General features: G+C 52.3%; 57 protein-coding genes, 1 other RNA gene and 1 pseudogene (1 of these 59 running past the window's edge). 19 read left to right on the top strand and 40 right to left on the bottom strand.

Annotated elements, in window-relative coordinates; all coding sequences use genetic code 11:
* Positions 1-6, bottom strand: the 5' portion of a protein-coding gene (locus AB5Z09_RS15030; protein WP_368195618.1) for a UPF0149 family protein. It extends 564 nt beyond the left edge of the window; 6 of the gene's 570 nt are visible here — the first part of the coding sequence; the start codon lies at positions 4-6; its stop codon lies off the left edge, out of view.
* Between the two features lie 173 nt (positions 7-179).
* Here AB5Z09_RS15030 and zapA point away from each other — a divergent pair, with 173 nt between their 5' ends.
* Both zapA and ssrS read left to right on the top strand, forming a co-directional pair.
* Positions 180-512, top strand: a complete 333-nt coding sequence (gene zapA, locus AB5Z09_RS15025) for a cell division protein ZapA (RefSeq protein ID WP_005333910.1) — start codon at positions 180-182, stop codon at positions 510-512.
* 16 nt (positions 513-528) lie between these two features.
* A non-coding RNA gene (gene ssrS / locus AB5Z09_RS15020) (6S RNA) lies at positions 529-710 on the top strand.
* Positions 711-874: 164 nt separating this feature from the next.
* On the opposite strand, the gene AB5Z09_RS15015 is transcribed toward ssrS, so the two are convergent.
* Both AB5Z09_RS15015 and fdhD read right to left on the bottom strand, forming a co-directional pair.
* Positions 875-3,166 (bottom strand): FdhF/YdeP family oxidoreductase, encoded by a 2,292-nt coding sequence (locus AB5Z09_RS15015; protein ID WP_368195617.1) that lies wholly within the window; start codon positions 3,164-3,166, stop codon positions 875-877.
* Positions 3,153-3,950, bottom strand: a complete 798-nt coding sequence (fdhD, locus tag AB5Z09_RS15010) for a formate dehydrogenase accessory sulfurtransferase FdhD (protein ID WP_368195616.1) — start codon at positions 3,948-3,950, stop codon at positions 3,153-3,155. The genes AB5Z09_RS15015 and fdhD overlap by 14 nt, the downstream gene beginning before the upstream one ends.
* Before the next feature lie 161 nt (positions 3,951-4,111).
* On the opposite strand from fdhD, the gene AB5Z09_RS15005 reads away from it, so the two are divergent.
* The gene (locus tag AB5Z09_RS15005; RefSeq protein WP_368195615.1) at positions 4,112-5,020 is read left to right on the top strand and encodes a LysR family transcriptional regulator; all 909 of its coding nucleotides are present in this window, start codon (positions 4,112-4,114) and stop codon (positions 5,018-5,020) included.
* Between the two features lie 84 nt (positions 5,021-5,104).
* Here the strand turns inward: AB5Z09_RS15005 and emrD are convergent, their stop codons facing one another.
* The 3 genes from emrD to AB5Z09_RS14990 all read right to left on the bottom strand — a co-directional run bounded on the left by emrD (position 5,105) and on the right by AB5Z09_RS14990 (position 7,850).
* Positions 5,105-6,301: a multidrug efflux MFS transporter EmrD gene (gene emrD / locus AB5Z09_RS15000; RefSeq protein ID WP_005333920.1), complete on the bottom strand. Its 1,197-nt coding sequence runs from the start codon at positions 6,299-6,301 to the stop codon at positions 5,105-5,107.
* 262 nt (positions 6,302-6,563) lie between these two features.
* Entirely contained in the window at positions 6,564-7,226 is a 663-nt protein-coding gene (locus AB5Z09_RS14995; protein WP_058056648.1) for a glutathione S-transferase family protein, read from the bottom strand.
* A gap of 168 nt (positions 7,227-7,394) precedes the next feature.
* Entirely contained in the window at positions 7,395-7,850 is a 456-nt protein-coding gene (locus AB5Z09_RS14990) for a hypothetical protein (protein WP_202004724.1), read from the bottom strand.
* Positions 7,851-8,049: 199 nt separating this feature from the next.
* Between AB5Z09_RS14990 and suhB the strand changes: the two genes are divergently transcribed.
* Positions 8,050-8,853 carry an inositol-1-monophosphatase gene (gene suhB, locus AB5Z09_RS14985; RefSeq protein WP_005352992.1) on the top strand — a complete coding sequence of 268 codons (804 nt, stop codon included), beginning with the start codon at positions 8,050-8,052 and terminating at the stop codon, positions 8,851-8,853.
* A 417-nt stretch (positions 8,854-9,270) separates the two neighbouring features.
* On the opposite strand, the gene AB5Z09_RS14980 is transcribed toward suhB, so the two are convergent.
* On the bottom strand, positions 9,271-10,902 hold the full coding sequence (locus AB5Z09_RS14980; RefSeq protein ID WP_156852049.1) for a methyl-accepting chemotaxis protein: 1,632 nt from the start codon (positions 10,900-10,902) through the stop codon (positions 9,271-9,273).
* A 387-nt stretch (positions 10,903-11,289) separates the two neighbouring features.
* On the opposite strand from AB5Z09_RS14980, the gene AB5Z09_RS14975 reads away from it, so the two are divergent.
* The 6 genes from AB5Z09_RS14975 (at position 11,290) to pseC (ending at position 17,138) form a co-directional block, all read left to right on the top strand.
* Entirely contained in the window at positions 11,290-12,222 is a 933-nt protein-coding gene (locus AB5Z09_RS14975; RefSeq protein WP_368195614.1) for a ZIP family metal transporter, read from the top strand.
* 169 nt (positions 12,223-12,391) lie between these two features.
* Positions 12,392-13,084 (top strand): 5'-methylthioadenosine/S-adenosylhomocysteine nucleosidase, encoded by a 693-nt coding sequence (gene mtnN, locus AB5Z09_RS14970; RefSeq protein ID WP_368195613.1) that lies wholly within the window; start codon positions 12,392-12,394, stop codon positions 13,082-13,084.
* On the top strand, positions 13,081-14,043 hold the full coding sequence (locus AB5Z09_RS14965; protein ID WP_005361502.1) for a cobalamin biosynthesis protein: 963 nt from the start codon (positions 13,081-13,083) through the stop codon (positions 14,041-14,043). Before mtnN ends, AB5Z09_RS14965 begins: the two co-directional genes overlap by 4 nt.
* Positions 14,036-14,857: a cobalamin-binding protein gene (locus AB5Z09_RS14960; RefSeq protein WP_368195611.1), complete on the top strand. Its 822-nt coding sequence runs from the start codon at positions 14,036-14,038 to the stop codon at positions 14,855-14,857. The genes AB5Z09_RS14965 and AB5Z09_RS14960 overlap by 8 nt, the downstream gene beginning before the upstream one ends.
* A 152-nt stretch (positions 14,858-15,009) precedes the next feature.
* Positions 15,010-16,014, top strand: a complete 1,005-nt coding sequence (gene pseB, locus AB5Z09_RS14955) for a UDP-N-acetylglucosamine 4,6-dehydratase (inverting) (RefSeq protein ID WP_368195610.1) — start codon at positions 15,010-15,012, stop codon at positions 16,012-16,014.
* Complete coding sequence (gene pseC, locus AB5Z09_RS14950; RefSeq protein ID WP_368195609.1) at positions 16,011-17,138, top strand: UDP-4-amino-4,6-dideoxy-N-acetyl-beta-L-altrosamine transaminase; 1,128 nt, start codon at positions 16,011-16,013, stop codon at positions 17,136-17,138. The genes pseB and pseC overlap by 4 nt, the downstream gene beginning before the upstream one ends.
* Positions 17,139-17,171: 33 nt before the next feature.
* Here the strand turns inward: pseC and AB5Z09_RS14945 are convergent, their stop codons facing one another.
* From AB5Z09_RS14945 to AB5Z09_RS14850, 20 genes are all read right to left on the bottom strand, one after another.
* Positions 17,172-17,888 (bottom strand): NTP transferase domain-containing protein, encoded by a 717-nt coding sequence (locus tag AB5Z09_RS14945; RefSeq protein ID WP_368195608.1) that lies wholly within the window; start codon positions 17,886-17,888, stop codon positions 17,172-17,174.
* 1 nt (position 17,889) lies between these two features.
* Complete coding sequence (locus AB5Z09_RS14940; protein ID WP_368195607.1) at positions 17,890-18,483, bottom strand: gamma-glutamyl-gamma-aminobutyrate hydrolase family protein; 594 nt, start codon at positions 18,481-18,483, stop codon at positions 17,890-17,892.
* A 7-nt stretch (positions 18,484-18,490) separates the two neighbouring features.
* Positions 18,491-20,815 (bottom strand): PEP-utilizing enzyme, encoded by a 2,325-nt coding sequence (locus AB5Z09_RS14935; protein WP_368195606.1) that lies wholly within the window; start codon positions 20,813-20,815, stop codon positions 18,491-18,493.
* Between the two features lie 91 nt (positions 20,816-20,906).
* Positions 20,907-21,695 (bottom strand): class I SAM-dependent methyltransferase, encoded by a 789-nt coding sequence (locus AB5Z09_RS14930; RefSeq protein ID WP_368195605.1) that lies wholly within the window; start codon positions 21,693-21,695, stop codon positions 20,907-20,909.
* The gene (locus tag AB5Z09_RS14925) at positions 21,692-22,216 is read right to left on the bottom strand and encodes an adenylyl-sulfate kinase (RefSeq protein WP_368195604.1); all 525 of its coding nucleotides are present in this window, start codon (positions 22,214-22,216) and stop codon (positions 21,692-21,694) included. The genes AB5Z09_RS14930 and AB5Z09_RS14925 overlap by 4 nt, the downstream gene beginning before the upstream one ends.
* Positions 22,217-22,222: 6 nt before the next feature.
* Positions 22,223-23,209, bottom strand: a complete 987-nt coding sequence (locus AB5Z09_RS14920) for a hypothetical protein (protein ID WP_368195603.1) — start codon at positions 23,207-23,209, stop codon at positions 22,223-22,225.
* Position 23,210: 1 nt separating this feature from the next.
* Entirely contained in the window at positions 23,211-23,684 is a 474-nt protein-coding gene (locus AB5Z09_RS14915; protein ID WP_368195601.1) for a hypothetical protein, read from the bottom strand.
* Positions 23,663-24,637 carry a hypothetical protein gene (locus AB5Z09_RS14910; protein ID WP_368195599.1) on the bottom strand — a complete coding sequence of 325 codons (975 nt, stop codon included), beginning with the start codon at positions 24,635-24,637 and terminating at the stop codon, positions 23,663-23,665. The genes AB5Z09_RS14915 and AB5Z09_RS14910 overlap by 22 nt, the downstream gene beginning before the upstream one ends.
* A complete protein-coding gene (locus AB5Z09_RS14905) occupies positions 24,627-26,054 on the bottom strand; it encodes a glycosyltransferase (RefSeq protein WP_368195598.1) in 1,428 nt (475 codons plus the stop codon). The genes AB5Z09_RS14910 and AB5Z09_RS14905 overlap by 11 nt, the downstream gene beginning before the upstream one ends.
* 1 nt (position 26,055) lies before the next feature.
* Positions 26,056-27,534, bottom strand: a complete 1,479-nt coding sequence (locus tag AB5Z09_RS14900; protein ID WP_368195597.1) for a glycosyltransferase — start codon at positions 27,532-27,534, stop codon at positions 26,056-26,058.
* A gap of 71 nt (positions 27,535-27,605) precedes the next feature.
* A complete protein-coding gene (locus tag AB5Z09_RS14895) occupies positions 27,606-28,838 on the bottom strand; it encodes a glycosyltransferase (protein WP_368195596.1) in 1,233 nt (410 codons plus the stop codon).
* Positions 28,835-31,240, bottom strand: a complete 2,406-nt coding sequence (locus AB5Z09_RS14890) for a hypothetical protein (RefSeq protein WP_368195595.1) — start codon at positions 31,238-31,240, stop codon at positions 28,835-28,837. The genes AB5Z09_RS14895 and AB5Z09_RS14890 overlap by 4 nt, the downstream gene beginning before the upstream one ends.
* 25 nt (positions 31,241-31,265) lie before the next feature.
* A complete protein-coding gene (gene glf, locus AB5Z09_RS14885; protein WP_368195594.1) occupies positions 31,266-32,429 on the bottom strand; it encodes a UDP-galactopyranose mutase in 1,164 nt (387 codons plus the stop codon).
* Complete coding sequence (locus tag AB5Z09_RS14880) at positions 32,426-33,397, bottom strand: glycosyltransferase family 2 protein (RefSeq protein ID WP_368195592.1); 972 nt, start codon at positions 33,395-33,397, stop codon at positions 32,426-32,428. Before AB5Z09_RS14880 ends, glf begins: the two co-directional genes overlap by 4 nt.
* 168 nt (positions 33,398-33,565) lie before the next feature.
* Positions 33,566-34,771 (bottom strand): acyl-CoA reductase, encoded by a 1,206-nt coding sequence (locus AB5Z09_RS14875; protein WP_368195590.1) that lies wholly within the window; start codon positions 34,769-34,771, stop codon positions 33,566-33,568.
* Entirely contained in the window at positions 34,750-35,805 is a 1,056-nt protein-coding gene (locus AB5Z09_RS14870) for an acyl-protein synthetase (RefSeq protein WP_368195589.1), read from the bottom strand. The genes AB5Z09_RS14875 and AB5Z09_RS14870 overlap by 22 nt, the downstream gene beginning before the upstream one ends.
* Positions 35,802-37,160 carry an AMP-binding protein gene (locus AB5Z09_RS14865; RefSeq protein WP_368195587.1) on the bottom strand — a complete coding sequence of 453 codons (1,359 nt, stop codon included), beginning with the start codon at positions 37,158-37,160 and terminating at the stop codon, positions 35,802-35,804. The genes AB5Z09_RS14870 and AB5Z09_RS14865 overlap by 4 nt, the downstream gene beginning before the upstream one ends.
* Positions 37,157-37,906 (bottom strand): SDR family NAD(P)-dependent oxidoreductase, encoded by a 750-nt coding sequence (locus AB5Z09_RS14860; protein WP_368195586.1) that lies wholly within the window; start codon positions 37,904-37,906, stop codon positions 37,157-37,159. The genes AB5Z09_RS14865 and AB5Z09_RS14860 overlap by 4 nt, the downstream gene beginning before the upstream one ends.
* A complete protein-coding gene (locus tag AB5Z09_RS14855) occupies positions 37,906-38,139 on the bottom strand; it encodes an acyl carrier protein (RefSeq protein WP_042012685.1) in 234 nt (77 codons plus the stop codon). The genes AB5Z09_RS14860 and AB5Z09_RS14855 overlap by 1 nt, the downstream gene beginning before the upstream one ends.
* Complete coding sequence (locus AB5Z09_RS14850; protein ID WP_368195585.1) at positions 38,136-38,672, bottom strand: GNAT family N-acetyltransferase; 537 nt, start codon at positions 38,670-38,672, stop codon at positions 38,136-38,138. The genes AB5Z09_RS14855 and AB5Z09_RS14850 overlap by 4 nt, the downstream gene beginning before the upstream one ends.
* A gap of 173 nt (positions 38,673-38,845) precedes the next feature.
* Here AB5Z09_RS14850 and pseF point away from each other — a divergent pair, with 173 nt between their 5' ends.
* Genes pseF through AB5Z09_RS14820 form a run of 6 tightly spaced genes read left to right on the top strand, consistent with a single transcriptional unit; the run spans position 38,846 to position 44,131 of the window.
* Complete coding sequence (gene pseF, locus AB5Z09_RS14845; protein WP_368195584.1) at positions 38,846-39,541, top strand: pseudaminic acid cytidylyltransferase; 696 nt, start codon at positions 38,846-38,848, stop codon at positions 39,539-39,541.
* Positions 39,531-40,787, top strand: coding sequence for a UDP-2,4-diacetamido-2,4,6-trideoxy-beta-L-altropyranose hydrolase (pseG, locus tag AB5Z09_RS14840; RefSeq protein WP_368195583.1), 1,257 nt, complete (start codon positions 39,531-39,533; stop codon positions 40,785-40,787). The genes pseF and pseG overlap by 11 nt, the downstream gene beginning before the upstream one ends.
* A gap of 6 nt (positions 40,788-40,793) precedes the next feature.
* On the top strand, positions 40,794-41,840 hold the full coding sequence (pseI, locus tag AB5Z09_RS14835) for a pseudaminic acid synthase (protein WP_279456456.1): 1,047 nt from the start codon (positions 40,794-40,796) through the stop codon (positions 41,838-41,840).
* Positions 41,833-43,128: a motility associated factor glycosyltransferase family protein gene (locus tag AB5Z09_RS14830; RefSeq protein WP_368195582.1), complete on the top strand. Its 1,296-nt coding sequence runs from the start codon at positions 41,833-41,835 to the stop codon at positions 43,126-43,128. Before pseI ends, AB5Z09_RS14830 begins: the two co-directional genes overlap by 8 nt.
* Complete coding sequence (locus AB5Z09_RS14825) at positions 43,125-43,385, top strand: hypothetical protein (RefSeq protein ID WP_236382315.1); 261 nt, start codon at positions 43,125-43,127, stop codon at positions 43,383-43,385. Before AB5Z09_RS14830 ends, AB5Z09_RS14825 begins: the two co-directional genes overlap by 4 nt.
* The gene (locus tag AB5Z09_RS14820; RefSeq protein WP_368195581.1) at positions 43,385-44,131 is read left to right on the top strand and encodes a class I SAM-dependent methyltransferase; all 747 of its coding nucleotides are present in this window, start codon (positions 43,385-43,387) and stop codon (positions 44,129-44,131) included. The genes AB5Z09_RS14825 and AB5Z09_RS14820 overlap by 1 nt, the downstream gene beginning before the upstream one ends.
* On the opposite strand, the gene AB5Z09_RS14815 is transcribed toward AB5Z09_RS14820, so the two are convergent.
* The 11 genes from AB5Z09_RS14815 to flaB form a co-directional block, all read right to left on the bottom strand.
* Positions 44,113-45,474 (bottom strand): DUF4910 domain-containing protein, encoded by a 1,362-nt coding sequence (locus AB5Z09_RS14815; RefSeq protein WP_368195580.1) that lies wholly within the window; start codon positions 45,472-45,474, stop codon positions 44,113-44,115. The genes AB5Z09_RS14820 and AB5Z09_RS14815 overlap by 19 nt on opposite strands.
* Positions 45,471-45,875 (bottom strand): VOC family protein, encoded by a 405-nt coding sequence (locus tag AB5Z09_RS14810; RefSeq protein WP_368195579.1) that lies wholly within the window; start codon positions 45,873-45,875, stop codon positions 45,471-45,473. Before AB5Z09_RS14810 ends, AB5Z09_RS14815 begins: the two co-directional genes overlap by 4 nt.
* Positions 45,872-46,627, bottom strand: a complete 756-nt coding sequence (locus AB5Z09_RS14805) for an AAC(3) family N-acetyltransferase (RefSeq protein ID WP_368195578.1) — start codon at positions 46,625-46,627, stop codon at positions 45,872-45,874. The genes AB5Z09_RS14810 and AB5Z09_RS14805 overlap by 4 nt, the downstream gene beginning before the upstream one ends.
* Positions 46,624-46,857 (bottom strand): acyl carrier protein, encoded by a 234-nt coding sequence (locus tag AB5Z09_RS14800; RefSeq protein ID WP_111899742.1) that lies wholly within the window; start codon positions 46,855-46,857, stop codon positions 46,624-46,626. Before AB5Z09_RS14800 ends, AB5Z09_RS14805 begins: the two co-directional genes overlap by 4 nt.
* Positions 46,850-48,475 (bottom strand): HAD-IIIC family phosphatase, encoded by a 1,626-nt coding sequence (locus AB5Z09_RS14795; protein ID WP_368195577.1) that lies wholly within the window; start codon positions 48,473-48,475, stop codon positions 46,850-46,852. Before AB5Z09_RS14795 ends, AB5Z09_RS14800 begins: the two co-directional genes overlap by 8 nt.
* 83 nt (positions 48,476-48,558) lie before the next feature.
* Entirely contained in the window at positions 48,559-50,640 is a 2,082-nt protein-coding gene (locus AB5Z09_RS14790; RefSeq protein ID WP_368195576.1) for a 6-hydroxymethylpterin diphosphokinase MptE-like protein, read from the bottom strand.
* 6 nt (positions 50,641-50,646) lie between these two features.
* A complete protein-coding gene (locus AB5Z09_RS14785; RefSeq protein WP_139407387.1) occupies positions 50,647-50,946 on the bottom strand; it encodes a hypothetical protein in 300 nt (99 codons plus the stop codon).
* Positions 50,943-51,365: a flagellar export chaperone FliS gene (fliS, locus tag AB5Z09_RS14780; RefSeq protein ID WP_019446039.1), complete on the bottom strand. Its 423-nt coding sequence runs from the start codon at positions 51,363-51,365 to the stop codon at positions 50,943-50,945. The genes AB5Z09_RS14785 and fliS overlap by 4 nt, the downstream gene beginning before the upstream one ends.
* Before the next feature lie 25 nt (positions 51,366-51,390).
* Positions 51,391-52,800, bottom strand: coding sequence for a flagellar filament capping protein FliD (fliD, locus tag AB5Z09_RS14775; protein ID WP_368195575.1), 1,410 nt, complete (start codon positions 52,798-52,800; stop codon positions 51,391-51,393).
* 27 nt (positions 52,801-52,827) lie between these two features.
* A complete protein-coding gene (locus tag AB5Z09_RS14770; RefSeq protein ID WP_019446041.1) occupies positions 52,828-53,268 on the bottom strand; it encodes a flagellar protein FlaG in 441 nt (146 codons plus the stop codon).
* A 33-nt stretch (positions 53,269-53,301) separates the two neighbouring features.
* Positions 53,302-54,213, bottom strand: a complete 912-nt coding sequence (flaB, locus tag AB5Z09_RS14765; protein WP_236292723.1) for a flagellin — start codon at positions 54,211-54,213, stop codon at positions 53,302-53,304.
* 146 nt (positions 54,214-54,359) lie between these two features.
* Here flaB and AB5Z09_RS14760 point away from each other — a divergent pair, with 146 nt between their 5' ends.
* Positions 54,360-54,566, top strand: a complete 207-nt coding sequence (locus AB5Z09_RS14760; protein WP_368195574.1) for a hypothetical protein — start codon at positions 54,360-54,362, stop codon at positions 54,564-54,566.
* 230 nt (positions 54,567-54,796) lie between these two features.
* On the opposite strand, the gene flaA is transcribed toward AB5Z09_RS14760, so the two are convergent.
* Positions 54,797-55,711: a flagellin A gene (gene flaA / locus AB5Z09_RS14755; RefSeq protein ID WP_019446043.1), complete on the bottom strand. Its 915-nt coding sequence runs from the start codon at positions 55,709-55,711 to the stop codon at positions 54,797-54,799.
* Positions 55,712-56,083: 372 nt separating this feature from the next.
* Between flaA and AB5Z09_RS14750 the strand changes: the two genes are divergently transcribed.
* Positions 56,084-56,716, top strand: coding sequence for a trimeric intracellular cation channel family protein (locus AB5Z09_RS14750; protein WP_005333975.1), 633 nt, complete (start codon positions 56,084-56,086; stop codon positions 56,714-56,716).
* A gap of 100 nt (positions 56,717-56,816) precedes the next feature.
* Complete coding sequence (locus tag AB5Z09_RS14745) at positions 56,817-57,209, top strand: hypothetical protein (protein WP_005333978.1); 393 nt, start codon at positions 56,817-56,819, stop codon at positions 57,207-57,209.
* A 57-nt stretch (positions 57,210-57,266) separates the two neighbouring features.
* On the opposite strand, the pseudogene AB5Z09_RS14740 reads toward AB5Z09_RS14745, so the two are convergent.
* Positions 57,267-57,671: pseudogene (locus AB5Z09_RS14740) on the bottom strand (IS4 family transposase); the annotation flags it as partial.

The raw sequence follows: 57,671 nt of genomic DNA, 5'->3' as shown, positions 1-57,671 counted from the left end.
GCTCATCGAGGATCCGCTCAAAGTTCAGTCAAATTTGCAGAATTAATGGTCAGGATCCTAGCATTCTCCCTCTTGCAGAGCCAGCAAGGCCTTGAAACTTATGCATCTGCGCTATATAGTCCCGCCCAGTTGTCCACGTGGATAAAGGCGGAAATCAGCTCCGCCGTATTGAGGAAGGCATGAGCACAGAGGCCGTAGAAATCGTCATTTTGGGACGTCCCTACAAGGTATCCTGTCCCTTGGGACAGCAGGATGCCCTGCGCCAGGCCGCCGAGCAGCTGACCGACAAGTTGATCGACCTGCGTCAACGCTCCAAAGTCTCCAGCAACGAGCAATTGGCTATCATGGCGGCGCTCAATTTCTGTCATGAGCTCTGCCTTGAAAAAGAGAAGAACCACCAATACTCTGAGACCATGGACAAGCGGATCAAGATGCTGCAGCGCACCATCGAAGCGGCCCTGATCGAGCACGGACAATATGGTGATTCCAGCGAAGAGGGGCAACAGCCCTAATCGCAAACCGTTTTAAAATTCCCTGGGATGTTTGTCAGCCGGTTCAAGTCCCCGAGCCGATATTCATACCAAACAGGGGATCTGCCTTCTGGCTATTGCGCATGCTCGGCACGACCGAGAAGCCTGCGGTCAGATCCGATCCCCGCCTTGAACCGACGGTTCAAGGGCCCAAACCGGCAACGGCATCTCGGGGTACCAACAGCAAAAGCCCGTCACCAGCGTGACGGGCTTTTTCTTGGCCTGATGCTCAACGCTCCCTACCCCTTTCAGAGCTGAAAAATGCCCCGGATGAAAAGCTCACCCGGGGCATCACCGCATTCACTGTGTAGGCTGTGTTAACGCAGCCAGTCGCATTAGCGCTTTTATTTGACCAGCAACAGATTCTCCTGCTGGCGGGAGGCAGTCACCAGCACCGGGATGGACTTGGAGGTCGGGGTAAACGACCCGGCGCCGATACTGTCGATAGGCACCAGCGGATTGGTTTCCGGATAGTAGGCCGCGATGTTGCCACGCGGGATCTCGTAGATCACCACCACAAAACCTGTCACGCAACGTTCACGCCCGTCGTTGCAGATGGCCGCCATGTCGACCCGATCCCCTTCGGCAAAGCCAAGCTGGAGAGCATCCGCCTCGTTCATGAACACCACGTTGCGCTGGCCCTTGATGCCGCGATAGCGGTCATCCATACCGTAGATAGTAGTGTTGTACTGATCGTGAGAGCGCAGGCTCTGCAGCAACAACACCGGCTGATCCACCATCTGCTCGGCATGGCTGGTACACTCCGGCAACACTGATTGCGGCAGGGTGCTGGTACGGAACTCGGCGCTACCGCTGGCGGTATTCCAAGTCAATAGCGCCGCGGAGTTATCGAGATGAAAGCCGCACGGCTGCTGGATGCGGGCGTTAAAATCGGTGAAACCGGCGATGGTCTGCTCGATAAGATCGCGGATGCGGCCATAGTCATCGCGCAGAGCCAGCCAGTCGACCCGCTCGCTGCCCACGGTAGCGTGAGCCATCCGCGCAACTATGTCGGTCTCGGAGAGGCAGAGCGGCGACACCGGCTCGGCTGCGCCGGTCGAGGCGTGCACCATGCTGAAGGTGTCCTCCACCGTGATCTTCTGGTTGCCCGTGCGCTGGATATCGAGCTCGGTGCGGCCGAGGCAGGGCAGGATCAGCGCAGCCTTGCCCACCTGCAGATGGCTGCGGTTGAGCTTGGTGCTGATCTGCACGTTGAGCTCGGCCTTTTTCATCGCCCCATAGGTGAAGTCGGTATCGGGCGCCGCTGCAGCCAGGTTGCCGCCCAAGCAGATGAGTACTTTGCTCTTGCCCTCATCCAACGCCTTGAGCGCTTCGTACACGTTGTGGCCACGGGCCCGCGGCAGGCTCACCTGCAGGTGACGCTCGAGCCGCTCGATAAAGGCGGCGGTCGGCTTTTCGTTGATACCCATGGTGCGGTTGCCCTGCACGTTGCTGTGACCCCGTACCGGACAGAGTCCCGCCCCCGGCTTGCCAATCTGGCCGCGCATCAGGTGCAGGTTGACGATTTCACGGATGGTATCGACCGAGTGCAGGTGCTGGGTCACACCCATGGCCCAGCAACTGATGATGCGCTGGCTTGCGGCAAATACCCGGGCCGCCTGCACGATGTCGGCGCGAGTCAGGCCGGATTGCTGCTCAATCGCTGCCCAGTCGGTGGCTCGCACCTGCGCCTCATACTCGTCAAAGTGGCGGGTGTGGCGGGCGATAAAGTCGCGATCCACCGCCTCTGGCGCCTCTTCCAGGATGTACTTGGCCATGCCGCGGATGGCGGCCATGTCGCCACCCAGTTTCGGCGTCAGATATTGGTGGCTGATGGTGGTGGCAGCCGGGGTCAGCAGCTCAAGCGGGCTCTGCGGGCTGGCGAAGCGCTCCAGCGCCACCTCTTTCAAGTTGTTGAAGCTGACGATCTTGCAGCCGCCGCGCGCTGCCTGGCGCAGGGCATTCATCATACGCGGGTGGTTGGTACCCGGATTCTGACCATAGACGAACACCGCATCGGCTTTGTCGAAGTCATCCAGCACCACAGTCCCCTTGCCGATGCCGACCGACTGGATCAGCGCTACCCCGCTCGCCTCGTGGCACATGTTGGAGCAGTCGGGGAAATTGTTGGTGCCAAACAGGCGGCCAAACAGCTGATAAAGATAAGAAGCTTCGTTGCTGGCACGCCCCGAGGTGTAGAACTCCACCTCATCCGGGCTATTTAGCCCCTTGAGGGTGTCGGCAATCAGGGTGAAAGCATCGTCCCAGCTTACCGGCTCATAGTGATCGGTCGCCGGGTTGTAGCGCATCGGCTCGGTCAGCCGCCCCTGATACTCGAGCCAGTAGTCCCTCTGGGTAGCCAGCTGGCGCACCGAGTGGGCGGCGAAAAACTCGGCCCCCACCGTCTTGCCGGTAGACTCCCATGCCACCGCCTTGGCGCCATTCTCACAGAACTGGAAGGTGCCGTGGTCGTTGTCACCCCAGGCACAGCCCGGGCAATCGAAGCCGTCGGTCTGGTTGACCCGCAGCAGGTTCTTGATGTTCTGACGGGTCTTCTGGCTGCGCAGCACCTGTTTCATGGTGGATTGCAGGGACGAAAAACCGCCGGCTTTGGCGGGCTTTTCAATATGACTCATGGCACTCTCCGATGGGATCCGCCGGGCGATAGCTCGAATAGCTGACCGGGGCATCAAACTTGGGAATATGAACGACGTTGAGGTTGTATTTGAAGGCCAACCTGACCGCCAGCTGGCTGGGCGATGCCAGACAGATGAGATGACGGGCACCGAAGCGGGCGGCTTTTTGCACCAGCTCGCTGCCGCAGCGGCTGGTTACCACCAGGGCGTCGCACGCACTTTGCTGACGCAGCAGCAGGCCGATCAGCTTGTCGAGGGCATTATGGCGCCCGATATCTTCCCGGCAGTGCAGGATCCGCCCCTTGGCATCCAGCGCTAGCGCCGCATGCAGGGCACCGTGTTGCTGCCCCTTGAGCTGCCACTGGGCGATCTGCGGACGCAGCCCTGCCAGCAAGGCCCCATCCAATGGCGGCGTCAACGGCAACACCGACAGGGCGGGCAACGCCTGCTCCACCGCCGCCACGCCGCAGATGCCGCAGCCGGTCACCCCGATCAGCCGACGCTTGTGTTCGGCCAGAGCGGCCATAGAGCGGTTGGCGATGGTCACATCCAGCACAATACCCTGTTCGGCTGGCGCGATCTCGATGTCGTGGACTTCGTGGTTATGCCGGATGATCCCCTCGCCAAACAGAAAGCCGACGGCAAAATCGTCGAGATCGTCCGGGGTCGCCATCATGACCGCGTGGTTGATGCCATTGATGTTGATGGCGACGGCTACCTCTTCCACCAGATGATCCAGTGACGGCAAGTTGGCGGGGGTTGCGACGGGAGAATGGGCAGGCATGCAGGTTGGCCTAAAAATGCAAACTGCATTCAAGTTTAGAGAGGCGACTGACGCAAAACCAATGAAATAAATCTATATCCTGATAGAGTTGTTCTATCGAAGATGTTTTTTCAATTGATTAATTCTTCAATAGCCGGTTCCACTGCCTCCACTACAACCAGATGAACATCAAGCAACTTCACTACTTTCACGAGCTGGCCAAACACCGGCATTTTGCCAAAGCTGCCAAAGCCTGCCACATCACCCAACCGACCCTCTCGGCCAGCATTACTGCCCTGGAAAAGAGTGTCGGCACCGATCTGGTGGTACGCACCAGCCAGTTTGTCGCCCTGACCGAGGCCGGCGAGCTGGTACGCCAGTATGCCGAACGGATGTTGCTGGAACAGGAGGCGCTCAAGCAGGAGCTGGCCCTGTTCCAAGGCGAACTCTCCGGCACCCTGCGCATCGGCATCGTGCCCCAGTCCAATCTCGACATCATGCCGTTTATCGCCCGCTGCAAGCAGCGCTATCCCGACATCGTCATTCGCCTGTCGGTGCTCAGCAACGAAGCCCTGCTATCACAGCTGGAGCTGCATCAGTGCGATATCGGACTGGGATTTGATGACCCCGCCGGGGGAGCTGGCCGGCGCGCCTTTCACGTCTACCCGCAAGGCGCCAACCAGATGGCGGTGCTGATGAACCGTGACGAAGCGGATCAGTTTCCGCGCAGCGGCGACATTGCGCTTGCTGAACTGCAGCAACAGCCGTTGGTGCTGCCCAGCCGCACCATGCAATTTCGCCAATATCTGGATCGCGCCGCCGAGCAGGGGGAAACCTCGCTCAACGTGGTACTGGAGACCGACTCGCTGTTCCATCTGGTCAGCGCCGTACGCCACCGGCTGGGCTGGGCCATCGTCAGCGCCGGTCTCGCCCGCTCTGCCAGCAAGCTCTCGGATCTCGTTTGCCTGCCTCTCGCTCCGCTGGAGAATATCGGCCATACCGCCTTTCTGACCCGCCAGCAGAGCATCACCCCCGCCATGCGCGCCTTTCTTGAACTGGTGGCAGAAGGTGAACCGGCAAACGCGCCTTGACGCAGGCCGAGCGGTAAACCTCATCCGGTTCTGGCAAAGAAAAAGCCCGCCAGAAGGCAGGCTTTCAAAGAGCAAGCGCGGGCATCAAATCGCCATCTGCTCGTGCGGCGAGCCGTGGTGGCGCAACCAGACAAAGCTCAGCGCCACGATCAGCACCATCAGGGTCATGATCGCCCCCAGAGTCACCTGACCGGTCATCGGGAAACCGGCGGCCAGCAGGGTCACCACGCCCGCCCCCAGATTCTGCATCCCGCCGAGAATGGCACCCGCGGTGCCGGCCTGACCCGGGAAAGGCTCGATGGCGCAGGAGGTGGCGGTCGGGTAGAGAATACCGCTACCGATGAAGTAGACGGCCGCACCACCGACCAGCGAGGCGGCACTCACCACCCCGAACAGCCCCGGCACCAGAATGATGAGTGAGCCGAGCGCCAGAAAGGCGATCCCCAGACGCATCAGCTTGCCCTGAGTCAAACGGAAGCTCAGCTTGGCAGAGAGCCAGGCCCCGAACAGATAGCCGGGCAGCGGCAGCACGAACAGCACGCTCACGGTACGGGCGCTCAGTTTCAGCACATCGCCCAGCAGCACACCGGCCGCAGCCTCGAACACTGCCAAACCGGCAAAGGTCGCCATCAGGCAGAGCAGGTTGCCCTGAAACTTGGGGTTGCCCAGCACATGGCGATAGGCAGCACCGACGCGCAGTGGCTGACGGGCAGCAGCAGGCAGGGTCTCGCCAAACCAGGCCATGATCGCCAGGGTGGCTACGGCACCAAAACCGAACAGGAACCAGTAACCGGCGCGCCAGTTGAACAGCTCGGTCAGCCAGCCACCCAGCACCGGGGCCAGCAGAGGGGAGAAGATCACCCCCATGCTCACCAGACTGTTGGCGCGGTTGAGCTCGGCGCCGTTGTAGCGATCGCGCATCACGGTACGGCTCATGGCGCCACCGGCACCGGTACCCAGCCCCTGAATAAAGCTACCCACTAGCAGGGCGGCAAAATGGGGGATGACCTGAATGATCAGGGTGCCCACCAGAAACACCATCATGCCGACGATCAGCACCGGGCGACGGCCGATACGATCCGACAACGGCCCGTAGACAAACTGGGAGAGGCCATAGGGGATCAGGTAACAGGCCATCACCGCCTGCAACTGGCCCGAGGCCACATTGAAGTCCCCCGCCATCATGGGAATGGAGGGAACATAAAGGGTCTGGGTCATCTGGCCCACAGCGACCATCAAAATGGTCAGTAAAAACAACGGATAAAAACTGTGCCGATCCATATCAGTCCCAAAAAATCGAAAAAATGCTGCCGCCCCTCTGGCACAAAATGGCCCAGAGGAATCTGATCACAGAGGCTGTGATGCAATCAAAAACAGTGTTGGAAACAGTAGGCGGGGAGCCCGCCAAGCCACCGCACAGGACGCTTGGTGGTATGGGGGCATCATAGTGATTCAGCTCACAAAAAACGAACGAATCTTTATAATCGGCTTGCCTTAGTTTTTCTAATATTACGGGGCTTTACGCCCCGTCAGCAGTTAAAAATCAACGTGTTACCATCTGCTGCGCCTGCTTGATCAGCTCATCGGGCTGCTCCTTGCGTGGCGGTATGGTGATCCCCTTCTGGCAGGCAGGTTTCTGTGCCATGCGATCCATCCAGGCTTGCAGATGGGGCAATCCCTCGATGGAGATGCCACTCCAGTCATAAATACGCACCCAGGGCCAGGTGGCAATGTCGGCGATGCTGTACTCGTCCGCCAGATATTCATGATGGGCCAGATGGCTGTCGAGCACCTCGAACAGGCGGCGCCCCTCCTTCTGGTAGCGTTCGATAGCGGCGGGGATCTTCTCGGGGAAGTAGCGGTAGAAGACATTGGCTTGCCCCATCATGGGTCCTACCCCGCCCATCTGGAACATCAGCCACTGGATGGCCTGAGAGCGGCGTTTGGGATCAGCGGGCAGCAACTTGCCTGCTTTCTCCGCCAGATAGATGAGGATGGCCCCCGACTCGAATACGGCGAAATCGTCGTTATCCCGATCGACGATAGCCGGAATACGGCCATTTGGGTTGATGGCGAGAAACTCGGGCTTCTTCTGATCCAGTGCAGACAAATCGAGAGGAATGACCCGATAGGGCAAACCCAGCTCTTCGAGGGCGATCGCCACTTTGAAACCATTGGGGGTCGCGGCGGTGTAAAAGTCGATCATGATTCACTCCTTGTTGGTCATAGCCAGATTGCACGGTTGGAACAGGGTGCAACACCATAGCCGCCTCATCTTGCAACAAGTGACCGGCTCCAGACCATTAAAAAGCGGCGCACCATAGGCCAAACAAGGCCACGGTGCGCCGCTGGTGCGCTCTGGCAATGGTAGATATTAGTTGATCACGGCGACCGGCTTGCGCTGGCGCAGCATGATCAGACGGGAAAGCAGCGGGAAGTAGGACTCCAGCTTGCGCAACAGCACCCGGCTGCAGGCAGGCTCGGCCAGCTCCGACTCATCCAGCACGATGCCGTTTGAGACAAAATAGAAACGGGGGTCACGCACATCCGGCCCGCAGACCGTCAGCTCCTTGTCTCCCTTACGGATCAGCAGCGGCAAGACCGGCAAACCGATCGTCTCATCCTCTCCCCGGGCAAATCCGGCATCCTGCCAGGGCGCATCGCCGTCGATCAGCAGGATCGCCGCCTCCGTCTTGGCCGGTTGCCACTGGGCCAGGGGGGTCACGGTGATGTGGGTAAAGTGATCACCATACTCGGGTGATGACCGCAAGATGGCCAACAGTCCCTCGCTGGCCGCTGACACGTTCTGACTCACTAATGACAAATTCATGGTTCACATCCCTATGCTCATGACAGCCTGTATCCGGCTGCTGGGATAAGACTAGCGCAGATCTGGTCTATATTGGAGCCGTCAAATCTGGCAGTGGTAATCAATTGGTCGTAGGGGGATAACAGTTGCCATCGCACAAAATACTGGTATTATACCGCGTCCTTTTATCCCCCGTTCTTTAACATCCAGTGGTGAACCTATGCATCCGATGCTGAATATCGCCGTGCGCGCTGCGCGCAACGCCGGTCAAGTTGTAGTAAAAGCCTTCTCCCAGCCTGAGAACATTGAGGCTATCCAAAAAGGCAGCAATGACTTCGTGACCAACGTTGACCGTGAAGCCGAAGCGGCCATCATTCACACCATCAAAAAATCTTACCCGGAGCACAGCATTGTTGCTGAAGAGTCTGGTGAGATTGCCGGTACCAATCCGGACTACCAATGGATCATTGACCCACTGGATGGCACTACCAACCTTGTCAAAGGCATTCCGCACTTTGCCGTCTCCATCGCCCTGCGCGTGAAAGGCAAAACCGAACAAGCCGTTGTTTACGATCCCATCCGTGACGAGCTGTTTACTGCTACCCGTGGTAGCGGTGCCCAGCTGAACGGCTACCGCATCCGTGTCGGCAAAGCCAAAGAGCTGGCTGGCACCGTGCTGGCGACCGGTTTCCCCTACAAACAAAAGCACCACATCGAGTCCTACCTGAAGATGTTCCAGAGCATGTTCATCGAATGTGCCGACATCCGTCGCTCCGGCTCTGCCGCGCTGGATCTGGCCTATGTGGCTGCCGGTCGTGTCGACGGTTTCTGGGAAATCGGCCTGAAACCCTGGGACACCGCTGCCGGTGAGCTGCTGGCAAAAGAAGCCGGCGCCATCGTCACCGACTTCGTAGGTGGTCACAACTACGAAAACTCCGGCAACATCGTGGTTGCCAACCCGCGCGTCCTGAAAGAGATGCTGGGCAAGATCCGTGAAGAGCTGCCGGAGTCTCTGGCCAAATAAGCCAGCTCCCCATCCCCAGCATTCACCAAGATAAAAAAACCGGCGCAAGCCGGTTTTTTTATTGCTGCGATATACCCTGTCAGGGCATTCCAACCAACTGCTTATGCTCTTCTTCCCCGTAGCGCACACCCCAACCGCTCGCCCCGTTCCCCATCCCCAAAACCGTTCGTCGCCCTTCTCTCGTTAGCAAATACGCATTAACCAACCTTCTTGAATATCACCGCGCACAGGCCGGGATAATCATCTGCCCCCTGTTTGTTGCCCTGACCTTCATCCCCTTGCGAAGAACCCCGACCATCTGGCCTCGTCCCCATCGCCAGATAAAAAAACACCCGGCACATGGCCGGGTGTCGTGAGGGCATGCAAAACGCCCCGACTTTTTATGAATGAAGAGGCCGGCGTACGCCAGCCCCTTTATCAGGCGAGGCGGAAGCGACCGATGGTCTGCTTCAGACCCACCGCCAGCTGGCTCAGCTCCAGACAGGCGCGGGCAGTATGATCGGCGCCCAGAGCCACCTCGTTGGCGGACTCGTTGATCCGCTCGACGTTGCGGCCCAGCTCGTCGGAGACCGCATCCTGCTCGCCGCAGGCGCTGGCAATCTGGATCGCCATATCGGCAATCTGGGCGACCGCCTCTTCAATCTGCTGGATGCCGTTGCTGGTCTGCTCGCTCTGATCCACACACTGGCGGATCATCTCGCAGCTCTGGCCAGTCACCTCTTTGGCCTGATTGGCGCGTGCCTGCAGGGTTTCGATGATGGCCACGATCTCGCCGGTCGAGGCCTGGGTACGACCCGCCAGGGTGCGCACCTCGTCGGCCACCACCGCAAAGCCACGGCCTTGCTCGCCGGCACGGGCAGCTTCGATGGCCGCATTGAGGGCCAGCAGATTGGTCTGCTCGGCGATGCCGCGGATCACATCCACCACCACGTTGATCTGGGCAGATTCGCGCTCCAGCTCGGTCACCAGCGTACCGGCCTGCTCGATCTCTTCGGCAACCCGGGTGATGGCCACCAGCGAACGCTGCACATCCTGATTGCCGTTGCGGGCCAGCGCATTGGCTGAGCTGGCGGAGCTGGAGGCGGTTTCGGTATTGCCAGCCACATCGGCCACGGTGGCCTTCATCTGGGTCATGGCGGTCGCCACCAGAGAGATCTCCTGCTGCTGGCTCTGAATACCCTTGGCGGACTGCTCGGAGACGGCGCTCACCTCATCGATGGCAGTGCCAAGCTGGGTGACCGCAGCCACCACCTCTTCGATCAGACCGCGCAGGTTGTCCTGCATCTTGAGAGAGGCTTTGGCCAGCATGCCCAGCTCGTCGCGGCCGATATGCTGACGCTCCAGCTGATGGGTCAGATCGCCGGCAGCAATGGCATTGGCCTGCGCCACCACGGCTTGCAGCGGCAGGCAGATCTGGCGGGTCAGGAACCAAGTCATCACCACCATGAACACCAGCAGGGCACCGATGCTCACCATGGCGAAGGTGGTCACCATGCTGACGCTGCCAAGCAGGCTGCCACGGTTCTCTTTGACGAAACCGAGGTTCACCTGGATCAACGAGTTGACCGCCTGCTCCAGCGCCCCGAAGAGCGGGTTGGAGGCAAACAGCTGGGTTTTGGCCTGATCATGCTGGCCCTGCACCAGCAGCATATCAAACTCGTTTACCGAACGTTGATAAGTGAGCCACTGTTGTTTGGCTTGGTTAAACACCTGGCGCTCGTTGTCGGCACCCACAGTCGCCTCGTAGGCACGAAATGCCTCGTCAACCTTGCGAATATTCTCCTGAATGCGGCCACGACGGGCCTGCAAGTCGGCGGCATCATCCACCATCAGCAGGGCAAATTGGGCCCGACGTACATAAGAGACGTCGTAGAGCAGGGTTTCGACCGAGAGCACGCTCGGCAAAGTGGAGTCGGTAAAATTCAGCACCCGATCGCGCACGCCGCGCAATTCACTGGAGAGAAAAACACCGAAGACAACGTTGACTGCGGCAATAACCGCAAAAACCACGGCAATCTTTTTGCCGATGGAGAGATTCTTGTAAAACATGATTGGCTGTTGATCCTCAACTGCTGACAAGCAGGTAAACAGTAGCGATCACATCCGTATGAGCTGATCCCGGCCATTCCTGACGGGAGATGGAAGGTTGCGAAAGCGGGGGAAGGACGATTTCGCGAGGCGCGCACTCTATCACAATATCGCCTAATCCTTCACCGGATTTCACCAAATGAATGCAAGCTGGTTTCCTTCACAACCCGACATTCATCACAAAATATTTATAGCGACCAAATCATTTCAAATAGTTAACCGATAAATGCAATCGAGGCAGTGGCATGGACAAGGGGCCATCAACTCGTTGTAATGACCAACATGACCCGATGGCGGAGCGCCATCCCCCTTCGTTGTAACCATTTGCTGTAACAAGAGGCCCTGTTTATGGATAACAGCTCGTATCTGCCTGCTTCAACCTGGTCTGCCCAGCTGCGTGAACAACTGCAGGCGCGGCCACTCACCGCCCTCGGTCTCTTTATCGCGCTGGCTGCCGTCTTGTTGCTGCTGTTGCAGAGTCTCATCATGCTCGCTACCGGCGAGGTGACCAGCGGCGTGCGCTATGGCCTTGTCGGTGGTGCCGCCGGGTTTGCCGCCACCGCCATCGGCGCCCTGCCCGCCCTGTTTCTGCGCTCGGTGCCGCAAAAGGTAGAGGACACCATGCTGGGCTTTGCCGCCGGCATGATGCTGGCGGCCAGTGCCTTCTCCCTGCTGCTGCCGGGGCTGGAGGCCGCCGAGGGGATCACCGGCAACGGCTTTAGCGCCGCCGCCGTGGTGGTGGTCGGCATGACCCTCGGGGTGCTGTTGATGCTGGGACTGGACCAGTTCACCCCGCACGAGCATGACACAACCGGCCCCTGCGGCCCCGGCCATGAGAGCTGCTCCCGGGTCTGGCTGTTCGTCTTTGCCATCGCCCTGCACAACCTGCCGGAGGGGATGGCCATCGGGGTCAGCTTCTCGCAGGGGGATATGTCGGTGGGGCTGCCGCTCACCACCGCCATCGCACTGCAGGATATTCCCGAAGGACTGGCGGTGGCGCTGGCCATGTGCGCCGCCGGTTTTCGCCCCTCGGTGGCGGTGCTGGTCGCCATCGCCAGCGGCCTGCTCGAACCGATTGGCGCCCTGCTCGGGGTGGGGCTCTCCAGCGGCCTTGCCATCGCCTACCCCATCGGACTTGGGCTCGCCGCTGGCGCCATGCTGTTTGTGGTCTCGCACGAGGTAATTCCGGAGACTCACCGCAACGGTCATCAGACCTATGCCACCCTTGGCCTGATGGCAGGCTTTGCCCTGATGATGACCCTCGATACCGCGCTCGGCTAAAGACACTAGCCCCTCTCTCATCAATGCTTTTTGTCACCTGCGGCGCTCCCATATGGAGCGCCGCGTTTCATCTCTCCTTTCGCTTGTGCCTCTCGGCGCCGACGCCATCTTTTGTTATGATCTACAGCAACTTAAATTCAGCCACACGGCTATCAAGACGAGGTCAGCAATGAAAGTAGGTATTATCGGCGCCATGGAGCAAGAAGTGGCCCTGCTGCGCAGCCAGATGAGCAACCCCACCACCCTGCAACTGGGCGGCTGCGAGTTCTATCAAGGGGAGCTGGCAGGCAAAGAGGTTATCCTGACCCGCTCCGGTATCGGTAAGGTCGCCGCCAGCGTGGCCACCAGCCTGCTGCTGGAAAAGTTTTCCCCCGACTGCGTCATCAATACCGGCTCTGCGGGCGGCTTTGCCCAGGACCTGCATATCGGTGATGTGGTGATCGCCAGCGAGATGCGTTTCCACGATGTGGACGTGACCGCCTTTGGTTACGAGATGGGCCAGATGGCGCAGCAACCCGCCGCCTTCGCCTGCGACAAGAAACTCATCGCGGTCGCTCAGGATTGCATCGCCGAGCAGGGCAAGCACCAGACCAAGGTCGGCCTTATCTGCACCGGCGATCAGTTCATGTGCAAACCGGACGCCATCGCCAAGGCTCGCGCCGACTTCCCGCAGATGCTGGCGGTCGAGATGGAAGGTGCAGCGATCGGTCAGGTGTGCCACATGTTCAAGGTGCCCTATCTGGTGGTACGCGCCATGTCCGATATCGCTGGCAAGGAACAGGTTGAATCCTTCGATGCCTTCATCGAAGTGGCCGGCAAGCACTCCGCCGAAGTGATCATCAAGATGCTCGGCAAGCTGTGATCGAGACCGGCTCGCTTGATTTGATGGCCGACGCCCTCCTTTCGACGACGGCGGCCATTCTGGTAGGGGCTGCCCTGCTGGAGGCGGTGATCCCGTGGCCATCCCATCTGCGTCTTTCGGCCGTCACACCCTTGTTGACCCGGCTGGGGCACAAGGTGCACAGGACTGATGGCACGCCACACCAGCAGCTGCAAGCAGGTATGCTGGCGATACTGGTGGTCTGGGCACCCTGCGCAGCAGGGCTCTGGTCGTTGCGCAATCTGGCATTGAGCGAGCCGATCTTCGACCTGATGTTCTTGCTGCTGATGCTCGAATCCCGTCCACTGCGCGAACTCGCCCATGCCACTCACTCGCTCGCCACGCAGGAGACCCTGCCGCTGGCAAGATTGCAGGCGGCTCACTGGCTTAAGCGGGAGACCGGTAAACTCTCGACCATGGGGCTCGCCAAAGCGGTGACGGAGAGCTGTGCCCTGCGTCTGGTCGGCCAATGGGCTGGCCCCTTGATGGGGTACGCTCTCGCGGGGGTACAAGGTGCACTGCTCTGGCGGCTGACTCAGCTGATGAGCCAGGGCTGGAGCATGAAGGATCCCGCGTTTGGCTATTTTGGCCGAGCCGCCAGCGCCCTTTATCAGGGGCTCAATGCCCCCACCATCCTGCTGTTGGGGCTGCCGCTCCTGCTCCCGCGGCTCAAGCAGGCAGCACAGCTGCTGCGAAGTGGGGCGCTCTGGCCCTATCCCGCCATGGGGATGCTGCTCACTCTGCTGGTAGACAAGTGCCGGATCCGCCTTGGTGGTCCTCGCTACTATCAGGGGGCTCTCCAGCGCTGGCCAGTCATCGGCACGGGTGCTGAGCCAGATAGCGAGACTCCGCGCAAGGTGCTCAATATTCTGCAAGGAATTGGCTGGGGCTGGTTGATGCTGGCGCAGCTTGTCACTGTGGCGGGGTTACTTCATGGTTAGATGGTTGCGATTGCCGCTCTGGCTGCCCTGCGTACTGATTGCCTGGTTGCCCGGTGCCCTGCAGGCCGCAACGCCGACCCGGGTGGTGAGCATAGTACCCCATCTTACCGAGCTGCTTTATGACATCGGCGCCGGTGACAAGCTGGTGGCCATCGACGATGCCTCAGACTATCCCGCCGAGGTGAAAAACAAACCCAAGGTGGCCAATTATCGCAGCATCAATGTCGAAGCCCTGCTGGCACAAAAACCGGACCTGATCCTGGGCTGGCGCTCGGCCCAGTCACGGATGCTGGCCCCGTTGGAACAGCTGGGTATCCCGGTGTTCTACTCTGAACCCACCGATTTTGCCTCGCTGGCGACCGAGATGCGGGCGCTGGGCAAATTGCTTGGAGTGGAGAAGAGTGCCAACGAAGCCGCCGATCGCTATCTGGCGCGCCTGCATTCCCTGCAACAGCGCTATGGCCAACCAACCGGCGTCAAGGTGTTCTACCAACTCTGGTACCCGCCGCTCACCAGCGTCAGTGGCAATGCCTGGCCGGCTCAGGCCATCGAACTCTGCGGCGGGATCAACATCATGGCGAATGCCAAGACCCCTTACCCTCAAGTGGACATGGAACAGGTGATCAGAGCCAACCCATCGCTGATCCTGGCAGGGAGTCAAGATCCTGACGCTCTGCGTCACTGGCTGAAGTGGCCTAATCTCGACGCGGTGCAGCATCAGCGACTCGATTTGATCAACTCGGATGAGCTGCACCGCTTCACCCCGAGAGCCCTTAATGCGGTGGAAGATGTATGCAGGGCAATCAGAAAGTAACAAAAGCCAAAGAGACAAAGAGAAAAAGACCCGATTGATACCCCTGGCTTTAAAACCGTTTTTATGAGTTGATCACACTCTTTACAGAAAAAGCTGGTACTTTATTTGCTAGCATATGATTCATCTACTGTTTTTGAGACGAGATGCCCACAATGTTCAACGATAAAACGCTACTCATCACAGGTGGCACTGGCTCGTTTGGCCAGCGATTGGTCAAGACAGTACTGGAACGTTATAAACCCAAACGCCTTATCATCTATTCTCGCGACGAGCTGAAACAGTTCGAGATGCAGCAAGAGTTCAACGACACGTGCATGCGTTATTTCATCGGGGATGTCAGAGACGCCAACCGCCTTACCATGGCAATGCGCGGTGTGGATTACGTGGTTCATGCAGCCGCACTCAAGCAGGTTCCAGCCGCTGAATACAACCCCATGGAGTGCATTAAAACCAATATCCATGGTGCAGAGAACGTCATCCAGGCCGCTTTGCTCAATCAAGTCAAAAAAGTTATTGCCCTCTCCACTGACAAAGCCGCCAATCCAATCAATCTCTACGGTGCCACCAAACTGGCATCAGACAAGCTCTTCGTGGCAGCAAACAACATCGCGGGGCAGGATCCCACCCGTTTTGCCGTAGTCCGCTACGGCAACGTGGTCGGTTCTCGCGGTTCTGTCGTCCCCTTCTTCCAAAAGCTGATTGACCAGAATGCAGATGCGTTGCCCATCACCCATGAGGAGATGACGCGTTTCTGGATCACTTTGCAGCAAGGGGTGGATTTCGTGCTGGACAATTTTGGGCGGATGAAGGGAGGGGAAATATTCGTTCCCAAATTGCCATCTGTTCGCATCACAGATTTGGCCAGTGCTATGGCCCCAAACCTGCCACACAAGATCATCGGCATTCGCCCGGGAGAGAAGCTTCACGAAGTGATGTGTCCTGCCGATGACTCTTATCACACCTTCGAGTTTGATGACTTCTTCGTGATTGGCCCAACCATCAACTTCAATAATCGCAACAACGATTTCTCCAAAACAGCGGCGGGCGAAAAAGGAAAAATGGTAGAACAGGGCTTCGAATATAACTCTCGCAGCAACCCTCACTTTTTCAGCATAAAACAGCTCCAGAAGATGAACCAGAGCAAGGTAGCAGAATGATCCCCTACGGCCGTCAATCTATCAGCCAGGCAGATATCGATGCTGTCGTGGACGTTCTCAAGTCCGACTTCCTGACCCAAGGGCCGGTCGTTCCACGCTTCGAGCAAGCGGTTGCGGACTACTGTGGAGCTAAATTTGGGGTGGCGGTCAATTCAGGTACTGCAGCACTCCATATCGCCTGTCTGGCGCTGGGAGTTGGCCCCGGCGACTGGATCTGGACATCCCCCATCAGCTTTGTGGCATCAGCCAATTGCGCTCTCTATTGTGGTGCACAAGTCGACTTCGTCGACATTGAGCCCGATACAGGGAACATGTGCGCAGTGGAGCTGGAGAAGAAACTGATTGCCGCCAAGGCGGAAGGAAAACTACCCAAGGTAGTCATACCGGTACACTTTGCCGGCCTCCCCTGCGATATGCAGGAGATCCACCGCCTAGGGCAGGAGTATGGCTTTCGGATCATCGAAGATGCCTGTCACGCCCTGGGTGCTCGCTATCACGATGAACCCACCGGCAACGGCCGCTACAGCGACATCACCGTCTTCAGCTTCCACCCGGTGAAGATCATCACCACCGGTGAAGGAGGGATGGCCATGACCAACGCCCCAGGGCTTGCCAAAGCAATGCGCATGCTCCGCAGCCATGGCATCACCCGTGAACCGGAAGACTTTATCAATGAGCCGGACGGCCCTTGGTATTACGAGCAGCAGCTGCTCGGTTTCAACTACCGGATGACCGATATCCAGGCGGCACTGGGGTTGAGTCAGCTGAACCAACTTGAACTGTTTCTCGCCAAACGCCGCCATATTGCCGCACGCTATCAGGCTGAATTACCTCACCCAAGTCTCGAAGTACTAGCCAACCGTGATGATCGTCTTTCAGCCTGGCACCTATTTGTTATCAAAGTGCCTGCCGTGTGCCGTAAAGCACAATTCGAACAGCTCAAAGCCCACGGGCTAGGTGTAAACGTTCACTATATCCCCATAGGCCATCAGCCATATCATACCGGTACTTGTGAAAAAGCAACCAGCTTCTACGAGCAACTGATAACACTACCGCTTTATCCTGCTTTATTGGAACAAGAAAGCAATCTGATGAAGATAATTCATCAAGCACATTCTCTCTGAACATTAAAAAAGCTACCAACCGGTAGCTTTTTATTATTCATAACAAGCCAAGTCTTCTTGTGAATCAATCTCCCCCCACCGTCCTTCATAGGGAAAAACACGAACTTTTATATTATTTTGTTGAATCATGGCATTTAAGGTGCCGGTCATATGCATATTATCTTGCATCACAGCCGGTAACTCTGCACGATACATCTCTACTTGTTTCCAACCTACGGGTGAAAACTTCAAGAGACCCATATATTGCCCCTGTATTAGAGCAGCGTCGGTAGTCTTATTACCAATTTCAGTAAGAAAATGCTCATCATCAAGCTTGAAACTTTCCGCATCAGATAACGGGTCAGAAAAACGTTGACGCCATAAATCCAACCAGCTTGGATCATAAGTTAGAGATATATCATCCTTATTACTAAGCAAAGCAATTACAGCTTCGGATGTATAAAATATATCAGAGTATGAAACAATACATTCCTCGTTCATCAGCCACTCGCGTGCGCAGCACAGTGATGAAACCATGTTCGTTTCAGCCCATCTTGGATTATGGAACTCAACCAAATCGTAGGATAAAAGAGCCTCTCTCATATACCCAGTCACAACTGCAATATCAGTAATACCAGCCTCTTTTAGCGCTGAAAGTTGATATTCAAGAAGAGGTCTGCCATGTAACAGCGTAAGACATTTTGGTTTGGCTGCTGTCATCTCTTTCATTCGACTACCTCGACCGGCAGCCAAAATAATTGCTTTTGTCATGTCATCCTCCCATCACTATCTTATGAAACCGATCAAGCCATACCAAGCTGAAAGGAAAATCACGCTCCGGATGCCACATCCAACCTTCGCATGGCCAATCTCGGTGTGCAATCGCCTCAATAGTGCCTTCTGTTGACCTTGCTATAACAGTAAACTTCTCAGGAACAGATAATGCACCATAGCGGTGAAAACTGTTAACATTAGCGGAGATATCACCATATATATCATGCCTTTTCCCAACGTGGTCAGTTACCTCATTCAATGTCCCGCCAGACCAGGTGACAAGCATCTGCATACCACGGCAAATACCCAAGGTAGGAACCTTATGTGAATGGGCCCAGTTCAATATTCTACTCTCCGTATTATCCCTGCACTGAAAATCGCCTATATCATTCCCACCTGAGAGAATAATTGCATCTGGCTTTATATGATGAAGATATTGAAGAAGTGTTGCCTCATCCAACACATTCGACACTGGGAAAGGTAACCCGCCCGCAGCCACCACCCATCGACAAACATCCTGATCCAAGGCATCACGGGTCTCATTGCGTTCCTTGAAACTATCCACACGCTGAGTAACTATTACTTTGAACATGCTCAGATCAACTTAATATATCGACTTTTTTAGCCGCACAATTGATTGTTATCCTGCTAACAGACGACCACTTTTTAAACAAAACTTCACCGGCGCCAATTATCGCAGGAATACCCAACTCCCCGGCACGAATGGCCATATGAGAGTTCGCACCACCCCATGCAGTAACCAAACCGGCGATCGGATATGAAAATATCCAGTCATAACCAGGGTCTGCACTTTGAATAAATATAATCGCCCCAGAGAAATTATCTTTATTGGAATCGGTTACCACATGCCCTGTTGTAACCCCTTGAGTAATAAAATTAGGATTTGCTTCGGACAGTTCGAATGCCCAAACATCATCAGGTGATGTAATAACTGGGGGAAGAATTATTTTCAAACTGTCCTTATATCTACTCATTCCTACATCAATAGAGCGACGAATAGCATCGACAGGGTCCATCGCTCCTACTTGTAATTCTTTGAAGACAGAAATATCACAGTATGACATTGCTGATTTACTAAATCCTAAAGACTCACCGTAGGAACCGACTAATGCGATGATATCGGATAAATTTCTCGTGAACTCAAATTTAGACCATTCTCTTAGCTCAATACCTGATTCCAAAAAATCAAACAAGCCCACCACATCCGGTTTTAACCCATGATCTCTAAGCAACGCTGAGATCGACTTCATCTGATTAAGAGTCAGCGAAAAAGGGGAACTCATTGATGCTGCATTCGATGTTGAAGAATTCCAATCAAAATACAAATCTGGAGCCTCATCATAGCGAGGGGATTCTATATCGTATGTCCCCGGGCGTAAATGCCCATATTTATTTAAAAATAGCTCTTTACTTAAAATATCTCTATCATGGGATAACTGACCACTTACAGTGCTTAAACTATTCATGAAACAATCATAATCATGTTGAGTAAACACGCCCACACTAACCAAAGACTTTAGAAACTGTACTGCAATAAAACCGGCTCGAGCCAAACCAGCAAAAGGTAGCGTACCATAACGCTTAGTATCTTCGATTAACCAATATATAGTATCTAGTTTTCCAATACTGGATTGCAGCAGCCTTTCCCTTCTCTCTTTGAGAATATCGAGTTTGCTTGCATCCTCTTTCCAGAGTCCCAACTCTGGATCGATGATCTTGTTGGTCAATTCCTTAAGATGCTCAGTAATTGTCGTGATCTCACGCTCAGAGAAACCTTCATTTTTCAAAGACTGCAGTCGCTCATGGAGATCAAGAGTATAACAGGAATAGACGATCTCGAATTCAACCTTATCATGTAGATAAGGTTTATCCAGCAAGCGATCTATATAAGCATCGACCAGCTTTCCGGCAACATTATCTGGCAGGTTGGCTGGAATAAACGAGTTAAATGACAAGCGAACATCAATGTATGGCATGCCATAAAAATGTAGCATTAAAGGAAAGCTTCTAAGATTCCGATAGCCGTAGTTATTTCGTTGGTATGCCCATGTGCTATCTGTTATAAGCTCACGATACAGTGATAAAGCCAGTGGCTTTGGCCTTAATCCGATTATTTCGGCAGGATTCCAATCAGGCATCACACCGTAGACAGTCCTCTTCCCCATCAAGAATGGGTGTTCACTCATGCCCAATTCAACTTTATCTGTAATCTGTCTTAATTTCTTATAATGCTCATCATCCGAGTCAGGTCGATATTTCAATATGAGAGGTCTGGCTTGTAACAACCACAGAGTCAAACAGCCATCCGATTTGGTAAAAGCAAACTCACAATCAACAGGAATGCCACCGAAATATACTAAAAGCTCATCAATCAACTTGATAACTTGTGATATATAAGGATTTTCAATTTTATCAGAAGATACATGGCTGGATGATATCCATATTTTCCCACCACATCCTGATGTGATAAAAGCTGTGTTTTCACCTTCATGCCAATTAATAACTCGATAAGGAGAACAACTGCTTGGATCGTGACTAAACGCGACGCCAGATAACACAACCTGCTCTAGCATTGGCTGTACCAATACCTGATCATTATCATCCGGATGCTCACCATAAGATGTGAATACCTGTTCAATAGCCGATTCTAAAAAACCAAACTCGACATTTGCAACAGAGAGGAACGCCCCTGCATTCGACTGTGAATGGCTATCTTCTGCCATACAACTAGATCTTACAATTAACCGACCAGATATATTATCGTGCACTGAATTTATGATAGCGTGGCGATCCTCAATCCACATTCCATAAGAAAAATATATAGAAAATGGAATGTTTGCACTTAGCCTGACTCCACTTAAGGTAGCCAATGTTTCCGCTTTAGTACCAAATTGAAGCATCATTAGTCACCATATTTAATATATGGCCACAGTAGCTAAACAGCGGCCACTCTTCTTTAATTAAGTTATATGAATGCTAATTAACGATAAAAAATTAGACCACTTTTCTAGCAGACCAAGCTCTTGTCAAATAATCAGCTTCAATAAAATCCAGGCCTTTAATTTTAGACTCAACAAATTTGATAAAGTCATCAAATAACTTACGTCCAAGCTGAGCCTGAAGATCATTAACTGAATGCCATGCCCCCAAATAACGCTCTGGTGTCATGTATACAGAGTGACGTCCTTCAATATATATTACATCATCAAAGTATGGGCTATCATTTAGTTTTTCCGTTAAAACGTCAGTGACACCTGAACGTCCTGATGACACTCTATTTATATCTTTTTTTAGGAAAATTAAATAGTTTTCTATTTCTACTAAAAGTGGGTTGGTTTCTATCAGACGAGGATTCCATAATGCAACGAATCGACCATTGTCTTTTAAAACCCGATGAAACTCTTGAGTCGCCTTATCAAAATCAGCCCAATGAAACGACGATGCCATAGAGATCAGATCACAACTTTCAGATAATAGTCCCGTATCTTCACCGGAACCGGGCTTCCATATCACATCGGCAAATTTAGCGTTGTTAGGTGTATCACAAATACCAAATTTTCTCATGTCGTCATTAGGCTCAACTGCAATAACACTCTTAACGCCAGCTTCCCTGACCATTCTAGTCCAAATCCCTGTACCAGCACCGACATCAACAAAATCGATATCATGTACCGGCTTATCAACAAGGGACAGCAGAGCCTTTAATACAGAAACACTATAATCCGGACGATTTTTTGAATATCTTTCAGCTAGGCCGGTAAAATCACCACTATTGACTTTCATTCTATAACCCCCTTTATATTATTGTATATACACTCAGCATTTTCTTCTGCATTAATTGCTTCAGAGTATTCTATTTTCAAATCAGGATGCGTTGGAAATTCACTTTTAATATCAAGTCCACAAATATTATCTATGTGGCCAGCAGCATAATTTTTGTAGAGTCCTTTTTGATTTCTAGATGAAAGAACATTCAAAGGAACATCTAAATATACCTCATAGTATCCTTGTATATTATCCCTATTCCATTTATGTATTTCGTGAAATAATGATATTGTAGATATTACAACTGTTACACCTTGTTTAGATAACATATCACAAAGAGCAGAGTATTTATACGCGATTCTCAATCTGTTAGTAAGTGAGTGAGGATCGCCAGTAACATCGGAAAAAAAAGCACTTCTCAGTTCATCTCCATCCAAGTGAACGACATTTTTTTCTCCCGCATTCCTCAACTTTGATACAAGACACCTTGCAACCGTTGTTTTTCCGGCACCAGAAAGGCCTGTAATCCATATCACCATTTTACATTACCATTCATCTATAACATTTGGATGCCGTATAGAAAGTTGCTTTATATAAGGATTATAGTAAGAGGATATTTTTTGCTCTACATCTTTAGGAATATGATTTATATATTCACTCCTAGCAGCATGTACTATATCGATAGCACCTGCTAACCATCCTTCCAACTCTCTATTAATTTTAGAACATAGCTCACCCATATGTTCTTGAAAAGAGATTATATCACCTAAAGAAAATAAAAAATCATGGTCAATAAATCCATATATCTTTCCAAAAGCCATACTATCTACATTAATGATTTTAATGTAACGCCTAAAAATATGCTTTGGCAATCCACTTACCGCAGGCCCAGCCTCCAATTCAGAAAAGTAAATCTGAACTAGCTTGTCCTTTATTTTTATATTCATTGGAATAAAAGATAAAACTATGGATAAAGAGGATTCTGCCTTAATTGAAATATCATTAATATCATGTTGCTGAACATTCAACCACAATGATATTTTATTCATTGTTTCTTGTGCTCTGTCTATTTTTAGCGAAGAAAAACCAATACACATCACATTCCTAAACTCATGCTCTAAGCTCATCCCAATAGCTATAGAGTTTTGTCTAATAATAAAGTCACGATGCAGTAATATTTCATCAACTACAGGCCTTTCTTTTCTATATCCAAAATGATATTGTAATAAGCAAAAATTATAATATGATATAGCCAAATCAAGTGGATTTCTCACCGAATAAAGAAAATACTTACGAGTGATTATTCTCTTTATTGTTTCCCAATAACAAAAGTTATTCACTACATGAAGGTGATAATATGAAAGATTTCCATTATTAAATATATCTACTCTATGATGTCTTGTTATAATTTCATTTCTTGTATATCCAAGAGGATTTATCTGAGGATGGTCATCCAAACATTTTGAAATAAAATTAGTACCACATCGAGCAAGAGACATCACAAATAAATCATATTTATCTACACTTGCCATATCATAATCCTTCGCATGAGGATATATAAAATTCGATAGGGGAAGTTTCTATCAACCATTGATAAGAATAATATATAGGCATAATATTTATTATATTTTTTTCTGCGACACCAATATTTTTTAATTGGGTCTTGATGTCATCATGCCAATCGCTAAGTACAAGAATCAATGCATTTTTATTATTATTTAACACGCATGGTGAAAATATGGTCAATCCATTGAACTGTGATCCCCACTTTCTTTCATCATTATCAAGAATTCCAGATAGCAAACCATTTAATAACCCAGAGTTTATAAGAGCCCTTCCGCCCGCTCCAGCCCCAAATAAATATACAGAAGCACTATTGGAGGTATGCAGCCTATTAAATAGTTGATTTATTTTAGCAATAAACAAAAATGAGCTTTTATCACGCTCACCATCTAACTCTAACGTTTTATATACATCATCAAAATTTAAATCGATCTTAATGCCCATTTATCTCTCCATAGAATATCTATCTCAGGATAATACTCGCAAACCCGATTGTAATAATCTTGACATTCATCATCAATTATTGCCATAACTTGTGATGGTAATGAACTAATCTTCTTACTTTGAAATAGTTCTAACTTTTCTTCAAGCCTGTTTACCCAAGGTAAAAAAACACTATCGATCATTAACTCCACATCAAGAGCAGTTAACCCATGATACTGAAGTCTATTAGCATAGAGCTCCCCCTTACTAATGCATATGGTTAGCATACCAAGCTCATCGGTGCTGGTAACGCCAATGGGATGAAGGTGCTTAGGCACTACTTGACCATGTCTGATAAAATATATAGCCCAGTTAATATTCTTATGATTGATAAGTAAGGGGGATCTTTTCAAGAAAAAATCAACGTGATCTCTTTTAAATGAAATATCATTTTCAAAATTTGCACATGCTTCCAAACCTAACCATTGATAAATATCATTCATTGTTTTATTTATATGAACAGATGATAGATTTGAAAAATCAACTACTTTTACTTTCTCATAATTACAATAATGACTTGAGTAACTTAATGAACAATGCAATGAATTCATGTTGCCTTGCATTATATACTTTCCAATATCAACGATCTCATTATTAGAGATAATATCTTGCTGTAGTGATGCATTATAATTTGCAATCATTTGCTCATAAGGATGCCTCACAGGGTGAATAAGATACTTATGTTTTATAGGTACATCGCCGCTATATAAAAAGTCTGTATTACCATCATGCCAAATAAAAACATTTCGTTTGCAATTGATAATGTCAGTGAACGTTTTATCTGAATATTCATGAGCCCTGAATTTAGTGCCATAATATCCAGGACAATATATTTCAGGGTGTTTGGACATGTATTTACAGAGCGAGTCAGTCCCCACTCGATAACCAGTTATTATCGTAACATCAAAATACATCCCTTCCCCCGCCAAAAATACCGATTATTTTATCGCATGTTTCCCTATGTATATCTTCGAAGTTTTCTATAGCAGGTACGATTTCATTTAACTCTCCATTGCATGCATTTTTCATTGCTAAATAAAGAGCATCAATATTATTCTCCACCAATACCCCCCCCCCTAGATTGGTAATTAGCTCCATAGCACCAGCTGTTTTTGTCGCAATCACAGGTGTGCCAAGTAAAAGGGATTCGAGGATAACTAGCGAAAAACCTTCGGAACGCGATGATGATATAAGAAAATCAGCCGCATCAATATACTGGTAAGGATATGCAAGATGCCCCAAGAGGCTGACATTTGGAACATTAAGTTCCTCTATCATTTTCAAAATATGGGGCCTATCATTTCCCTCTCCAATAATAAGCAGCTGATAATTATCATAACCCTCATCATTCAGCCTATTACATATACTTACCAGCAGGTCAAAACCTTTCACATAGTCAAGACGACCTACAGCCACAAATGTTATTTTATCAAATGCTAACTGACGTTTGTGCCTTGTAATATCGCTTACATTCACTATATTATAAATGACATGCTTTTGAACGTGTGTGAGCTCCGAGAACAAGCATTCCCAAATAACTTGAGCGTTGTGTGTTACAAAGACAATATCTGTGAACAACGAATATAACATTGATGCATATTTTTTCTTTTTTCCATCGTTAAGATAATACGCAAGATCAGAATGTATCCATCCTATCTTTTTGTCCGCATTACCAGCAACGACTAGACATGAACTTAATCCATCTAGAAATGATACTTCAATAGAACTATCAGTTATTCTCAGTATTTTTCTAATAGCTTTCCATTCAATTAATGTAAATGCTAAATCAACTAATTCTTTGTCACTGGGATTGAATAATACTCTTATCGGAAATCCATCAGGTATTGAATCGAAATAATCCCCCGTATTGAAGGTCACGGTAAGAGATGCTGAAATATTTTTCTTTGAAAGCATTTTGGTTAGATCAACCAAAGCTTTTTCAGCGCCGCCATTACCTAATGTGTCGATGAAAAATGATACGTTTCCTTTGGTGCCACTCACATGAGCATCACTATTTATTAAGACTCTGCCTAATAACGATTGGAATATATCAGTCAATATCTCTCGACCATGAGCAATCAGAGACTCATCGACTCCAATATTAATTAACTGTGAGTGTATCTCTTTGACATAAGAACTGAGTATAAAAATACCATCAATTTTTTTTAATAAAATATCTTCAGGGGGGATGACCGTAACACCATCGATTATAGAACCATGTAGAGAATTGTTATTATCTGAAAATGCAACAATGTCACACAACCCATTTATATAAATCAATGATCTTCTGTATAAACTGCCTGTACCAAATATCACTATCTTTTTTTTCATATCATTCCCCTCTAAGTATCATACCATTCCATTGCTTACTTTCGTCTTTTCCAGATAAACTGTTCTGGCCACTAATGGATTTAAACTTTAATATTGGATGATACATTGGTATGGTTAGTAGATGATAAAGTGCCGAGGTTAAGCCATCTTCATCATTTTCACACAAGTAACCATAACGACCATTTGCTAGCATCCCTGCGTTTCCTTCGCAATTGGTCGCGATAACAGGGGTTCCGAGGATTATCGCCTCACCAATAGCAAGTGGATGACCTTCACTAACCGAAGATGAAAAAAGGCACTGCGCATGATAAATATAAGAGTAGGGGTTTTCTTTCTGCCCAAGTAGATAAATATTCTCTTCCATACCAAGCGAAGATATCAATCTCTGCAGATTTTCTTTTAATGGTCCATCCCCGATGATAACTAACTTTAAAGGATTTTTAATACCACAGATAGCTTTCGAATAAGCACGGACAAGCTTGTCGAACCCTTTAACTTCCACAAGCCTGCCTACTGCAACAAAGTATGGAAATGGGAGCAATTCACCAGACTCTTTTTGAGCATTATTTCTTACTGCATCAACATCAAAGATATTACCAATAATAGCCATGCGATGACCAAAGTCACCTATTTTACTCATAAATCCTTTCTTGACAGATTCGGAAACAAATATAATATTATCCATCATGGCATACGCATTATATTCTTCATGCAGTGAAGCATAGGACTGTTTACTGATATGGTGCGTATCTAAATTGGCATGAACACATGCTACCCGATAATGACTATTGACACCAGAAACCAGGTATGTGGACAAACCTTCAATATAGGCCGTGGCGGTATCGTACTTACATCCTCCGAATAGTTTATTACAAATATCAAACGCAGAGTAATGTATAAACAAACAACGATACAGCAATCTATTTTCAAGAGATGTGAAGATTTCGACTGTCGACACCAGATTATTTACGTCATTGAAGAACTCACCTCCCCCTTCAATGACAACTACCAGCACTTTGATCCTGTGCTCAATTCGCCTACACAGATTTAGCAATGCGCGTTCAGCACCACCACGTCCCAAAGAGTTCATGACTATCAATTTATTTTTCGCATCGGATAGCGATGATATTTTAGCCCTAGCAGACTCAAATTCCGGATGGGCAATCAAATAACGAGCGACGCTGGCACTTATCGACGCATCATCATACACAGCTCTGATCAAGTCACAGCTAATACCAAGATTTATTAGCTGTAAACTGATCTCATCAAAATACATGCTAGCAACAATTATAAAATCAAAATCCATCATTCCTATAGTCGCTGGGTCAATGACTTTAATTCCATGTTGAATGCTACCATGTAACTTAATATCATTATCCGATAAGGCAATAATGTCATAGTTTGAATGGATAAATGGAAGAAATGTTTGAAATAACCTGCCAGTTCCAAACACAATAACTCTGCCCATAACAAATTCCATCCTGTAATCGTTCAATTCAGGTCCAGACCTTTTTACGAAGATCATGCTGATATTATTCGAATATATAATAACTATTTTTTGCTATAGCGATCTTGCCATGTAGTTATAATATTTTGGTAAGCAGTCAAATGTTCGGCAAACATAACATTCTTACTGTGATTATCAGTTACCCATTCTCTTGCCGTCATACCTTTAGCAATAAGATCAGGGACTGACGATAACGCATGAGCCAATGCGTTTGCCAAAGCATGGAAATCACCTGTTGGTACCAACCATCCTCTTTCATTATTTCCCAATAACTCAGGTATTCCTCCAGTTGCATACGCAACCGCGGGCAGACCACAGGCCATCGCTTCCAATAACTGCAAAGGCTGGTTATCAGCTAGGCTTGGCATCAGTAATAGATCTGCCTGGTGGTAATAACTAACCAACATATTCTGGTCACGGATATGGCCGGTGAAGGTTACAACAGGTAATCCTTGAAAACTGGTTTTCGTACTGTCATCGGCATCTCCAATAACGATCAGTTCATAAGCTCGGTATGTTAATAACTGTGTCAGAGCTTTGATTGCATCGGTGATACCTTTGTAGGGACTGGATAGGGAGGCAGCCGCAAGTACAATGATTGGAACATCTTTAACTGGTCTGGTCACAGGCTTAAATATGTTTATGTTTACCCCGTTTCGAAGCAGCAAGGGGGGACTTTGCACATGACCGCTATCCAATGCCCACTGCTGCAACCAACGAGACGGCGTTGCCAACGTCAGTTGTGAGACATCAAGAGCCTGCTGATTCAGGCGCCTCTTCAAACGGCTGTAATCAAACCGGCTATCCAATGGCCATTGGCCATGTTGTGGGCAATTACCACAGCCACTACGATAATTGGTACAACTCAAAGGATTAATACAGCCACCCGTGAAGGCAGAGCAATCGTGCTGAGTCCATAAGACCGGCATCTGCTTAGCCAGTCTCTGCACACTCCAACTGGACATAGCTGACGAGATATCGTGGACATGAACCAAATCAAAATTGGCCGGTAAATTCTGCCAATAAAGATTGGGCCATTCAAAAGGAATGACATCAGGTGCAAACCAGCTTTTGATATTTCTGCTGTAACGGTAAAAACTACGCTGCCAACGCTCACCATAGAGGCGACGACGGTGTGCGTCATAACCTGTGTGTGTCCACGAAACCCAATGGACGGTCTCATGACCCTGCTCCCTGAATCCTTCAGCCAAGTCTTGTGCGATACGGCTGGCCCCGCCCCCTGCAGCATCAGCCTTGGACAAAAAAGCAATTTTCAAGGTCTGCTCCCCTTTATGGCGTAAATAGCGGGACAAGGTAAATTCTGTTCTTGGTAATAACGAACGATGCATTCTACGATAGCGACAGAGAAGGCAGCCGAAGCAACCAGATATTGGCCGCAACCATCTCTGGCAGCACGAGCCAATGGCACTATCTCCCTATCAAGTATCCTCAAGCCATGAAGTGTTACATTGCTGTCGACAACAAAATCAATCTCAATTCCTCTCGCCATAGCTTCATGAAGCATCTCATGGCCTAACTTGCCACCACCATAAAGGGTCGCCTTGCTATATCCAGCATGTTTTAGCTGTTCGAGCAAGGTAACACACAATAACTTGTGATCAACATCATTAAATAAAGCCCTACGCTGAGCCGCCAATATGTCAGAACGGTAACGAGTTACTACCCCTTGAGGCCAACGCACCCCACGACTTTGGTAACCCCATTGCTGGCGGGCTTGACGAAGAAAATCATCAGGCCCAATCAATCGCAACAATTCCTCATCGGACGCTGCACAAATTCGGCCATAGGAATCAGAACCGGCATTATCATCAAATAACAGATCCCCAAGAAAAGTTGCCTCTTGGCTAGTTGGCAATTCCAAGAGTCTCTGAATATATCTGAGCTCTACTGCACGAACTTCCGGTCCAGTGAGCCAATCATATTCTACATACTGACAAGCATGAGAAAAATGACGCCAAGCCAGATCAACACCTTTGGAGAACTCTTCCAGCAATAACTCCTGCTGCGGATCATAGAAAGCTCGCCCCAGCAATGGGGCGACTGTACCGTCATCAAGTCGCTGATAACCCAAAGTGGTCTGGTGGCGCCCCGTCAACAATATTTCAATGGGCTCGGGACTACGGTTAAATAGTCGTAGCAAGGGCACAGATTCAGGTGTATGCGGCATAAAGACTGCATATTGATGGCCATGGCGCCTGTGTTTGGCCAACTCAGGTATAGAGTAGAAAAGGTAGTTGATAGTTATTCTGTTCGCCAACTCGCCCAAACTATCTGCTAACCATGCTAAAGAATTTCCTCCCGGCCCCAAATCCATCATCGCGACCTTCTGGTGTCCATACCAGAGTGAGGAGGCGTAGTCCCTCAAACGACTTCTTGCTTCCTTGCTCGCCCTTCGTGCGGCTTCCTGTACAGGAATAGAAAAAATATACTCCTTGAGCTCTTTCTGACAAGGAATATCATAGAGCATTTGTGGTAAGTGCTCTTGCAAAGCCTGCGGCACTTCCGGTAATGCCAACTCTTCGATCAGAGCAGCCAGTGAGAATTGGCGACGACCGTAATATTGCCTAAGGGAATTTTCATCTAATTCTCTCATGGCCGGAAGAAAAGCTGCTCGTCTGGAAATATAGAATGGTTTAATCTCTAGGTTTGCACCCAGTTGAAAGGCTGCCTTTTCCAGCAATGGAGCTAAAATAGCCCCTTCTCTCATAATGGGGCAAATCATGCTCACCCCTTTTGCAATAGCATCTTTTACTGCCCAAAGTGCAAAAGCACAAAGCCCTGGACCGAGAACACTTGCACCGAAATAGCGGAAAAATGCTACAGGATCATTTTTTAAGGGATGAACAAAATGGCCAATACAACGAATTGAATGCAAAGGGTCCTGAATATTATCCATGCCCAATAACATTTCATTATGCCCTGTTGACATGGGCAAATGAATATGTTCGAGATGGCAAGCCATCAAACCATTTTTTTTAGCCTGTAGATAGTCAGCGGTAAGATCATCCCCTATATGCAATATCCGCTCGGGTCTTATCCCATCAACTGCTAATAACTTATTAAATAGAGTACCTGTACTTTTGTTGGCATCCTCTTCACAAGACAGAAAAAGATCGATCCCTGATATATCGATGTGGGCCTTGGCCAATAAGCGCTTGATGAAATCTCGAGGAAAATAAGTATCACTAGTCAAGCAGACTCGAATACTATCTTCTTGAAGTTTTTTGATTAGTACTCTGCTGTAAGGGTTCACGAAAGAATGAGCATATTCAACTTCTAATTCGAGAGTCATCAATTCCGTTATCGGCATAGTTGCCGGTGCCTGTGCCCATATCTGAGACAATGTCACTTCAGTGCTTTTTCCTGTACTCAAACGCCTTGCTTCATGCTCCAGATCCATGCGCAGTTGAGCAAAGTCTGCAGGTGACATACATTCATCAAGTAACCCTAGGGAAATGGCCTTACGTCCAATTTCCAGAAAAAGACTCTTTGGACTAATTAAGGCTCTATGTAGCAGAGTGTCAAAAATATCAAGAGACACTAGGTCATAGCGACTCCATGCGATCTCGGATAGTTTTAATGGCAATTGCCAATTCGCATTATAGGCCATATCCATACTTGCTTTGCATTGTATTTTTACTTGTTCTTGTTTACTCATCCCAAAATCCTTACTCGGAATGTTTTTATGTATGATGAAAGACGCTACGAGCAAATTTATGCAATGCATTTAATATCGCATCATCCATATCGAAATAACGATATTCGGCCAAACGCCCCAACGCGATTACTTGTGGAAATTGAGCTAACTCGGTACAACAAGCAAGGTAGCGTTGCTTGGCCTCATCGGTAAACAACGGGTAGTAAGGCTCTAACCCCTGCTCAGGCTTATAGTCACAGGGATATTCGTACACGATACTGGTGCCGGGATGCTGTTGCCCGCTGAAATGCTTGAATTCGGTTATCCGGGTGAAGGCTTCTTCATTCGGATAATTGACGGTGGTGACAGGTTGGAATTGCTCTTGCGCCAGATGGCGATGTTCAAAACGCAGCGAGCGGTATGGCAAGGAATTCCCCTCTGCCGGCATCAACTGATCAAGCATACCGGTATATATCAGTGGACCATCGAAAGGTGCGCCATCCAACCACACCAGCTTCTGATGCCAATCCAACCTGACACGCTGCACCATGGGGGTAGACAGCCACACGTCAATCAAAGGGTGCGCAAGTATGCGCTCAAACATGGCGGTATAGCCTGCGGCTGGCACCGCCTGCCAGGGGTCGGTGAAGTAGCGCTCATCCCGACAGACCACCACGGGAACCCGCGCCGTCACCTCGGGGGAGACCTGCTCGGGCGGTACCCCCCACTGTTTGCTGGTGTAGTTGACAAAGGCTTTCTGATAGATGAAATCAGCCAGTTCGCCCAGCAGGGGATCCTGCTCCTTGCGTAGTTCGAGAATCGGTACTCTGGCGCCATCCCCGAACCGGGTACGCAGGGCCTCAATCATGGCAGCGGCTTTGTCGGTCTGGAAGCAACGTTCGATGCTGGTCAGGTTGAACGGGATCGGCACCAATTGCCCATCGATGCGTGACAACACACGATGCTCGTAAGGCAACCACTCGGTAAACTGTGACAGGTAATCCCACACCTCCTTGTTGTCGGTATGGAAGAGATGTGGCCCATAGCGATGGATCAACACACCATGCTCGTCATACTCGTCAAAGCAGTTGCCACCTATATGGTCGCGCTGTTCCAGCACCAGCACCTTCCAGCCAAGCTGGCTGGCCATTCGTTCAGCCATGACGGCACCGGAAAGCCCAGCGCCAATGACGATCGCCTGATAACTCATGCCGCCTCTCCAAACAGTTGTTGCATGACCCGTGCTGGATGGGCCCGCTGCATCCAAGCCAGTTGGTGTCGCTCATCGAAGAACCAGCCTGGCGCCAGCTTCGCTACCTCAGTAACTGACTGTTCGATAAGCTGCGTGAAGCGGGCTACGTCATCCTGCCGCAGAAAGTAGAGTGCGGCAGAGTAATAGTGATGGGCACGCCCCTGGGCAATGGCCACGGGATCCGCCCCAAACGCAGCGGCGTTATCACAGGCGCGCAGCAGATCACTCAGCGACTGTTCACGACGTTCAGCCGATTTGCGGGTTTGCCCGCCAAAGCTCTGGGTATGGAAGCGATAGCGGCCCAATAATTCGGGGATAAAATCCAGCGTCCCCGGATTGTGGGAGAGGTTCAAGATATGCCAGGGATAATCGAGGATGATCTTGCACCCCTCATCGATGGCGTTCTCCATCCCTTCATAACGGCGAAACATAATGGAACTGGCATTGACGAACACCCCGAAACGGATCAATGCCTCCCGCGTCATCACTAGTTCGAGATAGCGAGCATTGTAATAATCGCGGGTGAAGAGCTTGATTCGTGCGCAAGTTTCATCATCAAACATCTCCGCTTCGTGGTAGCAAAGGGTGCAACCGGAATGCGCGTCCAGATAATCTGCCTGACGTTGCAGCTTGCCCGGCAGAGCCAGATCATCCCCGTCTACATAGGCGATATATTCGCCGTTCGCCTCTCTCAATAAGCGTTTCTGGGTCTTGGCCAACCCCATATTCTGCGCATTCTGTAGTGCCTTGAGTTGAGGCCACTGCTGTGCCAGCCGCTGCATAATGGCCCAGGAGTCATCGCTCGAGCCGTCATCAATGGCAATGACCTCAAAATCGAAATTGGTTTGCTGTTCCAGCAGACTTAGCAGACAGGGCTCGATAAAGCGCCCGAGGTTATACACCGGCACCAGTATGCTGACTTTCATAGAGAATCCAGAATTAGAGTAAAAAAGAAGCGAATTGGAGAAAATGGACAAGGCTACCGCACGGTCTCTGTCAACCCTTCCTGCCCTTCATGTCAATATTTACTGCAAGAGCCGTGCCTGACCAAGCTAATTCATTGATATAACTTGATTTATGTGACCAGGAATCCACTATTCAATACGGTCAAGCTGACGGCTGCAGGCCACCAGCATGTCGATGCCGTCCCAGAGCCATTCGAATACCAGCGCTTGTCCCGGACTTGCCACCCTATCGATACGGCAGCAAGGCGACAGCTGTAGAGCACACTCAAGCCGCATTTTATCTGGCCCAACCCAGACACAGGTCTGCATATCCCAAGGTTGTAACAGCAACTCTTCAAGGGTATCGGCAACGAATTCGGCAACTGTACCTCCTCCGATGTGTGCAAGCCGCAAAGAGGCGGTGGGAGTCAATAAGGTGACGCCAGCAAAGGTCTCCAGCTGCATCTGACCATCGAGAGCGGCATTTTGTTGACAATTGATGAGGCGCTCCATCATCAGGGCAGGGCTGTCTGCAAAAGGGACAAAGACTGCTTCGAGCCAACGACGGCGCAACACACTATCGGGAGTGCCCAACCAGCAAATCGTGGTGGGCGAGGCGCAGGCTTGCTGATTGAAACGGGTAAAGTCTTGTTGCAAAGCCGCAACCAATTGCCGCCACGCGGCAGCATCCAGGCTGGCTAGCCATTGGCTATCAAATACCGCCATGGAGCGACGATCCGGAAATACAATTTCCTGAGCGCGGGGTGAAAGCGGAATAGCCCGTACCTGACCGATGGTTTCATCACCACCCCAAATGATGCGCAGGCGGCACCGGGCCGACAGCCAAGCGGTGATGCCCTCGTCGTGGTCATAGCGGATAAAACGGGTACGGGAGGCAATCTCTTGCCACTCGGGCAGAGAGAAAAGCTCGTTCAGGATGGTCAGCATGGCCTCTTGCACCTGGTCGATGCGCGATGAGAGACGTACCACGGACCCATTGCCCATCAGCAGCGCCATGATCCAGGAGTAGAACGCGACGGTCGGCACGTTGGAGGGGACCAGATGAAAAACCATCCCCAAGGGTGCACGCCCTGCCGTGCGTTTGCGCTGTACCTCAATCTGGCGCGGCCGCAACCAAAAGCCAAAGGCGGCCAGATCCGGGTTCTCTCGCCCCTCCTTCAGCAGACGTGCAGAGAGCGCAGCCACAAAGTCGCAGATGACGGGCGCAAAGCTTGGCAACGGGCCAATGACAAAACCTTGCCAACCGCTGACGGGAGCCACGAAAGCGACCTCTGGCCCCGCTTGCCAAATGGCATCTTCTACATCTGACCGGATCACTGGAAAGTGTCGCTGCATCCCCTCACCTCGGCGCCTTGCTGACGCCCTGATACATGAAAATAACGGCCGAGACGTCCGCAGGGGCAATCATCTTCCCCCAGCAGCACGCCGAGATCCTCGCTGAGCAAACTGTGGCCTGGATAACTTTGGGGAATGGTCGAGAGCACTTGCAACAAACCGGGTTGACCGACCCCGAGCGGTCGATGGGTCAGCGGATCCCGCACCAGCAGATCGGCAAAGAGGGGAGCATGAAGATGGCCATGTTCACACTCAACAAACACCGACCCCACCTGTTCCACCATGCCATAGAAGTTATGCACCCGGCTCAGCCCCAACTGTTCATGGCAGCGCAGCTTGAAGGCAGGATTATCCACCGCGAGGTGTTGCAGCTTCTTCCAGCCACCGCTGTGAAAAAGCGTGCCCTGCGTCAGCGGCAGTTCTAGACCGCGCTCACGCAGCGGCTCCAGCAGACATTGCCACACCATGAAGGTGAAGCCGAACAGCAGGACCGGCTGGCCCGCATATTTGTCACAAAACGCCTCGATGACCGGCCAGTTGGGCCGCATCTGCTCATCGAGGGCATAAGTATGGTCTCGGCCAAGGAAGGAGAGCCCCAGCGCACCGGCACCGCGGGCGGAAAAACCGCTGCGGTTTTGAATCAGGGCGGGTTGCTCCACCAGCAGCATGGGAAGCCGTTGCTTGCCGACGAACTCTTGCAGGATCTTCACCAGCACCTTGCTCTGCAACGCGGCTGTATCCCTGTCCAGCACAATTCGTGACGGCGTTCCGGTAGTGCCAGAGGAGGTGAGCACCTTGAATACCTCTTCTTGCGGCACACTCTGCCATTGGGCCAATTTGAACAGGCGGGCGGCCAGATAGGGAAGCTCTTGATACGTCGAAGCCTGCCCCCAACCAAACGCCGACAGAATATTGGCAAAAGCTGGGCACCCCTGCGCATGGCGCTGCGTCAATTCATTCAGGCGAGCAAGGAGCAGCCCACTTTTTTCCTGTTGGGGCAGCCCGAAAACCGGCGCATCAAACAGCCTGTTCATAGCTGCTCCAGCTCTGTTAATAGGACCGGATAATCAATCTTCATATTGCTGCGTCGTGGCAAATGATGTTGGTAGATACGCACGCTTGATGGCGGCACCATCAGCCAGCGGGCCAGCTCCAGCTGCAGTGCGTCACAGGGGCACGCATCTGCCTCGATAGCCACCAACAGGCGATCATCGCGGCCGGTCGCAGCGCAGGCATAGCCCCTCCCCTGCAACCAGGCCTCCACTTCAGCCAAGCTCACCCGCTTGCCAAACAGCTTCAGGAAACGATTGAGCCTCCCAGTCAGATAGAATCGGCCCGCCGCATCACAACGAGCCAGATCGCCAGTAAAGAGCGCATCCATATCACGCCCCCGCGCCAGATCTTCAGGACGCTCCGCATAGCCCAGCATCACGTTTGGCCCTTCGTAGACCAGCTCCCCCTCCCCGTCGGGAAAGCCGGACTCATGACGCAGAGAGAGATGCCCGCCCGGTACGGCACGGCCGATGGCATTGGGGGCAATCATCACTTCATCGTGTGCCAACCAGGCGATGCGTGGTGCCGCTTCGGTCTGGCCATACATCACGAAAAAACGGCGACCAAGCACTGATGCCTGCTCGGCAAACTGTTTTGCCAGCGCCGGCTCAAGCCGTCCTCCTGCCTGGGTCAGTGTCATCAGGCTAGGATAACTGGCCCAGTCAAAACGCAAGCGGTTTAGCATCTGAAAGGTAAACGGGACCCCCGCCACGCTGGTGACCTGATGACGATTTACCTCATCCCAGAAGTGGCGCTCAAGGGGGCTGGCAGTGCATGAAACCAGAGAGGCGCCAACCAAAAGATGGCTGTTAAGTACCGACATCCCAAAGGAGTAAAAAAGTGGCAATGAGGTGATGGCTCGCTCACGCCCGTTCAGCGCCAGATATGCGGCGATGGCCGCGGCATTGGCATCAAGATTGGTTCGCGACAATCGCACCCATTTGCAGGAGCCGGTACTGCCCGATGTCGGCAGCAGCATGGCCAGCTCTGGGTGAAGTGAAGGGGCATCGCCAAGATGCGCAACTGCCCCATCCTCCAATACCCGCAGACTGACACCAAAGCGCTGGCTCTGCTCACGGTGCAACCGGGCATCCTGTGCAGGATCGGCCAGCATGATGGCGTGGCCATCACGCAGAGCCAACAAGTAGTGCAGCAGATGCAGGGTGGACGTCACAAATGGCAGGTAGACCAAATGGCGGCCAGCAGGATAGGTGGTGGCCAACTGCGCCACTCGCCGGGCCAGCTCACCATAACTGAGCCACCCCTCTTGCGGGTCTAGCCAGGCTGGTGCTGGATTTTCCTCTACCAAATGGCTCAGCAAGTCGGGCGCACTCAAATCACCATCCCCCCATCGACCCCAATCACCTGCCCGGTCACATAGCTCGACAAGTCGGACGCGAGAAACAGGGCAACTTTTGCCACTTCATCTGGCGTGCCAATCCGTCCCATCGCGATGCTAGCCACCCGCTCGGCAAACTTCTCTTCCGGGATGGCATGCGCCATATCGGTATCGATAAAACCTGGAGCAATGGCATTGACCCGGATCTGGCTGGCGGCCAGCTCTTTGGCCAGTGACTGGGTAATACCGATCACCGCTGCCTTGCTGCCGGCATAGCAACTGAGCCCGGCTGCCCCCACCAGCCCCATCAGGGAGGCGAGATTGATGATGCTGCCGCCACCACTGCGCTGCATCAGGCGGGCGGCATACTGGCTGCAGTAGATCACGCTAAAGGTATTGTTGCTGAATGTCTTTTGCAGATGGGTCTGGTTCGCCATCCCCAATAACGCCTCTTCCAGCATGCCGGCATTGTTGACCAGCACGTCCAGCTGGCGGGTCTGGGCAAACAGCTGTTGAAAGGCCTGCTTGACCGCCGACGGATCAGCCACATCAAAACAGAGAGGCTGGCAGGGCACTCCAAACTCAGTACCAATCGCGGTCGCCAGCTGACTCATGGTCACCTCATCACGGCCTCCCAGCCACAGTTCAGCCCCCTGAGAGGCAAACTGGCGGGCGATGGCAAGCCCGATGCCACGCCCGGCACCGGTGATCAACACCCGCTTGCCCTGCAACAGTCCCTGCATCAGAAAGCGACCCCGTACTTGGCCAGGATCTCGCGCGCCTTGCCGACCGAACTCATGTCGATAATGTCATCGGTGTCGAGCAGCACGCCGTAGTTATCCTCCAACTGGGCAATCAGTCCCATGTGGGCTACAGAATCCCACTGCGGGATACTGTTGTAGGCGAGCCCATCGCTGACGCTGCCGATATCGATACCCAGCGCCTCGGCAAAAACTTGTTCCAATGCGATTGTCATCTGAAAAATCTCCGTAGCCGCTCACGGGCGGCATAGTAATCAGCAGGCCGCAGTTCCAAAGCAAAAAATCCGGTCTCTTGCCCTATCTGGCGGTAACCCAGTTGTTCATTCAAGCGCAGGGCCGAGCGATTGTTCTCCCGAACCAAAGTGCGGATACAACCGATGTGCAACTCGTCAAAACCCTGATCAAGCTGGGATAAGGCAGCAGCAACGGCCAGCATGGGATGCCGCACGGTCGAGTTGCCCAGATAGAGTCCCGCATCGGCGACCGCCTGACCTTGTAGCTCGCCCTGGCACTCACCTTTCAGATTGACATAGCCCGCTCGTACACCCTTGCACCAGAGCACCCAGTGCTGCTGATCCCGCCGCTCACGGGTGGCGGTGAACCATTGGCGCTGTTGCCGTGGCGAAATACACGTCTGGGATACCATCTGCATTCGCACCTCATCCTTATTGCGCCAACGCCGCAAGGCAGGAAGATCCCACGGCGCGATCGGGCGTAGCTCAACGCCATAACTCATCTTCAACGCCATACAGTTTCCATAACTTCCATGACCTGTCTCTCTTATCGACCACACGGCCACCATTCCGTAGCAAAAATCGATAATACAAGCAGAAAAACCAGTATAATATCAAAAATAATCAAAGAGTTGTCATCGATTATCCTGGCTTTGGCCAGTCATTAATCCAGCAGAGAGAACCCATCATGGCCATCGCCATTATCCCGGCCCGGGGTGGCAGCAAACGCATTCCACGCAAGAATATCCGCCCCTTCTGTGGCCAGCCCATGCTCGCCTATGCCATCCAGGCGGCGCAACAATCTGGCTGTTTCAGCAAGGTGGTGGTCTCCACCGATGATGAGGATATTGCCGAAGTTGCTCGTCAACTGGGCGCGGAAGTACCATTTCTGCGGCCAGCCAACCTCGCCGATGATCACACAGGTACCACCCCTGTGGTGATCGACACCATCCAGCGGCTCGACCAGCTCGGCATCCAGGCAGAGCACTACTGCTGCATCTATGCCACTGTCCCGCTGATTCAAGCCGATGACTTGAAGGCCGCCCATCAACGACTGATCGCAAGTAATGCTCCATTTGTCTACACCGTGGCCGAATTCGGCTTCCCTATCCAGCGCGCCGTGCGCATGGATGAGCAGGGCCGGGTCACCCCCTTCTGGCCGGAGCAGATGGCGAAACGCTCTCAGGATCTGGAGCCCGCCTATCAGGATGCCGGCCAGTTCTACTGGGGCAGCCGTGCGGCCTGGCTGGGAGGGATCAGCCCGGTGGGGGGAGAAGGGATTGGCCACATACTGCCGCGGCACCGAGTGGTCGACATCGATACACCGGAAGATTGGCACCTAGCCGAATTGCTCTATCAAGTGCTGGCCCAAGATGGCGTTTAAGGTTGCCTTCCGGCTCGACGCCGGCGCCGAAATCGGCCTGGGTCATCTGATGCGCTGTCTGGCCATTGCCGATCGGCTGAAAACGGCTGGCGCCGAGTGCCACTTTCTCTGCTATCAGCTACCGACTCACCTGCTGCCACTGCTGGAATCCCACCAGCATCACCCTCTTTGCGCTCTGGACGACGCAGGCCCCTTGCCCACCTTGCGTCCGGAGTGGTTGGTGTGTGATCACTACCAGATTGATCGACAGATCGAGCAGACACTGGCGATGCACTGTGGTCAGTTGCTGGTGATCGACGATCTGGCCGATCGCCCTCATCATGGTCAGTTGCTGCTGGATCAGGGGCCACTGCGCAGCGCCGCCGATTACCAGTCACTCGCTCCTGCCGACTGTCGGCTGCTGCTGGGCACCGACTATGCCCTGCTGCGCCCCGCCTATCGCCAGCTTGCACGCCAAAAGGTCAGCCGGTGGCAACGTGGCCTCATCTCTTTTGGCGGTGCCGATCCGGCCGGAGCCTGCCTCACGACCCTCAACACGCTGGCTCGACTGCCATGGGCTAAAACCGTCAGCTGGACTCTGGTAGCCGGTGGGGCAAACCCTTTCTGGCCCGAGCTGCAACAACGGGTCGCCGAACTGCCCGATATGCCGCTCACACTGCTGCGCCAGAGCGACCAGATGGCGCAACTGATGCAACAGCACGACTTCGCCATCGGCGCCGCCGGCGGCATGACCTGGGAGCGGGCCTGTCTCGGCCTGCCGACTCTGGCGGTGCCCATCGTCGACAATCAACAGTTCAACGACGAGGTGATCGCCCGCTTCCAGCTGGCTGGGCGGCTGACCTTGAGCGAGCTGGCCGAGCCTGAGCGGCTGCTGCAAGCCCTGCACCGGCTTGAGCAACAGTCAGACGACTACCGCCGCCGCGGCCAGCAGCAGGTGGACGGGCTGGGCTTGGATCGCCTCACCGCCTGGCTGCTACCACAACCCGATTATCAACTGATGCCAGATGGCCAACAGTGGCAACTACGCCATGATGACCAACTGCTGCTCACCCTGACTCTGGACGGTCAGCATCTGACATGGCAGGCCGCCAGGCCACTTCAACCAGCGGAGTGGCAAGAGCTGGCACATCGCTTGCAGACAATTTTCTCCCAATTTCCCCTCTATCTTGCCGAGCCACCGCAGATAGCGCCCCCTGCCCCCTGGCAACAGGCGCCGCAAGGCTGGCAACTTGGCACAGGAATCTGAACACAGATGCAGATCGATCATCACCCCATCAACCAGGAACAGGCTCCCTATGTGATTGCCGAACTGTCGGCCAACCACAATGGCAATCTGGACCGCGCCCTGGCCATCATGACCGCCGCCAAAGCAGCGGGTGCCAGCGCCGTCAAGCTGCAAACCTACCGCCCGGATACCATCACCCTCAAAAGTGATCGACCGGAATTTCAGATCCACGGCGGTTTGTGGGATGGCCACAGTCTCTATGATCTTTATGAGTGGGCGCACACCCCCTGGGAGTGGCACCAGGCGCTGTTTGCCAAAGGGCGCGAGCTGGGGCTGACTGTCTTTAGCAGCCCGTTCGATTTCAGTGCTGTGGACTTGCTTGAATCACTGGACTGCCCGGCCTACAAGATCGCCTCCTTCGAGCTGGTGGATCTGCCCCTCATCCGCTACGCCGCCCAGACCGGCAAGCCGCTCATCATGTCCACCGGCATGGCGAACGAAGCCGAGATCGCCGCCGCGGTCGAGATGGCACTCAAGCACGGCAACGGCCAGCTGGCGCTGCTGCACTGCGTCAGCGGCTATCCGGCGCCGGCGGCCGAATATAACCTGCGTACCATCCCCATGTTGCGCCAACGCTTCGGGGTCGAGGTGGGGCTCTCCGATCACACCCTGGGGTCGGCCACGGCCATCGCCGCTACCGCGCTCGGGGCCACCCTTATCGAGAAACACTTCACCCTGGCCCGCGCCGACGGCGGGCCGGATTGCGCCTTCTCCATGGAGCCGGCGGAACTTACCGAACTGGTAACCTCGGTCAATACCGCCCATGCCGCCCTCGGAGTGGCCGATTACCAGCTCACAGCCAGTGAACAGGGTAACCGCGCTTTTCGCCGCTCCCTCTATCTGGTCAAGGAGATGGCAGCTGGCGAGGTGCTCACCGCAGAGCATATCAAGTCGGTGCGCCCCGCCCTCGGCCTGCCCCCGGCCGATTACGATCGGCTCATCGGCAAGCGGGTCAACCGCGACATGGCAGCCAATCAGCCTCTCAACTGGGATTGGATTGCACAAGATGAATGAAGATCTGCTGCGCCACCATCTGGCGATCATCGAACAGCGTTGGCCACAGCTTGCTGCCCACCTCACTGTGGCACAGCTGGGCGATCTGCAGGTGGAGTTGTGTGAAGGCCTCAGCAGCACACTGCTGGTCAATGGCATCCAGCTCACCAGCCGGCACGATCGGGTGAAGGAGGCCGAGCTGCAGGCCGCCAGCCTGCCCGAGCAACCGGTGCTGCACCTCTACGGCACAGGGCTCGGCGATCTGCCGCGCGCCCTGCTGGGGCGCAGTAGCCTCAAGCGGCTGGAAGTGAAGATCATGAATGGCGCCCTGTTTGCCCTGGTGATGCGGCTGCTGGATCAGCAGGACTGGCTGACGGACCCCAGGGTCGAGCTGATGATGGCCGGCGACGAGGGAGAAGTGCGCCTGCCCTTCTTCGCCCTGCCGCCCGAGCTGCTGCTGGTGGAAGATGCCGCCGCCCGCATTCGCGACCGGCTGGTGAGTGAAATAGACTTGCCGTTCGCCCGGGCCAGGTTCGACGCCGAACACCCCGACGTCACCCGGCGGCTGGCGGAAAACCGCGATCTGCTGGCCGGCGACGGCGATGTGGCATCCCTGTTCGGTCTGGCTCAGGGCAAGCAGGCGCTGATCGTGGCGAGTGGTCCGACCCTGCAGCACAACCTAGCCACCCTGCAGGCCCAGTTGCAACGCCGTCGGCAGGACTACCTGCTGATCAGCGTCGATACCGCACTGGCGTTTTTGCTCAGCCACGGCATCCGGCCCGACATCGTCGTCACCATAGATGACGCCATCCACGGCAACCGGCTGCCCGCCGCCCAGTCGGCCCAGACTACCCTGGTCTATTACCCCACGGTTCCCACGGCAGCCCTGCTGGCCTGGCAGGGGCCGCGCAAGACCGCCTACTCCCGCAGCCCCATGTATCAGCAGCTGCGGCAGACGCACCCCAAGGGCGTGCTGCACTCAGGCGGCAGCGTCATTCATCCCGCGGTGGATCTCGCCGTACAGATGGGTTGCCACCAGGTCATCCTGCTGGGCACCGACTTCGCCTTTCCCGGCGAACTCACCCACTCGGGCTGGGCTGACGGTGCCCTCGGCCCCAGCGCCGCGCAGGCACTCAGCTGGGCCCTCAACGGTCATGGCAGGCGGGTCAAGACCAATCCAAACTTTTCCGCCTACCGCACCGAACTCGAGCGCTACATAGCGCGCCACCCCGAGGTGCAATTCTGGAACTGCAGCCGGGAAGGGGCGGAGATCGCCGGCTGCCGCTATCACCCGGAGTACGTGCAATGAAAAACGGTCAGCTCACCCGTCTCACCGCCCTGGCGCACCAGTTTCGGCTGGGGCAGTCGGTCGCTGCGAGTCAGGCATTGCCGGAACTGCTGCAAGAGGTGCTCACCGAACAGGGCAACCTGCCACCCGGACTGGTAGCCGCTCTGCTGCAGTGCCAGGAGCGCCAGGACTGGCTGGGGCTGGCCGACTACCTCGAATATGAAGTGGTGCACTGCCTGTCGACCCCGGCCGGCGACACCAACACAGGAGACTATTGATGATCAAGGCCATTTCCAACGCCTCCGAGAAAGAGCTGTCACGTCGCCAGACCTTCAGCGAGTTGCTGCACGCCAGCCCGCTGCCCGCAGCAGAGCTGCAGAACAACCTGGGTCTCTACCTCAAGCGCCAGTCGCTCTCCCGCATTCTTTTCATGCACGAGCTGTATCAGAAGATCGTGCCGGTTCACGGCGTCATAATGGATTTCGGCACCCGCTGGGGTCAGAACCTGGCGCTCTTCTCCTCGTTTCGCGGCATGTATGAGCCCTACAACTACAACCGCAAGCTGGTGGGATTCGATACCTTCAGCGGCTTCCCTTCCCACGCTCCGCAAGATGGCAGCGATGCCGCCATCCAGCCCGGTGCCTACGGGGTGACGCCGGGCTATGAGCACCATCTGGCCCAACTGCTCGCAGCCCATGAGGCGGAAAGCCCGCTGGAGCATATCGTTAAGCATGAGCTGGTGAAGGGGGATGTGACCGAGACGCTGCCGGCCTATCTGGCTCGTCAGCCGGAGACCATAGTTGCGCTGGCCTATTTTGACTTTGATCTCTACGAGCCAACCCGCCGCTGCCTCGAGCTCATCAAGCCGCACCTGACCAAAGGATCAGTGCTGGCATTCGATGAGCTCAACTGGCCCGCCTTTCCGGGGGAGACCTTGGCCCTCAAAGAGGTGCTGGGGCTGGATCGCTACGCCATCCGCCGCACCCCGCACAACTCGGGGCCAGCCTATCTGGTGATCGAGTAGGCCGGTTGCGGGCTGAAGCGACGCAGCAGCCCGGCCTCCAGCAGCATTCGCGCCAGCGGCTCTACCCGCCAAAACGGCGCCCCTATGGTCTCGGCAATCTCGAACAGGGTCAGCTTGCCGTCGCTGTAGGCCAACAGATTCATCATCTCCCTCACCTGCCAGCCCGAATAGCGGGTCGACAAGTCCGGGTAGAGCCCCCGCTTGCCGAGCTGGGGCTCGCCCAGCACGGTGACCTCGCAGCGCTTATCCAGCTCCAGACACTCGATGGCCCGGCGCAGCGCCATGAAGCCGCCGGCCAGACCGGCCGGCGTCACCAGTGAAAGGTCATCGAGCGAAGTGTGGTACTCGGCATAACAGCCGTATCGACTGCGCATCACCGAGGTGACCGGCAGATCGATGCCGGGTGCGCACAGCTGCCGCTCGTTGGATCCACGCTCCAGGAAGCTGTAAGCCTTGTAGCCCGGCGCCAGATGACCCAGCACATGGCGACCGATGCGATCCGCCAACGTGTTGCCTTGGCGTGAGGGCAGGAAGGAGTAGCTGCGGTCATCGCCAAGACAGGTCAGGTTGAAGCCGGCCAGGGTGCGCTGCTTGAGCTGGTCCAGATGGCGGGAGAGATAGACGATGGCCCCCAAGGTTTCAGGCACCAGCATCAGCCGGTAGCTGTAGCGACGTGTGGGCAGTGACGCAAGCCAGGCCATCAGGAATACACCGACACAGGGGCCGGAGAGCTCATTGTTGGCCATGGAGGGGTGACAGGTGTAGCTCGACAGCAGGATCTCCTGCTCGCTCTCCCCCGGCAGCACCCAGTCACCATAGGTGAGCGAACCCGGGGCCAGGGTGGCATCGATCACCACCTGATATTCTCCCTCCGACAGCGCTTCACGCAGCCGATGGGGTAGACAGAAGCCCCAGCGACGCTTGTAGTAGGAGGTCACATAGGGAATGGCATCCGGCTGCTCGGGCAGAGAGTGGAGATGGGGCTGCAGCTCGGCCAGCGAGAGGGTACAGCGCACCGGCTCCGAGTAACCGACCAGATGCAGGTTGTGCTCCTGGAAATCCACCACCCTGCGTCCATCCGGCCCCACTATGTAAGCCTCCCGCACGTTCCACTCGTCAGGCACGGTCCAGTCGAAGCACTCGGTGCCGCTGGCCACTTCATGGATCTGCAGCTCGGGCAGGCAGTGCTCGCGCCACAGGGCCAGCGACTGCCGTACCCCGTCCCCGGTCAGGCTGCGGTTGAGCGGAAACAACAGGGTAAGCAGCCGATGCAGCTGTTCACCGATCTGTGCCTGGTCGTCCCAGTCGGTGGGCAGATAGCCGCTCTTGGGTGAAAAACTCATGGGGTGGATGCCTCGATCAATTCGACAATGTGGCCAAGGGGGCTCAGGAAAAACTGGACGTGGGCGCCGCCAAACGCGATGGCCGGCTGGCTGGGCCCGAGGGGAAGATGACGCTGGGCCCGCAGTTTTTCGGCAGCCATTGCCAGGTCTGCCACCTCATAAGCCAGATGATTGAGCAGGTTATGACGGGTACGTAACGCCTGGCTGACGGGGCTATCATCACTGGCAGGAGCAATCAGTTCATAGCAAATCCCCGCATTATCATAGGCAAAACAGATATGCACCCGCTGCAACGGATCGAGCACCGGCTCGCTAAAGCGGGAAAGCCCGAGGGTCTCGCAGCAATAGCGTACGCCAAGATCCAGTTCGGCCACCACCAGTCCAATATGGTGCAGTTTCATCTCCCCTCCCTGATAAGCGCATGGGGATGGACAGCTATCAGCTCTTTTACCACCGCGGCAAAGTCGGCGCAGCGAACGGCCCAGACTGGTAACCGGCCAAATAACCCCTGGTGCCATTTGCCCTCATTTTTAAGGGCTTCAACCAGACGGGAAAGATCTATCTCGCTGGCCAGATCGAGTCTTCGCACAAAGTAGTCACAATGCCAGGGGCGCACCATTCCCTGCTCGCGGACATCACCTTCAAAGCGTTTCATAAAGCGATAATCGACACCTAGTTGCTGCTCGACATAGTGGGTGAAGGTAATGCGATCGGGATGACAGGCAAAACCGGCAATCCAGCCATCGTGGGCCGCCAACCAGGCGAAGGGGCTCTCTTCACCAAAGCAGTCATGACCCCCTGCTGCAACCACCTGGTCACGCCCCGCTCCCCATACCGCAACGCTGAAGATAGGATCGCGGGTCCGCGCAACCCCTGGCAGAGTGCGAAACTGCTCCGTCATCAGGCCCACTTCACTGGGAGACGTCGCCCTGTCGAAACAGCGCTGACGAGTCAGGCTATACGTGAATGTTGGCACCAGCAGGGTGCCCTCGTTTCCAAGCCACTCCTGCATCCCCAACCAAAAAGCGTGCATTCCAGCGTTATTACTCTGACTAGGAAACTGGGCTACAGCCATAGCGTCAGAGTGAACCATCAAGGCACTTCCGCGCGCGATCCCTAGCGTGCTCAGAGTATGAGATAGAGCCTCAATCACAGGGCAAGACCACGACGCAACAGCGCCTCACGAACATCCTGAAGCTGTTTCATCGTCGCCAGCTCTTCAGGCTCGAAGCGAACCGAGAACGTCTGTTCAACCAGTAACAGAAAATTGAAATGACCGAGCGAATCCCATTCCGGAAAGGCCCCAAGTCCCAATTGATAGTCGCCTCGCGTGACGGTTGCAGAAGGAAACTGCTGTTCCAACAGAGTGAAGAGATCAGTCATGGTGATAAAACTCCAAAAAAGGCAAATTCAGCTGTTCGAGCGCCAGACTATGGTAATGCTCATGGGAAAAACGGGCGGGATCCGGATTATCACAGGGGGTCAACGACAGGGATGCCAACCATGTCAGCGCAGGTTCATTACGTGCACAACGGTTCGAGCCAATAACCAGACGCTCGATCCCCACCTCACGCAGTTCAGCCGAGATACGATCCAGCAGCCAGTATTCCAGACCTCTCGACAGAACTCTGCAACTCAGTGCCAGCGTATCGAGAAAAGCAGTCGTTGAATTGACAGGCTGGATCAGCACAATCCCCACCAAACCATGGTCTGCAAAACAATCCCGCAAAGACACCAATCCACAGAACCCATTTTTAGCCAACAATTCGAGTGTGCGAACATCATGGCGCAAACAGGATAGATTAAACTGATTGGTTTTTTTAACAAGCTGTTCTGCCCGGGGAAGATTATCCGGCGCCAGAGGATGAAAATTCGCACACAAGGACAAATGGCGCAGATAGTCGCTTTCACTTCTGGCTTGCTCACGCAGTCGCTCGCCTTCGGCCAGTGCGCGGTAGGAAGCCTGGCGCAAGCTGTCATCCTTTGTCAGCCCTTGGGCAAAACCACCGTACGAGAGCAGACTATTGGGCCAATCCCAGATCTCTTGCGGCGGTTCAATCACGTCCACCTGCGAGAAAGCAGCGCGAACTTCGGCTCGCTCCAGAGGGGAGTCATCCCAAAACACCAGAGAATCAAGACCAAGGTTAAGAGTGCGTGCGATATGGCGCAAGCCGTCTGATTTTCGTCCCCAACCGATTGCCGAAGCTGCGATTTGTGCTCGCGACAATTTCATCGCACCATGCTGTTCAAACACAAGCCAGACATCGTCAGGGCTATTCTTGGAACAAAGAGCCAGCAAAACCCCGCGGTTGTACCAGTAACGCACAGCATCCTGGAAAGATTGATATAACTTGCCAGCCCCGTCTTGCCCTAGCTGCAACCCACTTACGCCATCTTCACCGACCACGCCTCCCCAAAGGGTATTGTCGCAGTCAAGTACCAATACTTTGCGTCGAGGTTCCTGATCGCGTTTCCAACGCTCGGCAATCCATGTTGCGAGAGAGCTAATCCCTCGAGCAGACAGAGGACAGGAGAGCAAGAATCGGTTACGCGGGTCAAAACACCCTTGTGCACCTTCTTTCATCAACCAGCGAGGTAGATCAAGATTAATGAGGTGAAGCTCAGCAAGCCGTTGGGAAAAGCGAGCATCAAGGGTTTTCACCCAAGGATAAAAGTCGGCACAAGCGCTAGGGGCAGTGAAAAAACAGGCTCCGAGGTAAACTGGTGTGCTACCATCCTCATGAAACGGAAGAAGCAACTCATCCAACCACATATCAATCTTTTGCTCGAGAGATACAGGTTCAAGGCTCGACCAATGCTGACAACGCGTCTCCGTAAGTAACTGCTCCCAAAACCAGATTACGACCCGAGCATCACCAGAATTGCAGCTATACCATTGTCCTTGTTGCTGGAAGTGGAGTGCAGCCAATTTGGCCAGCGGAGTCCAAGCGACATTGCCAGGCATCAGAAAGGCGGTTGACGCTAGAGAAAGCGAAGCCATTAGCATTCCCTATGATATGAAAAACTTTTTATATCATACAGTTACAAAGTGGGCGTGAACAGTGCCACGCCCCTGAGAAGATTTTACTTAAACACATCGAGACCAACGAAGTATGTCGTATCGTGCCGTTCAAAAACATCGGCGTAGATTTTCTCGGCATCAGAAAAAAATTTGTCCAGCAGCAGGATAGCTGAATCGAGTTGCTGAACAAAATAGTCTTCATCTTTCTGGAGTAATGCCATCATCAAAGTAATTACATTGGCATAAAAGTAATTAATTGAACCAATCAGCATTCGATACAAATGCGCTTCAGTGCTTGCCAAAAGGTAGAGCAAATAATCATGATGACGCTGCATCATAAGCTGGACCGCATTATAGTCACGATTAACATCACGCCAATCTGAGCGAAACTTTTCGATCACCTGATTAAACAGAGGGACATTGAGGCCAGACTTGAAATCAACCAAAGTGAGGTCGAGTGGCTTAAAGCATGTATCCATTAGCTCATCAACTATATGACGCTTATCAATATCTCTCCAGACAGGGTTAATTGTTTGGACATACTGCGCCACAGCCCCTTCAATATAAGCACCATCACTAGCGTTGACACAATTAACATCATTATGATCTTGCAAAACACGAGCCATATTGTGGATTGAAAGCCCAAAGAGATGATTGATTAGAACCTCTCCACCAAAATTACCTGGAGCAGGAAATGTATCGTTAAGGTCTTGATGATATTTTGCCTCTTGCTTTTCATTGTAATATAAGCTCAATTTTGAGTGGTGTTTATCTGCACTTTTATAACCATTGTCAATACCAAAAAGGTATATTTTTTTGAAACCCAAAAGTGCCGCGTAATTTAAACCCGTATTTCCAACAAAGGGATTTGAATACTCTATGGTATCGAAATCGAATTTATCCCCTAGGCGAGAACTCAATAATTTATACATTGGTTCATTGGGTTTAAATGCTAAACCGGTTCTACGGAAAAAGCTCTTACACTCGGGGTGTATAACATCTACACTCAGGAACGCACACCCCTTGAGAAAGTCTCCCGCATTCAATATGTGCAGGAAATCCGCTGAACTTTTAGTTCGTTCAACAGCGACATAAATATCTGGCTTGATCCCCGCTTTATAAAGAGCACTTACCGCTGTGCCACAGGCAATAATTACTGCTTTATTTTGATGTTCTGCAATAAAATCTATCGTTTGATCAAGTGATGGCCCATTACCCACAACAAATACCGGGATATCAGCAGACAAACTCATATCTCGCGACTGCTTCAGAAATGGCGTTCCATCTTGAAGATGAGAATGGCTATGTGCCAGGGCATAAACGTTATCATCAAAGAATCCCCAGCCAGTTCTCAACAAGTAGAACTCGGTCTCTACCTTATGAACCAATTTGTCAATCTGGGGGGAACGATAGTGGCAAAATGAAAAGTAGGATGCAGACCAGAAAGCACCTTTACGATGGAGAGCCTCCATCATATCAGCCGCAAGCAATTGCTCATCGACACCAATAAAAAGATGAATACTGAGCGACTCACTATCCATATATTCAAACAATGAATGCCAATCAAAGCAGAACAGTGATGCATAAAAAACATCCAAATCTGGTTCGAATGCAAATAAATTTCTAACCTTACAACGCTCGTACAGATAACCCAGTTGATAACCAAGACCAACACCATACATAAGCGATAGCGGAATATCCATAGTCAAAGCATCTTTTAGTTGCAGGCCCTCAAGGTCAGTATATTGCTTTAACTGTGATATTTCATTATTGTATTTTATGTGAATTTGGCCATCTATATACCATTGAGGCGCAAAGTCAACACTTTGTAAAACACTATTCTCGATTATTTCATCTATCTGTTCTTGAGCTTCTATAAAAGGATCTTTCCCGTATATCGAAACTTGATCATCAAGCCATAATATATTAGGGATGCCATTTTCATTGCAAAAAAAGCGGAATGGCCGTACTGGTTGATATGATTCAAAAAAGTTATATATACTTGGCATGAATTTATTAAAGGCATCCATGTTCATTGCAAAACGAACAGGCAATACCTCCAACATAGCAATTTCCTGTTGCTTTTGCCTCTCAAGGCGAACAAGTTCACTCTCGATATTTGTAATTTCTTGCTTAATATCCATGTATGCCTAACCTGCGTTCAGCTTGTACATATCAGATGCTCGACCTGCTTTTGAAAATTTCCACAAAGCTGCTTCTGTCTGATTCTTTGCATGTTCTATCAGCTCATGTAGGGTTTGAAACTGCACCAATGCTTGTTGGTGAGCCATGTCAAGAACCACATGTGGCGGGATATTCTGGAAAACAGCATCAAGGAGAATGAGATAATGGTCGATCAACTGTTCAGCCGTTTGCACATCCTCCTGTTCGAACAAGGTAAGTAATTTTTTACCTGTTGCGATTAATTCTGGCAAACGGTTATTACTCATTCGGTTCCGCCCACTTTTTGTTGAGCCAAGGCCTTATCTCGCTCCTCGACAGGAATGGCATCCCAACCGCTTTTAACAGTCAGCATCAGATTCATAACCTCATCGACAGCAGTGATATCCATATCACGGCTGGCATCCATCATCCGAGCTTTCATGTAGTCATAAAGCGCAGAAAGGTCTTCGGGAACCTTACCATAAGAGAGATCAAGTGAATCTTGCAGCCCGTTGATAATGGCCATTGCTTTAGAGATAGACTGGGATTTTTGCTCAAAATCTCGACGTTCAATAGCACCACGAGCCTGAGCCAAGCGCTCCAGGCAACCTTGCATCAAAAGTTGAATCACGCGGTAAGGATCGGCTACTGCCAATTCGGATTGCAGATTCTGGGTGGTATAGGCTTTTATATTTTTATGATACATATGAAACACCACTCATGACTTCACATTAACTGTTGTTTGTATTTAGCATACTTAAATATGAGGCAGACTTATTCATCTTGGCCAACATAGCATCCAGACTTCCGTAACGGGCCCGCAAGGTCTCTTCATACTTGGTCAGCTGAGTGGCAACATCTGACTCCTTACGACCCACTTCGCGCAGATCGGAATTCAAAGAGTCTTCCCGTTTCGCCAACAAACCACCGGTCTTGGAGTAGGTTTCCAGCTGGCTGGCCAGCTGACCGGCGATCCCATCCTTACCACCAAAAACTGCCACTACCTGATCGAAATTCTTGTCGATGGCCTCGTTGAACTTGGTATCGTCGATAGACAATACCCCCTTGTTATCCATCTTTATGCCCATCTGAAAAATCGTTTTATAAGTAGAGGAATTTTTCGAAGGCTCGGTGATGGTACCATTCATCATATTGACTACGGCACGCGTCGTTGCATCACCCGCCAGAGCCCCACCATCATTCTTGCTCTTCCCTTCAACGATCGTATTACGCTTGCCGAGGTCATTGCTCTTCTTCACCAGCGAGTTGTAACCGTCGACAAAGCTTTTGACCATGTCCTTGATGCCAGCCTTATCGGTAGTCACGTCAACCTTGTTAGAGCTATAGGTTTTGACGGGATTACCGCTGGCATCGGTAGAGGTTGTGCTATCCGACTCCCGCAACACAGTCAGTTTAAGTCCGACAATGGTGCCATCGAAGGTATTGGATGAACTGGTCAGAGTATTTCCATCAACAGTGATCTTGGCATCTTGAGCATCTTGGCGCTTGGTCAGTTTTGATACGAGATTATCGGTCAGGTCGGTAGTACTGCCAGTGACCTGCAGGTCCTTGCCGCTGCCGCTTACCCCGGAATCGATCATCAGCTTGGATTTACCATCGGAGGTATTGACTATGTTGACGCTCAAACCGAAATTGTCGGCGTCATTGTTGATGCGTTTACGGATGGACTGCAGTGAATCCCCTGCTTTCACATCGACATCGAAGGTCTTGTCACCAGCCTTGAAGGTCAGCTTCCCATCCTCAGTGATAAGGGGAGTCGTCGATGAGTCGAAAGTGCCGTCAAATTTACTGGTCTTCGCCAATTGTTCGACGCTGATATCATATTGCCCGTTGGAAGCCCCCGCCTTGCTCTCCACCTTGAGAACGGGTTTGTCCTTGTCCTGGGTAATATTAATCGAGCGTTTGTTGAACGCATCATCTTTGGACATGGCCTGAAGTGTCGTCACAAAAGAGGCGATGGCCGACTTCAACTGTCCAACCCCGGAGAGAGTGATCTGGGCATTGGTCTTTTTGGTGGTGATGGGCTGCATCAGTTGCGCCTTCTTGGCATTGACGCTCGCGGCAATGACAGACTCCAAGTCCAGCTGTGAACCCGCACCAGCAGACGTAATAGTGGCCATTCTCACTCTCCTCGTAAAACTTGCGTATTAAATCTCTTTATCAAGCAATAATCCGACTCTTGAGCCGCCACCTATAACATCAACTTCACGCAGATCCTTGAGCCGCTTGCTGATAGCCAGCAACTCTTCACTTGGGATCTGACGGATCATTGACTTGGTATTGGCGTCCATCACCTTGATAACAACTTGCTCGAGATCCTTTTCGACGCTGAAGTTGACGGTCCATCCCTGCAACTTGCTGAACTCTTGCAAGTTTTGTACCTCTTTTTCAATATCCTTATCTGAGACATCGGATTTGCGAACCTTCTCTTTGGCTCGCTCCTCTTGTTGTTTTTCCACATCCTGTGTCATCACCCGCTGCTCTTCCGCCATGCCAGATAGCACTTGAGCGGCCGATTGGCCGCTCTTGCTACTTGACTGAAGAGAAGAAGGAGTGACCGATGAGGGAATTCCAATGTCATTGGCCATATCGTCGCTCCTTTTCTATCTCATCACTACCCGTTAACCCAACAGGGACAGCGCAGATTGCGGTCTTTGGTTGGCTTGCGCCAGGATACTTGAAGCTGCCTGCTGCAGGATGTTCTGCTTGGTCAGGTTAGCGGTTTCTGTCGCAAAGTCCGCATCACGGATACGCGAACGTGCTGCACTCAAGTTCTCGGACACGTTGGACTGGTTGCGGATAGTCGAGTCGAAACGGTTTTGGACCGCACCAAGCTCTGCACGTTTGCTATCAACCGCCTTGATCATGAAGTCAAGGTTGGCCATCGCAGACTGTGCAGCACTGGCTGTTTTGATACTGTTCATGTTGGCAACAGTTACAGCAGTTGTCGCAGCGGTTACCTTGTACGGCTCTTTACTACCAGCAGAACTGGTGGCAATGGTGGCACTACCTTTTGATGCGCCAGCAATACCGCTAATGGTAAAGGCACTAGTCATCTTGAAGGTAATGGTCTGGGTGGCATCCGCACCGACCTGGAATGAGCCCTTATATTTACCGTCCAGCAACTTCTGACCACCGAACGTGGTATCACTGGAGATGCGATCGATCTCGGTTGTCAGTTGATCGTACTCTTGCTGCAATGCAACGCGATCATCCGTATTGTTGGAACCGTTAGCTGATTGCTGCGCCAGAGTACGCATCCGCTGCAACATGGAGGTTATTTCATCCATGGCCCCTTCTGCAGTCTGGGCTACCGAAATACCATCGTTTGCGTTGCGGTTACCCTGGTTCAAGCCGTTAACCTGTGAAGTCAAACGGTTGGAGATCTGCAAGCCAGCAGCATCGTCTTTGGCGGTGTTGATACGAAGACCGGATGCCAATCTGGTATAGGAGGTATCCAGAGACTTGTTGGTATTCATCAAGTTACGCTGGGCGTTCAATGATGAAATGTTGGTGTTGATATACATGGCCATAAAAAATTCTCCCGAAGAACATGCGACTGCAGGTTGCGTCGTCTAAACAAAACGACGTCCCACCGTTTGAAGAGCAGGTTGAACATTCCTGTCTCTTCTGGCGGGTGTCTGTTTGAACGAACAGGTCACCCGCAGTAGTGCAAACGTTGGATTCCGAACACCCCTCGATTGCTTCACTTTATTTAACGGCAGCGCAGATACAAGCTTTAGGAAAATTGTTGCCTAAAGCGGCAAGTTTTATCCGGCAGGCGGCAACAGAACATGAATTGAGCAGCATCACCATGCAATTCACCGCTGATGATGACCTCGTTTACGGGATAAGATGCGTTGGCACGGTTCATGCTTTGAACTGACAGAGTGACGTCAATTTGGCGACACAATAAAAAGAGGCCGGTAAACCGGCCTAAAGATGAGCATATGCTCAGGAGAATATGACCAAGCGTGACAGAACTGAACAGCTGGACAACACTTGGCATTACTAGTAGAGATTATATCTCTCCCGATAGAACAGAGTGCGACCCGAACACCCCTTTGTTCCATCTCTTGACCAGGGCGGCCTGAACAACCGCCCTGTTTTCTTTTGTTAGCCTTGCAACAGTGACAGTGCAGACTGCGGACGCTGGTTCGCCTGTGACAGAATGGTCGAGGCGGCTTGTTGCAGAATGTTCTGCTTGGTCAGGTTGGCGGTTTCAGTCGCAAAGTCAGCATCACGGATCCGTGAGCGGGCAGCACTAACGTTTTCGGAGACGTTCGCCTGATTGCGAATGGTTGAATCGAAGCGGTTTTGCACTGCACCCAATTCAGCTCGCTTGCTGTCTACAACTTTAATCATGTAGTCGAGGTTGGCCATAGCAGACTGGGCCGAACTCGCCAACTTGATGCTATTCATGTTTGCCACAGTCACTGCGCTGGTTGAGGCCGTTACTTTGAAAGGCTCTTTGCTACCAGTTGAACCGGCAGAGATTGTTGCATTGCCCTTGGCAGCCGAAGCCATACCTGCAATGGTAAACGCAGTGGTCATTCTGAAAGTAATGGTTTGAGCAGCATCAGCACCAACCTGGAAAGAGCCGACATAACCACCGTTAAGCAATTGCTTACCACCGAATGTGGTATCTTTTGCCACACGATCAATTTCGGTCATCAGCTGGTCATACTCTTGCTGCAACGCGGTACGGTCATCAGTGTTATTGGAGCCGTTGGCTGATTGCTGAGCCAGGGTACGCATACGCTGCAGCATGGAAGTCACTTCATCCATTGCACCTTCCGCAGTTTGCGCTACCGAAATACCATCGTTGGCGTTGCGATTACCCTGATTCAAACCGTTCACCTGAGACGTCAAACGGTTGGCGATTTGCAGACCCGCGGCATCATCTTTGGCGCTGTTGATACGCAAGCCGGATGCCAGTCGAGTGTAGGAAGTATCCAGTGATTTGGTCGTATTCATCAGGTTACGCTGCGCGTTGAGTGATGAAACGTTAGTGTTGATATAAAGGCCCATGACTATTCTCCTAAGCTATTAAATTTACTCTTCTATTTGCTCAGGCTTTATTATTTTCTGTGCCCGATGCGTCTTATTTAACGGCTCGTTTTTGGATGTCTTTAGCGTTTTTTCAACGCTTCATCGCATTAACGCCGCTTACCTTATATATCGGCGGGTCGGGGGGATACTTAAGGAAAAAATCGGGCCAAAACCAGTGACAGACTCAACCTTCTGAAGCTAACCAACGGCAGGGGGCAAACGAGACACTACCGTTTATGCCGCGAGAAAAAATCCGTCCCGACTCTCAATTTTGTCGAGCACTGTTGGCGATTGGGCTCACCAGCCCCTAAAATCGCGGCCCCATCAACAATTTAGCGTGAGTTGTTCTCCATGCAGACACTGGTTGAGCAGATTGTTTACATCAGCGACATGTTTGGTACTGCGGTATTCGCGTTTTCAGGGGTATTGGTGGCTGGCCGACTCAGAATGGACGGGTTTGGCGTCATGGTTTTGGCGGCGGTCACTGCCATCGGCGGCGGCACCATCCGTGACATGATCCTGGGAGCCACCCCTGTATTCTGGGTGCGCGATCCCCTCTATATATGGGTCGTCATTGCGACGGCGCTGATCGGTATGTGGATGGTCAAACTGCCCCGCAGGATGCCCTGGTATGTACTGCCGGTGGCGGATGCCTTCGGGCTGGCCCTCTTTACCGTGATCGGTGCCCAGAAGGCCCTCAACTTCGGCACCCCGGGGCTGATTGCCGTGATCATGGGCACCATGACCGGGGTAGCTGGTGGCATGATCCGCGATGTACTGGCGCGGGAGGTCCCCATGGTGCTGCAAAAAGAGATCTATGCCACCGCCTGTATCCTTGGCGGCATTCTCTATACCCTGGCGCTTGAGGCCAACATGGACAGGGTAACGGCCATGCTCATCTGCATGACGGCCGTGTTTGGCCTGCGGGTCGCGGCTATCTACTGGCATCTTTCGCTACCGACCTTCTCCCTGCAACGCAATTGAGAGCAGGCCCACAGCGTCATCATGTCGCTGTGGGCCACGCGTTGAACCAAATAGGCTTTTCTGTTGTCATAGAAGCAGTCGTTGTTAGCCGGAACTTCTCATGCGCAAAATCGGTATGCTTACCACCCTTCTCCTGGCGAACGTGACGGCAGCCCACGCCGAAGCACAAGTGGTATTTGGACGACTGGCCTCGGCGCCGGTGCAGCAGTTCAACCAGCAGATACGCCAGGCAAGCCATCAACAGCAAAACTGGGTCAATGACTATCGTGAGGTCGCTCTGCGATTCGTCGGTCATGGTGACACGCCCAGCCGCATCCATGCCCAGCAACTGGACAATGATCTGGTGCTCTCGGTCGCCCTCGACGGCAGCAAGAGCGACATGATCTACATCCTGACCCTCTATCGCAGCAACAACCTGTGGCAGATGCGGGAGGCGGAAATGGGCTGGCGTTGTCAGGGGCAAGACTCCTTCACTCCGGTTCCCTGTCCCTGATAGTCATTGCTCACTCTGAGAAATAAAAAATCCGGTACATTGGCTAATGCCAGTCAGTTAAGCCTGACTGGCATTGTTTTTATTGGCTTTTTGCACCGCATACTTTTGCGGTCTTGCCTTCACACTGCGGGAGTAACTTCGTTCCCTTCGCTCCGGCAATACAAACTGTCCCGCCTGCTTCTCCAGCTCCGCCACCCGCTTCGGGATACTCCCCGGTGACAGGTATGGCATGCAGCTCAGTTCATGGATGAGGTACACCGATGCCATGTGAAAACTCAGCTGGCTCGCCGTGTATCCCTTCAGACTCGCGGCCATCTTTACCATCTGGCTGCGCAGCAGATTGTACGCCAGCAGCACGCCCCACAGCTCTTGCCGTATCCCCGCCGCCTTCTTGCTGCGCAGGGTCAGCCGGTGTTGTTGCAGGCTGTGCTTCATCTCCCGATAGCCCAACTCGATTTCCCA

The organism is Aeromonas sp. R2-2 (genome assembly GCF_040908355.1).
Lineage (GTDB): Bacteria > Pseudomonadota > Gammaproteobacteria > Enterobacterales > Aeromonadaceae > Aeromonas > Aeromonas veronii.
This window is presented reverse-complemented; position numbering and strand designations above follow the sequence as displayed.

Coding starts and splice junctions, on each gene's coding strand:
- AB5Z09_RS14850 (WP_368195585.1), bottom strand. CDS start 38,672: ATGGCGTTGAAGATGAGTTATGGCGTTGAGCTACGCCCGATCGCGCCG.
- zapA (WP_005333910.1), top strand. CDS start 180: ATGAGCACAGAGGCCGTAGAAATCGTCATTTTGGGACGTCCCTACAAG.
- fdhD (WP_368195616.1), bottom strand. CDS start 3,950: ATGCCTGCCCATTCTCCCGTCGCAACCCCCGCCAACTTGCCGTCACTG.
- AB5Z09_RS14940 (WP_368195607.1), bottom strand. CDS start 18,483: ATGTTCAAAGTAATAGTTACTCAGCGTGTGGATAGTTTCAAGGAACGC.
- AB5Z09_RS14980 (WP_156852049.1), bottom strand. CDS start 10,902: ATGTTTTACAAGAATCTCTCCATCGGCAAAAAGATTGCCGTGGTTTTT.
- pseB (WP_368195610.1), top strand. CDS start 15,010: ATGTTCAACGATAAAACGCTACTCATCACAGGTGGCACTGGCTCGTTT.
- AB5Z09_RS14820 (WP_368195581.1), top strand. CDS start 43,385: ATGATCAAGGCCATTTCCAACGCCTCCGAGAAAGAGCTGTCACGTCGC.
- AB5Z09_RS14785 (WP_139407387.1), bottom strand. CDS start 50,946: ATGAGTAATAACCGTTTGCCAGAATTAATCGCAACAGGTAAAAAATTA.
- mtnN (WP_368195613.1), top strand. CDS start 12,392: ATGAAAGTAGGTATTATCGGCGCCATGGAGCAAGAAGTGGCCCTGCTG.
- AB5Z09_RS14875 (WP_368195590.1), bottom strand. CDS start 34,771: ATGCAGCGACACTTTCCAGTGATCCGGTCAGATGTAGAAGATGCCATT.
- AB5Z09_RS14920 (WP_368195603.1), bottom strand. CDS start 23,209: ATGGCAAGTGTAGATAAATATGATTTATTTGTGATGTCTCTTGCTCGA.
- flaB (WP_236292723.1), bottom strand. CDS start 54,213: ATGGCCATGTATATCAACACCAACATTTCATCATTGAACGCCCAGCGT.
- AB5Z09_RS14790 (WP_368195576.1), bottom strand. CDS start 50,640: ATGGATATTAAGCAAGAAATTACAAATATCGAGAGTGAACTTGTTCGC.
- AB5Z09_RS14900 (WP_368195597.1), bottom strand. CDS start 27,534: ATGGAATTTGTTATGGGCAGAGTTATTGTGTTTGGAACTGGCAGGTTA.
- AB5Z09_RS14915 (WP_368195601.1), bottom strand. CDS start 23,684: ATGGGCATTAAGATCGATTTAAATTTTGATGATGTATATAAAACGTTA.
- AB5Z09_RS14910 (WP_368195599.1), bottom strand. CDS start 24,637: ATGTATTTTGATGTTACGATAATAACTGGTTATCGAGTGGGGACTGAC.
- AB5Z09_RS14750 (WP_005333975.1), top strand. CDS start 56,084: ATGCAGACACTGGTTGAGCAGATTGTTTACATCAGCGACATGTTTGGT.
- pseI (WP_279456456.1), top strand. CDS start 40,794: ATGCAGATCGATCATCACCCCATCAACCAGGAACAGGCTCCCTATGTG.
- AB5Z09_RS14745 (WP_005333978.1), top strand. CDS start 56,817: ATGCGCAAAATCGGTATGCTTACCACCCTTCTCCTGGCGAACGTGACG.
- AB5Z09_RS14930 (WP_368195605.1), bottom strand. CDS start 21,695: ATGAAAGTCAATAGTGGTGATTTTACCGGCCTAGCTGAAAGATATTCA.
- AB5Z09_RS14975 (WP_368195614.1), top strand. CDS start 11,290: ATGGATAACAGCTCGTATCTGCCTGCTTCAACCTGGTCTGCCCAGCTG.
- AB5Z09_RS14830 (WP_368195582.1), top strand. CDS start 41,833: ATGAATGAAGATCTGCTGCGCCACCATCTGGCGATCATCGAACAGCGT.
- AB5Z09_RS14925 (WP_368195604.1), bottom strand. CDS start 22,216: ATGGTGATATGGATTACAGGCCTTTCTGGTGCCGGAAAAACAACGGTT.
- AB5Z09_RS14855 (WP_042012685.1), bottom strand. CDS start 38,139: ATGACAATCGCATTGGAACAAGTTTTTGCCGAGGCGCTGGGTATCGAT.
- suhB (WP_005352992.1), top strand. CDS start 8,050: ATGCATCCGATGCTGAATATCGCCGTGCGCGCTGCGCGCAACGCCGGT.
- AB5Z09_RS14870 (WP_368195589.1), bottom strand. CDS start 35,805: ATGAACAGGCTGTTTGATGCGCCGGTTTTCGGGCTGCCCCAACAGGAA.
- pseF (WP_368195584.1), top strand. CDS start 38,846: ATGGCCATCGCCATTATCCCGGCCCGGGGTGGCAGCAAACGCATTCCA.
- pseG (WP_368195583.1), top strand. CDS start 39,531: ATGGCGTTTAAGGTTGCCTTCCGGCTCGACGCCGGCGCCGAAATCGGC.
- AB5Z09_RS14935 (WP_368195606.1), bottom strand. CDS start 20,815: ATGATGCTTCAATTTGGTACTAAAGCGGAAACATTGGCTACCTTAAGT.
- AB5Z09_RS15015 (WP_368195617.1), bottom strand. CDS start 3,166: ATGAGTCATATTGAAAAGCCCGCCAAAGCCGGCGGTTTTTCGTCCCTG.
- flaA (WP_019446043.1), bottom strand. CDS start 55,711: ATGGGCCTTTATATCAACACTAACGTTTCATCACTCAACGCGCAGCGT.
- AB5Z09_RS14890 (WP_368195595.1), bottom strand. CDS start 31,240: ATGAGTAAACAAGAACAAGTAAAAATACAATGCAAAGCAAGTATGGAT.
- AB5Z09_RS14770 (WP_019446041.1), bottom strand. CDS start 53,268: ATGGCCAATGACATTGGAATTCCCTCATCGGTCACTCCTTCTTCTCTT.
- AB5Z09_RS14810 (WP_368195579.1), bottom strand. CDS start 45,875: ATGAAACTGCACCATATTGGACTGGTGGTGGCCGAACTGGATCTTGGC.
- pseC (WP_368195609.1), top strand. CDS start 16,011: ATGATCCCCTACGGCCGTCAATCTATCAGCCAGGCAGATATCGATGCT.
- AB5Z09_RS14800 (WP_111899742.1), bottom strand. CDS start 46,857: ATGACTGATCTCTTCACTCTGTTGGAACAGCAGTTTCCTTCTGCAACC.
- AB5Z09_RS14795 (WP_368195577.1), bottom strand. CDS start 48,475: ATGGCTTCGCTTTCTCTAGCGTCAACCGCCTTTCTGATGCCTGGCAAT.
- AB5Z09_RS15005 (WP_368195615.1), top strand. CDS start 4,112: ATGAACATCAAGCAACTTCACTACTTTCACGAGCTGGCCAAACACCGG.
- AB5Z09_RS14995 (WP_058056648.1), bottom strand. CDS start 7,226: ATGATCGACTTTTACACCGCCGCGACCCCCAATGGTTTCAAAGTGGCG.
- emrD (WP_005333920.1), bottom strand. CDS start 6,301: ATGGATCGGCACAGTTTTTATCCGTTGTTTTTACTGACCATTTTGATG.
- AB5Z09_RS14905 (WP_368195598.1), bottom strand. CDS start 26,054: ATGAAAAAAAAGATAGTGATATTTGGTACAGGCAGTTTATACAGAAGA.
- AB5Z09_RS14815 (WP_368195580.1), bottom strand. CDS start 45,474: ATGAGTTTTTCACCCAAGAGCGGCTATCTGCCCACCGACTGGGACGAC.
- glf (WP_368195594.1), bottom strand. CDS start 32,429: ATGAGTTATCAGGCGATCGTCATTGGCGCTGGGCTTTCCGGTGCCGTC.
- AB5Z09_RS14945 (WP_368195608.1), bottom strand. CDS start 17,888: ATGACAAAAGCAATTATTTTGGCTGCCGGTCGAGGTAGTCGAATGAAA.
- AB5Z09_RS14825 (WP_236382315.1), top strand. CDS start 43,125: ATGAAAAACGGTCAGCTCACCCGTCTCACCGCCCTGGCGCACCAGTTT.
- AB5Z09_RS14960 (WP_368195611.1), top strand. CDS start 14,036: ATGGTTAGATGGTTGCGATTGCCGCTCTGGCTGCCCTGCGTACTGATT.
- fliS (WP_019446039.1), bottom strand. CDS start 51,365: ATGTATCATAAAAATATAAAAGCCTATACCACCCAGAATCTGCAATCC.
- fliD (WP_368195575.1), bottom strand. CDS start 52,800: ATGGCCACTATTACGTCTGCTGGTGCGGGTTCACAGCTGGACTTGGAG.
- AB5Z09_RS14990 (WP_202004724.1), bottom strand. CDS start 7,850: ATGAATTTGTCATTAGTGAGTCAGAACGTGTCAGCGGCCAGCGAGGGA.
- AB5Z09_RS14880 (WP_368195592.1), bottom strand. CDS start 33,397: ATGAAAGTCAGCATACTGGTGCCGGTGTATAACCTCGGGCGCTTTATC.
- AB5Z09_RS14860 (WP_368195586.1), bottom strand. CDS start 37,906: ATGCAGGGACTGTTGCAGGGCAAGCGGGTGTTGATCACCGGTGCCGGG.